Below are 55,697 nucleotides of genomic sequence, written 5' to 3'. Positions count from 1 at the left end.
GGCCGCTCGTCGAGCGAGCCGAGGAAGGCGGCCGCGGCCTGCCGGGTCTCCTCCAGCAGGGCGGGCAACCGCTCCAGATCGGCGGCGAGTTCGGGGTGCATGGCGCGCTGCCTCCGGTCGGTCGGCTGTGTGTCGTCGACGGTAGCCGCCGGGCCGCACGGCGTCCCGGTCCAATCCGCGGCAGGTGGCCTGATCGGACACGTGCTCGGACGGCCGACGCCCGGAACGAGTCGGCGGGGACCGGGCCGGCGGCTTCAGGCGTGCAGGGGCGGGCCGGCCTGGCTGGTCACCAGTTCCCGGTAGGGGGCGCAGCGGGCGAGCAGGGTGGGGTGGTCGGCGGCGTCGACGACGGCGCCGCCGTCCATCATGATCACGTGGTCGGCGTGCTGGACGGTGGAGAGCCGGTGGGCGACGACCACGACGGCGCTGCGGCGGGCCAGTCGGTCGACGATCTCGCGGAAGCGCAGTTCGTTGAGGCCGTCGAGCTGGCTGGTGGGCTCGTCCAGCAGGACGATGTCGGCGTCGGCGAGCAGTGCGCGGGCCAGGGCCATCCGCTGGCGCTGGCCGCCGGAGAGGTCGAACTCCCGGCCCAGGACGGTGTCCAGGCCGTGCGGGAGGCGTTCGACGTCCTCGCTCAGGCCGACGGTGGCCAGGGCCCGGGCCAGCTCGTGCTCGTCGGCGGCGCCGGCCCGGCCGAGCTGGAGGTTGTCGCGGGCGCTGGCCTCCAGGAGGGTGAACGCCTGGTCCACGTACGCCATGCGGGCGCGCAGTGCGCCGAGCGGCCAGGCGCGCAGGTCGTGGCCGAGGACGCTGACCGATCCGGCGCCGGGCCGTACGAAGCGGCCGACGAGCGCGAGGGCGGTGCTCTTGCCGGCGCCCGAGGGGCCGACCACGGCGGTCAGTCCGGTGCGCGGGATGCTGAAGGAGGCGGCGCTGAGGGCGGCGCGCCGCGCGCCGGTGTGGGTGTAGGAGACGGTGCGGAAGACCACCGCCGGGGCCTCGGGCGCGGGGACGGGCGCCGTCCGGGCGGCGTCGTCCGGCTCCGCCTCGGGGGCCAGCGCGAGGAGTTCGTTGCAGCGGTCGCGGGCGGCCAGCCCCGCCTGGAGGCGGCCGAACCCGGTGGCCAGCGTGTTGACGGAGGGGACGGTCTGGAGCAGGTAGAGCAGGAACGCGGCGAAGGCCGCCACCTGCAGGTGGCCGGCCGCCAGCCGCGCGCCGCCGGTGAGGATGACCGCGATCATGGCGAACTGGTTGCCGAGGGTGAGCACCGCCGGGACCAGGGCGCCGAGGCGGGCGCCGGTCAGCGAGACGGCGCGCAGGTGCTCGGCGTCCTCGGCGAGGACGCGGTCGGCCAGTTCCTCGGCCCGGTAGGCCTTGATGGTGGTGAGGGCCTCCAGGTCGGCGGTGAAGCGCTGGGCGATCCTTCCCACCGCGTCCTGCTGTCCGGTGACGTTGGCCCGCATCCGCCGGGTGATCACCAGGACCAGGGCGGTGAGCAAGGCGAGCGCGGCCACGGTGACCACGGTGAGCACCCAGTCGATCCACACCATGACCGCGAGGGTGGCCAGCACGCTGAGCGCGGCGAGCGGCAGCTGCATCGCCACTTCCACCACCTGGCCCAGCAGTTGGGCGTCGGAGGTGACGCGGGCGGCGAGTTCGCCGGTGCCCCGGGCCCGGACGACGGGCAGCGGCAGGCGTAGCGCGTGGGCCATCAGGGCGGTCCGCAGCCGGTAGGTCATCCCCTCGCCGACCTGCGCCAGTTGGAAGCCGGAGAGGGCCTGGGCCACCGCGCCGGTGAGGGCGGCGGCGGCCATCATCAGCAGTCCGGGGGCGAGCGAGCGGTGGTCGGAGAAGTCGCCGACGATCCGGCGGACCAGCAGCGGGAGCGCGAGGGCGGCGGCGGTGGCCACCACGGCGAGGGCCAGGGCGGCGGTGAGGCGGACCGGCTGGGCGGTGAGTTCGCGGCGCAGCCGGACGAACGGCGGCGCGGGGGCCGGGGCGGGCGCGGAAGCGTCGGCCGGCTCGGCGGCGTGGGCGGGCGCGGGCGCGGGCCGGTCGGCCACGGAACACCTCTCTCCTGGGGCGGGACCGTCGGGAAGCGGCGGTGGCCGCCGCGACCGGGACCCGGCCGGATGGTCCGTGGACCCTCCGGCCGGGTCGACCGTCACGGGCCGCCCGTGCGGGCGGCCGGTCGGGTCAGAGACAGAGCAGGGTGCTGACGGTGCTGGTGCCGCAGTTGAGGACGCTCAGCGAGCTGGTGCTCGCGAGGGTGTCGTCGATCGGGGCCGCCTCGGTCTCGGGCAGCTCCAGGGTCTGGAGGTCGAGGATCGCCATGACGTTCTCCTTCGGTTGCGGTGTACCACCCGGCCGGGCGGCCGGGAGTCGGTGGGGGCGCGGCCGGCGCGCCCGGGTCGTCACCGGGGCGCGGGGGCCGGGCCGGTGAACGGGAGGAAGGGGGTGCCCGCGAGGGCCGTGCCGAGGGCCAGCAGCACTCCGGCCGAACCGGTCGCCAGGTCCGTCGACAGGCGCAGCAACTGGTCGCCGGGGAAGGCGAGGTGACCGTGGTACGGGACCTGGTGGAGCGCCAGCAGGGCGCGGTGCCGGGCCGGCCGGGTCCACGCCGTCGCCGGGTCGCCGGTCAGCGCGAGGTAGCCGAGGAGTCCGGCCCGTCCGTTGAACAGGCCCGGCTGGATCACGAACTCCGGCTCGGCCGCCTTCCGGATCGGCGCCTGCCGCTCGGCGAGGGCGCTGCCGGGCCGGTGGGCGAGGAGGGCGGCCAGGGCGAGGCCGATGCCCGCGCTGCCCGTCTCGACGTAGGGCAGCACCCGGCGCCGGTCGACCACCTGCAGCGTTCCGTCGGCGACCGTGACGCAGCGGTCGAGGTCGAGTTCCAGGAGGGCCTCGGCCTGGTCGAGCAGGGCGCGGTCCCCGGTGTGCTCGTGGAGGCGGACCAGGGCGAGCGCGGCCCCCGAGGCGCCGGCCAGCAGCCCGGCGCGCCGTCCGGCGTCGCCGCGACCGGTCTTCTCCCAGGTCATGGCGGCGCTCCTGGCGGCGCCCAGCGCCTCGTCCAGCAGCCGTTCGTCCCCGGTGGCCCGGGCGAAGTGCAGCAGCGTGAGCGCGATCCCCGGCCCGCCGGAGGCCAGCGTCGGGGCCGAGGCGGGTTCGCCCTCGGCTCCCGCTGCGGCGGCCAGGCGACGCAGGAGCTCGACCGCCTGCTCGATCTCGCCCAGCAGGTCCAGGACGTAGGCGACGCCGTGGCCGCCGTGGTACAGCCCGGGCACCGGGGCGCGGTCGCGGGCGGCGGCGGCCAGCCACCGCACGTGCGCGGGATCGACGGCGGCCCCGGTGGCGTGCAGGGCGTAGAGCACCCCGGCCGCGCCGTGCGCCAGGCCGAGCCCGCCCTGGGTGAACTGGGCGATGTCGCCCGGGAAGAGCCGGTCGGCGCGCCCGGGGGTGGCCGCGGCGGCGATGCCGGCGGCCAGCGAGTCCCTGATCGCCGGCCAGTCGGCCACCGGGGCCTCCAGCAGCGCGCGGGTCCCGGCGCGGCCGGCGGCCAGTTCGGGGCGGGGCGTGCGGCCGTCCTCGGGCGAGCGGGCGAGGTGGCGGCGGATGTCGTCGGTGTAGCCGGGCGGTACCGGGAAGCGTCGGTCGATCGCGTCGGCGAGTTCGCCGGCCTTGTCCGCGTCCAGCGCGGTGAGCTGGACCAGCGGGTAGAAGAGCCAGAGCCGCAGGGCCGCCAGCGCGTACCGGTCGATGTCGGGCCCGGTGACGCCGAGCGGTGCGGTGAAGCCGGCTGCGCCGAGTGCCGGGCGCAAAAAGTCCTCGACGGTGCTGGCGAGTTCGAAGTCGATGAAGCTCAGCCCACCGTCCGGTCCGATGATCAGGTTGCGGGGGTGGAGGTCGCCGAAGACGACGCCCCGGGCGTGGATCTGCCCCAGGGCCCGTTCGACCTGGCCGACGATCGCCAGGGCCTCCCGGGTGTACCGGGCGACGGCCTCCTCGTCGGCGTCGGGGTGGATCAGCGGGTAGCGGGCCGTCAGCCACTCGCTCAGGGACTGCCCGGCCACGTACTCCTGGACGAGGAACTCGTGCTCCCAGGCCGTCAGCAGCCCGTGCTCGGCAGGGACCCCGGGGACGCCGGCCAGCCGGACCAGGACGGCGTGCTCGTTGCGCAGCCGGGTCACCGCGTCCACGCCGCGCTGGTCCAGCCCGGCGAACGGGCGGGCCTCCTTCAGCACCACCGGCGGGCCGTCCTGCCCGTCGCGGGCCAGGTAGACGCCGCCCGCGTTGGAGAAATGCAGGACCCGCTCCACGGTGTACGGCAGCCCGGTGTCGCGCTGGACGGCGCGCTCGGCGACGGCCGGGGCGATGCACGCCGGCACCGGCGCCCAGGCGGGGACCGAGAAGGCCGTCCCGCGCACGTCCGGAACCAGCCGCCCGTCCGGCCCGACCAGGGCCAGCACCCGCTCGCCCGCCTCGTTGCGGCAGTAGCGCTCGGCGAAGCCCCCGTACCGCAGGTACAGCGGGCCGTCCTGCCAGCGCAGGTCGCTGAGGATGTAGGGCCCCCGGCGGCCGGCGAGCAGCGCGCCGAGGCCGTCGAGACAGCGCTCCAGCTCGGCGTCGTCCACCGGGTAGAGGGTGCAGAACTTCCCGCTGGAGCCGCGGGGCGCGTACTTGGAGTTCTGCACCTGGAGGATCGGCAGGCCGCGCAGGAACTTGAAGGTCACGTGTTCGCGCAGGCAGTAGGCGAAGACGGTCTCCAGCACCTCCTCCGCGTCCTCGACGCACGCGGAGACGTGGATCTTCCACCCCTGGTCGGGGATCCGCACGTCGACGGGACGCACCACCGCCCACATCTCCAGGTCCCCGTGCTCCCAGCCGGCGGGCAGCGGGCGGGTGACGGCGTCGAACTCCTCGTGCGCTCCCCAGCGCCGGGGCGAGTCGTAGAAGATCGGATCGGCGTAGGCGTAGGCCTCGTACCGGTTGTCCAACGGAACCCTCCTCGGGGCGGGGGGTCGGCGGCGGGCGGCGGCAGTGCGGAACGGGTGATCGCGGGACGGGAGAAGTGCGGGGTGGAACGGCCCCTGGCACGACGGAGCGAGGGTGTACGACAGGGGGCGGGACCCGGAAGCGGGATTCCGGTATGGCGATAAGGCCATCCGAATATTGGGTTCGCTGCCACGACTCCCGCAACGGCGCGCATTCCGCCCGCACGACCGGAATCGCGCACCCCGGGCGCCCGTCGCGCCACTGCGCGAGCGGGGCGCGGGGCCGCGCGCCGTCCACGGCCCGTCGACGGTCGGAAAAACCGTCCGGGGGCGCACAAAAGGCGCGGGCGGCGGGGGCGTCACTCCCCCACGGAGACGGCGTCGACCTGCCGCGACGCCCTCGGGCGAGGGCCGACGGACAGATGCCCGCGCGGCGCGGGCCGGCTACTCCGGACCCGGCGCGCGCCCGGCGCGCCACCCCGTCCGGCCGCCCGGGGCACGCCTCCTCCTCCACCCAACAAACCGAACAGGTGGCCGCTGTTTGATATTGCCGTTCTATTTCAGGAGAATTTCAGGCGGTCGGGAAATTTGTTTTCCCTTGACCGACCGGGAGCCTCATCGGAATGATTCGTTCGCACGAGTCCGACCCCGAACACCACTGGCGCCCCATCAGCAGCACGGGGCCCGCCAAGGGATCAGCAGCACGGGGTCAGCGGCCGAGTTGCGCATAGGCGGCCGTGCCGTGCAGGACGGCGCCCGCGGTGCGGGCCGCCTCCAGGCTCCGGCCGAGCACCTCCGCGCCCTGCTCCGGGGCGAGGTCCATGAGGTCCGGCGGCCACGTCCCCGGCGGTACGAGCAGCACCACCACGACGGCCCGGCCCTCGGCGGCCGCCACCCAGCCGGGCGAGGCGTGGACCTCGGAGGACGGCTCCCACAGCTGTCGGCCGCCCACCAGGACGAGCCGGCTCAGCACCTGGCCCCGCAGCCCCACCACGGCGGTGGTGGCGGGCGGCTCCCCCGCCGCCAGCACGAAACCGCTGTCCACCGCGCTCTCGACGAACTCCTCGTACAGCCGAGGGCCGATCTCCACGATCAGCTCCGCGTACGGCGGCCCGGCCGCCGTCGCACGCACCGCCAGGGCCCAGACCATCGGCGCCGATCCGCCGTCACCCGCTTCGTCCGCCATACCCCCTTCAACGAGCCGGCCGCCCGATCGGAGCGGCCCACCCGCGCAGCAGCGCCCACCGCTCGGGCGAACGGCCGATCGGGTCTGGCGCCCGCCCCCGCCGCCGGGCGAGGGTGGAGGAGCCACCGAGTGTTCCCCAGTGGAAGGAAGCCGAAATGAGCGAGACGATCGCGGGTGTGCGGATCCCGGACAGCGCACTGGCCGCGGAGGCCACCGAACTGGTGCGGGACGCCGCCTCCCCGCTGCTGTTCGACCACTCCCGCCGGGTCTTCCTGTTCGGCTCGCTGCGCGGCGCCGAACAGGGACTGGAATTCGACCCGGAGCTGCTCTACGTCGGCGCGATGTTCCACGACCTCGGGCTCACCGGCCGCTACGCCCGCACCGACCAGCGCTTCGAGATCGACGGCGCCGACGAGGCCCGCCGCTTCCTGCGCGCCCACGGCATCACGGGCGAACCCGCCGACCGGGTGTGGACCGCGATCGCGCTGCACACCACCCCGGAGGTCCCGCTGCACATGGCACCCGAGATCGCCCTGGTCACCCGTGGCGTCGAGCTGGACGTCCTCGGCATCGGCTACCACGCCGTCACCGACGCCCAGCGCGCCGCCGTCACCGACGCCCACCCCCGGCCCGACTTCAAGAACCGGATCCTCGCCGCGTTCACCGAGGGCGTCAAGGACCGGCCCGCCACCACCTTCGGCAACGTCAAGGCCGATGTGCTGGCCCACTACCTGCCCGGTTTCGAGCGCGGCGACTTCGTCGAGGTCATCAAGGACTCCGCCTGGCCGGAGTGACGGGCGCTCCGCCTCCGAACGGCGGGTCCGGGCCGGGTCACCGGGGCCGGGCCCGGGGCGCCCACGTCGCCCCCCCGGGGCGGGCCGGGTCAGACTGGTGGCAGGAGGGCAGCCATGACCGTGACCAGGGTCGCCGTGGTGACCAGCGAGGCCGGCGCCGGGCTCGACGGCGACCTCGCGCCCGTCGTGGCGGCGCTGACCGACCGCGGACTGGCGGCGGAACCGGTGGTGTGGGGCGGCGGAGCAGCGGCCTGGGAGCGGTTCGACCTGGCCGTCGTCCGCTCGGTGTGGGACTACGTGGAACGGCTCGACGAGTTCCTGCGCTGGGCCGACGACACGGCGCGCGCCACCCGGCTGTGGAACCCGGCGCCGCTGATCCGCTGGAACTGCGACAAGCACTACCTGCGCGAGCTGGCCCGGCGCGGGGTCGCCGTCGTACCGACCCGCTTCCTCGAACCCGGCTCCCCGAGCGACACGGCCGACCCCGCGGAACTGGACGGCCCCGACGGCGTCGTGGTCAAGCCGGTCGTCTCGGCGGGCGCGCTGGACACGGCCCGTTACGAGCCCGGCCACGCCGAGCAGGCCGCGCGGCACGCCCGGACGCTGCTGGAGCGGGGCCGTGGCGTGATGGTCCAGCCCTACCTGCCCCGGGTGGCGGAGGGCGAACGCGCGCTGGTCCTGCTCGGCGGGGTCTTCAGCCACGCGGTCCGCAAGGGCCCCCTGCTGACCGAGCCCGGGGTGATCGACAACGACCGCCACCCGCACCCCGGCCTCGCCCCGTACCGGCCGACCGGGGCGGAGCTCCGCACCGCGCTCGCGGCCCTGGCGGCGCTGCCCTCCCCCCGCCCGCCGCTGTACGCCCGGGTGGACCTGGTGCTCGACGGCGACGGGCGGCCGCTCGTCCTGGAGCTGGAGCTCGTCGAGCCGAACCTCTTCCTGGACACCGTTCCGGACGGCCCGGCGCGCTTCGCCGAGGCGGTGGCGGCGCTGGCGCGGCCCTGATCCGCCGCTCCCCCGGCCCCGGGAATGGACCGGGCGGGGCCCGTGTTGGAACCGGATGAAAACGACTTCCATTGCAGTGGAGGGGCCCCGGCCCACCACCGCGCGACCCCGGGAGGACACCCCCATGGCCCGTAGCGAACTTCGCCCGGTGATCAAGCTCCGCTCCACCGCGGGCACCGGCTACACCTATGTGACCCGCAAGAACCGCCGTACCGACGCGGACCGGATGGTGCTGCGCAAGTACGACCCGGTGGTGGCCCGGCACGTCGACTTCCGCGAGGAGCGCTGACCCACCACACCGGCCCGACCCACACCGACCCGACCCGACCCGACCCGAAGGAGCCTCCTGTGAAGACCGCCATCCACCCCGCGTACCGGCCCGTCGTCTTCCGCGACAAGAGCGGCGGCCTCTCCTTCCTGGGCCGTTCGACGGCCACCGGTGACCGCACGGTCGAGTGGGAGGACGGCCGCAGCTACCCGGTGATCGACGTCGAGATCTCCTCGGCGAGCCACCCGTTCTACACCGGCCGCTCCCGCGTCCTCGACACCGCCGGCCGGGTCGAGCAGTTCCACCGGCGCTACGGCGACCGGTACTGACCGAGGCCCCGCGGGGCCGCACCCCATGCTCGGGTGCGGCCCCGCCGCTCTGGTGACACACCTGCGGTGCGGGACATCATGGCGTCCATGGGGAGACCGAGGGAGATCATCGACTGTGGGGACCTCACGCTGCGCCGGTGGCGGGGAGAAGAGGACTTCGCTGCGGCGCTGGTGCTGTTCGAGGAGTCCCGGGAACACTTGCGGCCCTGGGTGACCTGGGTCACCGGGAACAGCGAGGAGGACACCCGGGGCTTCCTCGCGCGGTCCTGGGTCCGGTGGGAGGAGGGCGAGGTCTTCAACTACGCCGTCGAGGCCGGGAACGGCGAGCTCCTCGGCATGTGCCAGGCCTACTGCGGCGCCGATCCCCGGGGGCGGGGGCTGGGGTACTGGCTGCACCCGGCCGCGACCGGCCGGGGCATCGCGACCCGGGCCGCGGCGGCCCTGGCCGCCGAGCTGTTCACGCTGCCGGACGTGGACTTCGTGGAGATCGCGCACGACCTGGCCAACACCGCCAGCGCCGCCGTACCGCGCCGGCTGGGGTTCAGCGAGGTCCGCCGCGGGCCGGGCGCGCCGCCGCTGCCTCCCGCGGGCAGCGGGATCGAGGTGGTCTGGCGGCTGGATCGGCCGGCGGCGGGGACGGCGCAGCCGGGCTGAGCGGCCGGACGTGCGGGACCGCCGGTCCCCCGCCCCCGGACGAGCCGGGTAGCGGGGTCGCGGGGCGCGGGGACAGGGCCCGGCCGCTCAGACGCCGCCGGGGCCCGGGGGTTCCTCGGAGCGGGCGGGGCCCCACCGGTCGGGGGTGGCGTAGGCGGTCAGGGCGTAGATGGCGATCACGTCGATCGCGATGATCGTCAGCGACCACACCGGGTAGGACGGCACGAAGGACATCTGCGCGAAGGCGTTCAGCACCAGGACGACGACGCCGGCCCACCGGGCCCACTGCGTGCGCAGGGCGAGGACGCCGTAGGCGGCCCCGAGCTGGGCGACGGCCAGGGCGAGCATCACCCAGCCCCAGGCCAGCAGGTCCCCGAAGACGAAGTGGGCGTTCCCGATGAAGACGTGCGAGCCGGCGATCGCGGAGATGCCGTCCAGGGCGTTCAGCGAGCCCACCAGCACCAGCAGCACACCGGCGAAGGTCAGCAGGCCGGAGCCGACGGGGTCGGTCGTCGCGCGCGCCCCGGGCGGGCGGGCGGCGCCGTGCGGAACGGCGGCGGTCATGGTGGCCTCCGTGGGTTGTCGTGGGTTCTCGTGGGTCGTCGGGCTGGGTCGTCGGGCGGCCCGGGAGTGCCGGACCCGGGCCGGCTGCCCCGGGTACCACTGCGCCACGACGGAGCGCCGCCGGGACCACCCGGTCCGGGTGATTCAGTGCCCGACGGCCACCTTGGCCGCCACGATGACCAGGCCCAGCATCAGGTTGACCGCGCCCTCGGCGAGCACCTGGCGCGGCGTCGCCCCCGCCCGGCGGGCGCCCAGACCGGCCCAGCCCACCTGCTGGGCCACCGCGACGCCGAGGGCCAGCCAGGCGTTCTCCCCCGTCCCCAGCCAGGGGCTGACCAGCACCGCCAGGGCCGGCAGCGCGGCGGCCTCCACGATCGGCCACTCGTGCCGCCCCACCTCGCGCACCTGCCGCCGGGTGACCTGGCGGCCGGCCTCACGCTGCCCGGCGACGTGCGCGTAGACGTGCGCCGCCCAGAACACCAGGCCGGTGATCACCAGCAGCAGGATGAGCGAGAGCCTCGGGTGCGGTCCGCTCAGCGTCGAGGCCGCGATCACGGAGGCCGCCAGCATCGAGCCGTAGACGGCGCCGGCGTAGTCGGTCCGCCGAGCGGACCCCTCCGGGTCCGGTGCGCGCCTGCGGGATGCCGGTCCGGGGACGGTCACGGCGGGCCTCCTGCGGGGTCGGGGCCGGACCGGCCCACCGGACCGGCCCTCGTCACGATCGTCGCCGGTGCGCCGGGCTCCGGCCTCACCCCCGGCAGGTGAGGCGGGCCGTCCCGCCCGTTCGGATGGCACCCGGCGGGCAGGCCGTACTACCGTCGAAGTGGCGTCACCCGGAGCGACCGAGCGAGGGTGCGCCCGCGGCCCGCCACTTCGCGCCCCGCGCCCGGACGTGCCCTCCGGCACGGCGGAACCACCAGGCGGTGGCCACATGCCGCACACCCGTACCGCACCCGCGCGGCTCCCCAACGGGGACCCGATGCTGCTCACCCGGATCCGGCCGCCCGGCCCGCCCGCCGCCACCTTCGTCCGGCGCGAACGGCTGCTGCGCCGGATGGACGCGGCCGTGTCCCGGCCGGTGACCCTGGTCGACGGGCCCGCGGGGGCGGGCAAGACCCTGCTGGTGGCCGACTGGCTGGCCCGCGGCGGGCTCCCGGGGCCGTCCGGGTGGCTCACCCTGGAGGAGGGCGACAACCAGCCCGGCACCTTCTGGGCCTACGTGCGCGAGGCCCTGCGCGGCGGCGTGCCCGGGCTGCCCGAGGAGGTCGGCGCCCCGGCCCGGGCCGAGCACGTCGAACCGTCCCTGCTGCTCCGGCTGGCCGCCTGGATCAACGCCCGGCCCCAGCCGCTGGTGCTGGTGCTGGACGAGTTCGAGCACATCGACAACCCCCGGCTGACCGGTCAGCTGCACGACCTGGTCCGGCACACGGCCGGGCAGCTGCGGCTGGTCCTGGTCGGCCGCCGCGAGCCGCTGCTGCCGCTGCACCGCTACCGGGCCGCGGGCGAGCTCGCCGAGATCCACGCCGCCGACCTCGCCTTCGGCCCGGCCGAGACGGCCGAGCTGCTGGAGCGCCACGGGCTGCGGCTGGACGCGTCCACCGTCGACACGGTGCACCGGGCGGTGTCCGGCTGGGCCGCCGGGCTGCGGCTGCTCGCGCTCGCCGCCAAGGACTCCGGCGAGCCCGAGGCGTACCTCGGGCGGATCGACGCCGGCCAGGCCGCGCTCTCCGACTACCTGCTCGCCGAGGTGCTGCGCACCCAGCCCGCGCCGACCCAGGACCTGCTGCTGCGCTGCAGCATCCTGGGCCGGGTCCACCCCGACCTCGCCGACGCGCTCACCGGGCGCCGCGACGGCCGGCGGATCCTGGAGCAGCTGCACCAGGACAACGCCTTCACCGAGGCGCTGTCCGACGGCTGGTACCGGCTGCACCCGATGTTCGCCGGCATCCTGCGCCTGCACCTGCGCGCCGCCGCCCCGGATCGGGTCGACGGGCTGCGGGTGCGGGCCGCGCGCTGGCTCGCCGACCACGGCCAGTACCGGGCGGCGCTGGACCACGCCGTCGAGGGCGGTGCCTGGGGGTCGGCGGCGCAGCTGCTGGTCGACCAGCTGGCCCTCGGCGAGCTGGTCGCCGGGCGGGACGCCACCCGGCTGCGCGCCCTGTTCTCCCGGATGCCGCCCTCCGAGCACGCCCCGGCCGCCGAACTCGTCCGGGCAGCCGTCCAGTTGGGCCGCGACGAGGCGGACGGCGCGCTGCGGGTCCTGGAGCGCGTCGAACCGCGGCTGGCGGAGCAGCAGACCGAACTGCGGCTGGCGGCCGCCTTCGTGCGGGCCGAGGCCGCCCGGCTGCTCGGCTCGGCCGCGCTCGCCGAGCGGGCCGCGCGGTGCGCCCACGAGCTGGCCCGCCGGGCACCGGCCGGCCCGCTGGAGCGGCACCCCGAACTGCTCGCCCTGGTCGACGCCGGCCTCGGCTCCGCGCTGCTGTGGCACGGCCGGCTCGACGAGGCGCGGGCGGCCCTGGAGTGCGCGGCGCAGGCCCCGCCCTCACCCGGCACCGCCCGGCTGCGCCATGACTCGCTGTGCCGGCTCGCGTTCATCGACCACCTGTGCGGCCGTTCCGGGCGGGCCGAGCACCGGGTGCGCGAGGCCGACGAGGAGGCCGACCGCTCCAGCCTGCCGCCCGACAGCCGCACCGAGGTGCGCGACCTGGTGCTGGCCGCCACGGCGCTGGAGCGCGACGAGCCGGCCGACGCCCGCCGGGCGCTGCTGCGGATGGCGGCCCGCCCGGCGGCCGAGCGCGATCCCGTGGTGGCCCTGGGCAACGCGGTGCTCGGCGCGGAGCTGGAACTGGCCAGGGGGCGGCCCGACGCCGCGCTGCGACTGCTGGAGGAGAGCCGGGAGGACGGCGGCCTCGCCGACCGCCCGTCCGACTGGAGCCGCGAGCGCCTCGCCGTGACCGCCTGCGCCGCGCATCTGGCCGCCGGCCGGCCGCAGGCGGCGGTGGCGGCCCTGGAGGGCGTGCCGACCAGGGCGCCGGACTCGCTGGTGGTGGTGGCGCGGGCCCGGCTGGCGGCCGGCCTGGACGAGGCGGGCGCCCTCGCCCAGCTGCGCGCCCTGCGCGACGACCCCGCCGTGGGCGGTGCCACCCGGACCCGGGCACTGCTGCTGCTGGCCCAGGCCGATGCCGAGCCCGGCGGGCCGGAGAGCGCCCGGCTGCTGGCGCAGGCCCTGGCCGCCGCCGAGCCGGAGGGTCTGCTCCGGCCGTTCCGCGAGTCCGCGCCCTGGGTGCGGCGCCAGCTGCACCGGCAGCCCCGGCTGGCCCGGGCCCACACCTGGCTGCCCGGCGATCTGCGCCCGTCCGCGCCGGACCCGCGCCCGGACGGCCCGCCCTCCGGCGGTCGGCCGCCGACCCGGGCGCCGGCCGAACCGCCCGCCGAGCCGCCGGCCGACCTGCTGACCGAAGCGCTGACGGAGCGGGAGCGCGACGTGCTGCAACACGCGGCGCGGATGCTGTCGACCCAGGAGATCGCCGACGAGCTGTACCTGTCGCCGAACACCGTGAAGACGCACCTCAAGAGCATCAACCGCAAGCTGCTGACGGCGAACCGCCGCGAGGCGGTGCGCACGGCGGCCCGGCTGCACCTGCTCGACGGCCCGTGAGCCGACGGCGGCACGCGGGCCGACGGCGGGGCGCCTCACTCGGGCAGCCGGTGCAGCTCCGTCACCCGCAGGCCCAGCGCCTGGCAGCGGTTCAGCAGACCGAACAGGTGGGCCTCGTCGACGACGTCCCCGTACAGAACGGTGTGATCGGGAACGACCCTGCTCTCCAGTTCGGGAAAGCCCTCCCGGCGGGTCGTCTCCTGCAGCACGCCGGACACCCGGATCTCGTAGCGCATGGGGCCGGCTCCCTTCGCTTCGACGGTGGCCTCCAGCCTGGTCGCCCCGGGAACCCGGCGCATCACCCCCACGAGGTGACCCGCCCGGCCGGACGCACGGCGGCCGGAGCGGCGGGGCGCGGCGGGGCCGCCCGGCGGGCGTTCACCCGCCCGGGGTGATCCTCCGCCCGGACCGCCCCCCGTACGGTGGCGGCGCAGGCGGTTCCCGCCGTCCGGACCGCGCCGTCCGGGTCCCGTCGTCCGCCGAGGGAGCATCCGCCATGAGTCCCTACCCCCCGATCGCCGAGCACGGCATCATCGGCGACCTGCAGACCGCCGCGCTGGTCTCCACCGAGGGCGACATCGACTGGTGGTGCGCCCCCCGGTTCGACTCCCCCAGCCTGTTCGCCTCCCTGCTGGACCACCGCAAGGGCGGCCGGTGCCGGCTCGCCGTCGACCGGGAGGCCGTGCCGGACGCCCGGGTCAAGCAGCTCTACCTGGCCGGCACGGCCATCGTGGTCACCCGCTTCCTCGCCCCGCAGGGGGTGGCGGAGGTGATCGACCTCATGCTCCCGGACGCCTCGCCGGCGCCGAGCGAGCAGCACCGGATCCTCCGGGTGGCGCGGGTGGTGCGCGGCCAGGTGCCGTTCGTCCTGGAGTGCCGACCCCGCTTCGACTACGGCCGGGCCACCCACGGGCTCGCCCTGCCCGACGAGCGCACCGCCGTCCTGGAGGGGGCCGGCCAGGAGCTGTGCGTGCAGGCCACCGAGCCGGTCGTGCTGCGCTCGGACGGCACCGATGTGACCGCGCGGTTCACCCTGGACGCCGGGCAGATGGCCACCGTCGTGCTGACCAGCCGGCCGCCGGGCACCGCCCTGCCCGGCGCGCCCCGGGACGAGGAGAGCCTCGCCGCCTTCGACGCCTGCCGGGCCTTCTGGTACGGCTGGCTGAAGTCGTCGAACTACCACGGACGCTGGCAGCAGATCGTGGACCGCTCGGCGATCACGCTGAAGCTGCTCAGCTACCGGCCGACCGGGGCGCTGATCGCCGCGGCGACCATGGGCCTGCCCGAGCAGGTCGGCGGCGAGCGGAACTGGGACTACCGCTACACCTGGATCCGCGACGCCTCGCTCTCCGTGCACACCCTGATCGGGCTCGGCTTCCACGACGAGGCGACGGCGTTCCGCCGCTGGGTGCGCGACCGGGTCGAGGCCGCCGCCGCCGAGCGCGAGCGGCTGCAGATCATGTACCGCATCGACGGCGACCCGCACCTGAGCGAGGAGACGCTCGGCCACTGGGAGGGCTACCTGGGCTCGTTCCCGGTGCGGGCCGGCAACGCCGCCGCCGGCCAGCTCCAGCTCGACATCTACGGCGAGGCCGCCTACGCGTTCGCCGCCGACGGGGGCGACATGGGCGCGCTGCGCGGCTGGGACGCCTTCCGCCGGCTGGTGGACTGGCTGACCGAACACTGGGACCGCGCCGACGAGGGGGTCTGGGAGACCCGCGGCGGACGCCAGGACTTCACCTACAGCCGGGTGATGTGCTGGGTGGCCTTCGACCGCGCGGTGCGGATGGCCCGCACCCACGCCCGCCCCGCGGACCTGGACCGCTGGAGCTCGGTGCGCGACGACATCCTGCGCCAGGTGGTGCAGCGGGGCTGGAGCCCGAAACGGCAGGCCTTCGTCCAGCACTACGACACCGAGGTCCTGGACGCCTCGCTGCTGCTGATGCCCAAGGTGGGATTCCTCTCCCCCACCGACCCGGACTGGCTGTCCACCCTGGACGCGATGGACCGGGAGCTGGTCTGCGACAGCCTGGTCTACCGCTACGACCCGTCGGCCTCGCCCGACGGGCTGCGCGGCACCGAGGGCACCTTCAACCTCTGTTCCTTCCTCTACGTCGAGGCCCTCGCCCGGGCCGGCCGGGTCGAACAGGCCCGCTACGCCTTCGACAAGATGCTCACCTACGCCAACCACGTGGGCCTGTTCGCCGAGGAGATCGGGCCCTCCGGCGAGCAACTGGGCAACTTCCCGCAGGCGTTCACCCACCTCGCGCTGATCGACGCGGCGCTCGCGCTCGACGAGGAGCTCGACCGGCGCGGCGCCGCCTGACCCCCGCGCGCACCCCGTCCCCGTCCCGTCCCCGCCCGACTGCAGCACCGCAGCACTGCAGGACCGCAGGACCGCGAAAGGAGCCCGGCGCCATGGCCTCATCCACCCACCCGGCGCGACCGCGCCGCAACCTGCTGCCGTTCGCGGGCGTGGCGCTGATCCTGCTGGCCCTGTTCAACGGGTGGGACGCGATCGCGGCGCTGATCGACTCGCCCGTCGTCACCGGTACCGACCGCTACGTCTTCGGCGACCTGCACAGCCTCGGCTGGGCGGTGCTCGCGCTGGCCGTCGCCCAGGGCCTGGCCGGCATCACGCTGCTCACCGGCGACCTCCCCAGCCGCTGGTTCCCGGTGGCGGTGCTGTGCGCCAACGTCTTCGTGCAGTTCGTCTTCGTGGCGAGCTACCCCGCCTGGTCGCTCATGATCATCGCCATCGACGTGGCCGCGCTGTACGCGGTGCTCACCGCGCCCTACGAACGGAGCGGGGCATGACCACCGCCGCCGCCCGTCCCGCCCGGGCCGACGGGCGGCGGGTCCTGGCCCCGCTGGCCCTGGCCCAGTTCATCTGCAGCTTCGCCGGCTCCAGCATGAATGTGATGATCAACGACATCAGCGCGGACCTCGACACCAGCGTCCAGGGCGTCCAGGTGGCGATCACCGTCTTCCTGCTGGTGATGGCCGCCCTGATGATCCCCGGCGGCAAGCTCACCGACCGCTGGGGCCGCAAGCGCTGCCTGATGCTGGGCCTCGCCGTCTACGGCGTCGGCGCCGTGCTCAGCGCGGCGGCCCCCGGGCTGGGCGTGCTGATCCTCGGCAACTCGGTGCTGGAGGGCGTCGGCACCGCCCTGCTGATCCCCCCGGTCTACATCCTGACCACCCTGCTGTTCACCGGCACCGCCGCCCGGGCCCGCGCCTTCGGCACGATCATGGCCCTGGGCGGCATCGGCGCGGCGGCCGGTCCGCTCATCGGCGGCCTGCTCACCACCGCGATCGACTGGCGGGCCAACTTCGGCTTCCAGGCCGTGGTGGTCGCCGCGATCCTGTTCCTCACCCGCACCCTGGAGGACCCGCTGCCCGCCGACCCCGACCGGCCGTTCGACCTCGTCGGCGCGGTGCTGTCCGCGGGCGGTCTGGTGCTGCTGGTCACCGGCATCCTGGCGGCGGACAACAACGCCTGGCTGATGATCGCCCTGCTGGCCGCCGGAGCCGTCGTGCTGGCCGGCTTCTTCCACTGGATCCGCCGGCTGGAGCGCGCGGGCCGCGAACCGCTGCTGGCCACCAGCCTGTTCCACAACCGGGTCTCCAACCTGGGCCTGGTCACCCAGAACGCCCAGTGGCTGGTCCTGATGGGCGTCTCGTTCACCGTCGGCGCCTACCTCCAGGTGGTCCGCGGCTACAGCGCGATCGCCACCGGCGGCGTCTTCACCGCCGCCACCCTGGGGCTGCTGGTCTCCTCGCTCGCCGCCGAACGGCTGGCGAAGCGCCGTGCCCAGCGCACGCTGATCGTCACCGGCTTCGCGACCACCACCGCCGGCATCGTCCTGCTGCTCCTGCTGGTGCGCTCCTTCGACGGCGCCTGGGCCTTCACCCCCGGCCTGCTGCTGATCGGCCTCGGGCTCGGTCTGATGCTCACCCCGTCGGTCAACGTGGTGCAGTCCGCCTTCCCGGACAGCCGCCAGGGCGAGATCTCGGGCCTGTCCCGCAGCATCTCCAACCTCGGCTCCTCGCTGGGCACCGCCGTCGCCGGCACCATCCTGGTCTCCGAGCTCACCCGCAACGGCTACGCGGCGGCGATGATCGCGCTCGCCGGCTTCGGCGTCGTCGGCCTCGGCGCGGCGCTGTTCCTGCCGCACGACCGGCCGCCGACCGCGCAGGACGCCGCGGCCGGGGGCGGGGCCGGGGCCCGGGCCGGGGCCTGACGGCAGGCGCGACGCCCCGCCGGAGCATGCGGAACGGCCGGTCCTGCCAACACTATTGACGAAATGTCCAACAGTGGCGATTCTCGTCACACCGAGTACGCGGGACCCGGCGGCCGGTCCGGGTGCCGTGCCGTGCCCCGGGCGACCGGGCGTCGACCGCGTCGTCCGCCCGTCCGGAACCGGGGTTCCCCATGAGCCGACTCCCCCACGCACGTCTCCGATTCGCCACCCTGCTCGCCGCGCTGCTCGCCCTGGTCGCCGCCGCGCTCGCCGCCCCGGCCCAGGGGGCGGGCACCACCGACTGGTGGGACCCGGTCGCCCGGCCGGCGCCCGACGCCGCCATCGGCGTCACGGGCGAACCGTTCACCGGCACCGACGCCCAGGGCCGCGTCCGCGGCTTCGTCGACGCGCACGACCACGTCCTGGCCAACGAGGCCTTCGGCGGCCGTCTGATCTGCGGCAAGGCCTTCTCCGAGGCGGGCGTCGAGGACGCCCTCAAGGACTGCCCGGAGCACTACCCCGACGGCTCGCTCGCCCTCTTCGACATGATCACCAAGGGCGGCGACGGCAAGCACGACCCGGTCGGCTGGCCCACCTTCGCCGACTGGCCCGCCCATGACTCGCTCACCCACCAGCAGAACTACTACGCCTGGGTGGAACGCGCCTGGCGCGGCGGCGAGCGGGTGCTCGTCAACGACCTGGTGACCAACGGGGTGATCTGCTCGGTCTACTTCTTCAAGGACCGCAGCTGCGACGAGATGACCTCGATCCGCCTGCAGGCGCAGAAGAGCTGGGAGATGCAGGCCTACGTCGACCGGATGTACGGCGGGCCGGGCAAGGGCTGGTTCCGGATCGTCACCACCAGCACACAGGCGCGCGAGGTGGTCCGCCAGGGCAAGCTCGCCGTCGTGCTCGGGGTGGAGACCTCGGAGCCGTTCGGCTGCAAGCAGGTGCTCGACGTCGCCCAGTGCGGCCAGGCGGACATCGACCGCGGCCTCGACGAGCTGTACGGGCTCGGTGTGCGCAGCATGTTCCTCTGCCACAAGTTCGACAACGCGCTGTGCGGGGTGCGGTTCGACGAGGGCTCGCTGGGCGCGGCGATCAACGCCGGCCAGTTCCTGTCGACCGGCACCTTCTGGCAGACCGAGCAGTGCACCGGCCCGCAGCACGACAATCCGATCGGCCTGGCACCCGCGCCGGCCTCCGTCCAGAGCCGGCTCCCCGCCGGGGTGGCGCTGCCCTCGTACGCGGCCGGAGCGCAGTGCAACACCCGCGGGCTGACCGAGCTGGGCGAGTACGCCCTGCGCGGGATGATGCGGCGCGGCATGATGCTGGAGCTGGACCACATGAGCGTCAAGGCCGCCGGGCGGGCACTGGACGTGCTGGAGTCCGTGTCGTACCCGGGCGCGCTCTCCTCGCACAGCTGGATGGACCTCGGCTGGACGGAGCGCGTCTACCGGCTCGGCGGCTTCGTCGCCCAGTACATGAACGGCGCGGAGGCGTTCAGCGCGGAGGCGAAGCGCACCGACGCGCTGCGCGACAAGTACGGGGTCGGCTACGGCTACGGGACCGACATGAACGGCGTGGGCGGCTGGCCCGGTCCGCGCGGGGCCGGGACCGCGAACCCGGTGCGCTACCCGTTCCGCACCGCCGACGGCGGCTCCGTGGTCGAGCGCGCCACCGCCGGCAGCCGCACCTGGGACGTCAACACCGACGGCGCCGCGCACTACGGCCTGGTGCCGGACTGGATCGAGGACATCCGGCAGGTCGGCGGGCAGGGCGTGGTCGACGACCTGTTCCGCGGCGCGGAGTCCTACCTCACCACCTGGGGCGCCGCCGAGCGGCACCGGTCCGAGGTGAACCTCGCGGCGGGCGCCACCGCCTCGGCGAGCTCGGCCGAGTGGAACCCGTTCACCGACTTCGGGGCCGCCCGGGCCGTGGACGGCAACGGCTCCAGCCGCTGGGCCAGCGACTGGAGCGACGACCAGTGGCTGCGGATCGACCTGCCCGCCACCACCCTGGTCGGCCGGGTCACCCTGGACTGGGAGCGCGCCTACGCCCGGGCCTACCGGATCGAGGTGTCCACCGACGGGACGACCTGGCGGACGGTGTGGTCCACCGCCTCCGGCGACGGCGGTCTGGACACCGCACTGTTCCCCGCCGTCCCGGCCCGCCAGGTGCGGATCCGCGGCGAGCAGCGGGCCACCTCGTGGGGGTACTCGCTGTACGAGGTGGGCGTCCACCGGAGCTGACGGGGCCGGGCGGGCGAAATTCCTCGACGTGGTTCCGGCGGTGGTGTCGAGAAGCGGCGGGCGGCTCCGTCCCAGGGTCGAAGGCGGCCACAATGGGCCGCACGAACTGCGAGGAGAGGGTCACCATGGCCAAGTACCTGCTGCTGAAGCACTACCGCGGCGCCCCGGAGGCGGTCAACTGCGTGCCCATGGACCAGTGGACCCCGGAGGAGATCGAGGCGCACATGCAGTACATGCGCGACTTCGCGAACCGGCTGGAGAAGAGCGGCGAGTACGTCGACGGCCAGGCGCTCGCCCCCGAGGGGGCGTGGGTCCGCTACGACGGCGAGGGCCGGCCGCCGGTCACCGACGGCCCGTTCGCGGAGACCAAGGACCTCATCGCCGGCTGGATGGTGATCGACGTCGACACCTACGAGCGCGCCGTCGAGCTGGCCGGCGAGCTGTCCGCCGCTCCGGGGGCGGGCGGCCGGCCGATCCACGAGTGGCTGGAGCTGCGTCCGTTCCTCGCCTTCTCGCCGACCATCACGGAGTGACCACTCCCGTGGACGAGGCCCTGCTCCGCAGCCTCACCCCGGAGGTGCTCGCCGTCCTCGTCCGCCGCGGAGCCGACTTCGCGGCGGCCGAGGACGCCGTCCAGGACGCCCTGGTGGAGGCCCTGCGGGTGTGGCCCGCGGGGCCTCCGGCCGAGCCGAAGGGGTGGCTGGTCACCGTGGCCTGGCGCAAGTTCCTCGACGCGGCCCGGGCGGACTCCGCCCGGCGCCGCCGCGAGGACCGGGTCGAGGAGGAGCCGGCCCCCGGGCCGGCCCCCGCGCTCGACGACACGCTGCGGCTGTACTTCCTGTGCGCCCACCCCTCGCTGACGCCGGCCTCGGCGGTGGCGCTCACCCTGCGCGCCGTCGGCGGGCTCACCACCCGCCAGATCGCCCGGGCCTACCTGGTGCCCGAGGCGACCATGGCGCAGCGGATCAGCCGGGCCAAGCGCACCGTCTCCGGTGTGCGCTTCGACCGGCCGGGCGATGTCGCGACCGTGCTGCGGGTGCTCTACCTGGTGTTCAACGAGGGTTACTCGGGCGATGTCGACCTCGCCGCCGAGGCGATCCGGCTGACCCGGCAGCTGGCGGCCCGGGTCGACCACCCCGAGGTGGCCGGGCTGCTCGCCCTGATGCTGCTCCACCACGCCCGGCGGGCCGCCCGGACCGCCCCGGACGGCAGCCTGGTGCCGCTCGCCGAGCAGGACCGCTCCCGCTGGGACACCGCGGCGATCGCCGAGGGCGTGGCGATCCTCCAGGCGGCCCTCGCCCGCGACCGGCTGGGCGAGTTCCAGGCGCAGGCGGCCGTCGCGGCCCTGCACGCGGACGCGCGGACGGCCGAGGAGACGGACTGGGTGCAGATCGTCGAGTGGTACGACGAACTGCTGCGGCTGACCGGCAGTCCGGTGGTGCGGCTCAACCGCGCGGTGGCGGTCGGCGAGGCGGACGGGCCGCGGGCCGGGCTGGCGGCGCTGGCGGAGGTGGACGCCGGGCTGCCGCGCCGCACGGCGGCGGAGGCCCACCTGCGTGAGCGGGCCGGCGAGCGGGCGACGGCGGCGCGACTGTACGCCGAGGCGGCCCGCGAGGCGCCCAACCTCGCCGAGCGGGACCATCTGACGCGCCGGGCGGCCCGGATCAACACCGCGCTCGCGGCGGACCGGGAGCAGCCATGAGCGTGCCCGCCGGCCCGCGGCGGGCGGGTTGCGACCGCCCCGGTCCCCCGGACGAAAGATACTTGCAGTAGCTGTATATGGGCCCTAGCCGGTATTCACCTTCATGGCTTACCCTTGGGTACAGCCACATTCGGAAGGAGACCGGCCTCATGACCGCCACGGACCCCGCGCTCACCGCCCTGGCCAGCGGCTGGGGTGCGCTTTCCCTCCTGCACGGCAGGATCGAGTCGCACATCGAGCGCGCCCTGCAGTCCAAGCACGACCTGAGCGTGCGGGAGTACTCGCTGCTCGACGTCCTCAGCCGGCAGCACGACGGCGAGGGCGGCCACCTCCAGATGAAGCAGGTCGCCGACGCGGTCGTGCTCAGCCAGAGCGCCACGACGCGACTGGTCACCCGCCTGGAGGACCGCGGCCTGCTGGCCCGCTACCTCTGCCCCACCGACCGCCGCGGCATCTACACCAATGTCAGCGAGGAGGGGCTGAAGCTGCTGGAGGAGGCCCGGCCGACCAATGACGCCGCGCTGCGCGAGGCGCTCGGCGAGGCCGCGCGCAATCCCGAGCTGGCCTCGCTGGTGGAGGCCGTCGAGGCCGTGGAGACCCCGGCACGTCTCGGCTAGCCACCCGCCCCCGCCTCCCCCGACCGGCCCCAGCACCTCGCTGGGGCCGGTTTTTCATGCCCCCGCAACCCCGGCCCGACGACACCATGTGATCGCCGACATCCAGAGAACGACCACAGCCCGCGCTTGCACTTATAGCGCGCCTGCAATTATTGTGAAGACACGCAAGGAGCTCACTCAAGCAATCACAGAAGGGTCGAGCCCAATGCCTCTCGCACTGCTCGCTCTGGCCGTCGGCGCCTTCGGCATCGGCACCACCGAATTCGTGATCATGGGCCTGCTGCCCGAGATCGCCGCCGACTACGGCGTCTCCATCCCCACTGCGGGCCTGCTGGTCACCGGCTACGCCCTCGGCGTCGTCCTCGGCGCACCGCTGCTGACCGTGCTCGGCACCAAGGTCAGCCGCAAGCGGATGCTCATGCTGCTGATGGGCCTGTTCGTGCTCGGCAACCTGGTCTCGGCCCTCGCCCCCTCGTTCGGCATGATGCTCGCCGGCCGCGTGGTCGCCTCGCTCGCCCACGGCGCGTTCTTCGGCATCGGCTCCGTCGTCGCCGCCGACCTGGTCGCCCCGGACAGGAAGGCCGGCGCCATCGCCACCATGTTCACCGGTCTGACCATCGCCAACATCGTCGGCGTGCCGCTCGGCACCTACATCGGCCAGGCCGTCGGCTGGCGCATCACCTTCGCCGGTGTCGCCGCGCTCGGCATCGTCGGACTGCTCGGCATCGCCAAGCTCGTCCCCGCCATGCCCCGGCCCGAGGGCGCCCACCTGCGCCGCGAGCTGACCGCCTTCCGCAACCCGCAGGTCCTGCTCGCCATGGCGATGACCGTGCTCGGTTTCGGTGGTGTCTTCGCCGCGATCACCTACATCGCCCCGATGATGACCCATGTGGCGGGCTACTCGGACGGCGCGGTCACCTGGCTGCTGGTCCTCTTCGGCATCGGCATGTTCCTCGGCAACCTGCTCGGCGGCAAGTACGCCGACCGCAAGCTGATGCCGATGCTCTACGCCACCCTGGGCGGCCTCGCCGTCGTCCTGGCGCTGTTCACCCTGACCGCGCACAACAAGGTGCTGGCCGCGATCACCATCATGCTCGTCGGGGCGCTCGGCTTCGCCACCGTCCCACCGCTGCAGAAGCGGGTGCTTGACCAGGCCCACGGGGCGCCCACCCTGGCCTCCGCCGTGAACATCGGCGCCTTCAACCTCGGCAACGCCCTCGCCGCCTGGCTCGGCGGCATGGTCATCACCGCCGGCCTCGGCTACACCTCGCCGAACTGGGTCGGCGCCGTGCTCGCCGCCGCGGCCCTCGTCCTCGCCATCTGGTCCGCCGCCCTGGAGCGCCGCACCCCCGTGACCGCGACCTCGACCTCGGCCGACCCCGTCGCCGCCGCCGTCCCGGTCCACCACTGACCGCCCCACCCTCCCCGTCCGGCTCCCCCTCACCTCAGGAGAACCACCCCCATGAGCACCACCACCGTGACCCCGCTGACCACCGCCGACGCCGAGACCCTGATCACCGCCGCCCGCGCCGCCGCCGAGGCGGCCGGGGTCCCGGTCAGCGTCACCGTCCTCGACGCCGGGGGCCACCTGCTCGCCTTCCGCCGCGACGACCGGGCCGTCCTGATCTCCGGCGAGACCAGCACCCGCAAGGCCTACACCGCGCTGCAGCTGAACGCCCCGACCGCCGACCTGGTCGACCTGGTCAAGCCCGACGGCCCGTTCCACTCGCTGCCGACCGCGCTCGACCGTCCGCTGCTGTTCATCGCCGGCGGCGTCCCCGTCCACCGCGACGGCCGCCTCGTCGGCGCCATCGGCCTCGGCGGCGGCGCCCCGGAGCAGGACCACTCCTTCGCCACCGCCGCCCTCCAGGAGCTGCCCCGGTGAGCCGCACCCCTCGCGAGGTCTTCACCGGCCACGGTGAGCGCCCGGGCACCGGGGACCTCGACCACATAGCGGGCGACGACACCGAGGACCGGACCGTCCGCCACACCCTCAGCAACCGCACCGACCGAAAGACCGGTACCACCATGAACGCCCCCACCGTCCCCACCGTGAAGCTCAACAACGGCGTCGAGATCCCCCAGCTCGGCTTCGGTGTCTTCCAGGTCCCGGACGACCGGACCACCGCCGCCGTCACCGGCGCCCTGGAGGCCGGCTACCGCAGCATCGACACCGCCGCGATCTACGGCAACGAGGCCGGCGTCGGCCGGGCCCTGGCCGAGGGCGGCGTGCCGCGCGACGACCTCTTCATCACCACCAAGCTGTGGAACGCCGACCAGGGCTACGACGAGACGCTGCGCGCCTTCGACGCCAGCCTCGCCAAGCTGGGCCTGGAGACCGTCGACCTCTACCTGATCCACTGGCCCACCCCGGCCAGGGACCGCTACCTCGACTCCTGGCGCGCCATCGAGCGCCTCGCCGCCGAGGGCCGGATCCGCGCCGCCGGTGTCTCCAACTTCCAGCCCGCCCACCTCCGGCGCCTGCTGGACAACAGCGAACTCGTCCCGGCCGTCAACCAGGTCGAGCTGCACCCCGGCCTCCAGCAGACCGAGCTGCGCGCCTTCCACGCCCGGCACGGCATCGCCACCGAGGCCTGGAGCCCGCTCGCCCAGGGCGCCGTCCTGGACGACCCGGCGATCACCGCGATCGCCGAGCGCACCGGCAAGTCGCCCGCCCAGGTGGTGCTGCGCTGGCACCTGCAGCTGGGCAACATCGTGATCCCCAAGTCGGTCACCCCGGCCCGCATCCGCCAGAACCTCGACGTCTTCGACTTCGAGCTGACCGGCGCGGACATGGACGCGATCGGCGCGACCGACCGGGGCCTGCGCACCGGCCCGCACCCGGACCAGTTCAACTGATCCTCCCGACGCCCCCGCTCCACCACCGGCCGACCGACCGGGGCGCAGCGGGGGCGTCCGCCGTTCCCGCTCCGCCCGCTCCCACCGCTCCGCCCGCTCCCACCGCTCCGCCCGCTCCCACCGCTCCCACCGCCCCGGAAGGATCCGCCATGGCCTCCGCCCACCCCGCCCTCGCCCGCATCGCCCCCGGCGACGGACGGCTCACCCTCGGCCTCGAACTGCCCCTGGACAACGACTGGGGCCCCGAGCGCGGACGCGCCGACCGCGCCGCCGGCCTGCCGTTCGGCGTCCCCGACCTCACGGCGCACACCGAGCGCGCACGGCTGGCCGACCGGCTCGGCTTCGCCGCCCTGTGGCTGCGCGACGTCCCGCTCTACGACCCGCTCCAGTTCGGCGACGCCGGCACCGTCTTCGAGACCTTCACCCACCTCGGCCACCTCGCCGCCGTCACCGAGAACGTCGTCCTCGGCACCGGTGCGACCGTCCTGCCGCTGCGCGAGCCGCTGCTGGTCGCCAAGGCCGCCGCCACCGTCGACGTGCTGTCCGGCGGGCGCATGCTGCTGGGCCTGGCCAGCGGCGACCGCCCGGTGGAGTACCCGCTGTTCCGGCGCGACTTCCAGTCCCGCGGCGCGGCGTTCCGCGAGGGCGTCGCGACCCTGCGCGCCGCCTGGCGCGGCGGACCGCTGGAGCTTCCCGCGGTCGGCCTCGGCGCGGACCGGCAGCTGGAGGTGCTGCCGCGGCCGGTGCACCCGGCCGGGATCCCGGTCGCCGTCGCCGGCGGCGCCCAGCAGACCCCGGAGTGGATCGCCGAGAACGTCGACGCCTCCCTCAACTACCCGCGCGACCTGGGCGCGCTACGGATCAAGGCCCGGGAGTGGCGGCAGCGGACCGACGGCGCCAAGCCGTATCTGACGCCCATGGTCCTCACCCTCCAGGAGGACCCCGACGCCCCGGCCGCCCCCATCCGGCTCGGCCTGAGCACCGGCCGCAACGCCCTGGTGGACCACCTGGAGGCGATGGCCGAGCTCGGCGTCTCCCATGTCTCGTTCAACCTGCGCCCCAACGACCGGCCGATCGAGGAGCTGCTGCACGAGCTCGCCGAGCACGTGCTGCCGCACTTCCCCACGCCCGAGGCCGCCCCGGCAGTCGAGGACAGAATCTGACCTATACGACTCCTATCGTGGAACACGTCGGACGGCAACGGACCGTCAAGGACACGGCACCCCACGGAGGTACGGACATGAGCGGCACCACGGCCACCACCGCCCCTGCGATCACCGGCGAGCGGGCCGACCTGCTGGAGCAGCTCGCGACGCAGCGTCACTACCTGCGCCACACCACGCGCGACCTGACCGACGAGCAGGCCGCGCTGCGCACCACCGCCGGCGAACTGTGCCTGGGCGGCCTCATCAAGCACGTCTCGGCCGTCGAGCGGGCCTGGGTCGACTTCATCCTCGAAGGCCCGTCCGCGATGCCCGACTTCACCAGCATGACGCCGGCCGAGCAGGAGAAGTGGGCGGACAACTTCCGCCTGCTGCCCGGGGAGACGCTGGCCGGCGTGCTCGCCGAGTACGCCGGGACCGCGCGCCGCACGGACGAGCTGATCGCCGCCCTGCCGGACCTCGACGTCTCCCAGCCGCTGCCGCCGGCGCCGTGGTACGAGCCCGGCGCCCGCCGCTCGGCCCGCCGGGTGGTGCTGGGCATCATCGGCGAGACCGCGCAGCACGCGGGCCACGCCGACATCCTGCGGGAGTCCCTGGACGGCGCCAAGTCGATGGGCTGAGCGCCGCCGGGCAGCCCGTCCCCGGCGCGCGTCCCGTGACGCACGCCGGGGCCATCGCGGCCACCCCCGCAGAGTTAGAGGGTCTCACTGAAGTTGTTGACACTCACAGAGGCAAGGAGTTACAACTTATAACGAACACAAAAGCCTCTATGGAACAGGAGGGTGCGGCCATGAGTGACCAGCGCCTGCTCGAAGTCGTCCTGCCGGGTGTGGTGGCCCCGGAGGGGCTGGAGATCCGCCGGGGTGCGGTGCCGCAGCCCGGCCGGGGCCGGGTCGTGATCGGCGTGGAGGCGACCGGCGTCTCGTTCGCCGAACAGCAGATGCGCCGCGGGCGGTACTACGACCAGCCGCCGTTCCCCTTCGTCCCCGGCTACGACCTGGTGGGCCGGGTGCTGGCCGCCGGCGAGGGCGTCGACCCGGCCCTGACCGGCCGGCGGGTGGCGGCGCTGGTGAAGACCGGCGGGTGGGCGAGCCATGTCGCGCTCGACGCCGCGGACGCGGTGCCCGTGCCGGACGGCCTCACCCCGGCCGAGGCGGAGACCGTGGTGGTCAACGGCATCACCGCCCGGCAGATGCTGCACCGGCTGGCCCGGGTGCGCCCCGGGCAGACCGTCCTGGTGCACGGCGCGAGCGGCGGCGTCGGCTCGGTGCTGGTCCAACTCGCCCGCGCGGCGGGCGCGGCGGTGATCGGCACGGCCTCCGCACGGCACCACGACGCGCTGCGCGAGCTGGGCGCCGTCCCGGTCGACTACCGGGCCGGTGACGTCCCCGCCCGGGTCCGGGAGCTGGCGCCCGGCGGAGTGGACGCGGTGTTCGACCACGTCGGCGGGCGCAGCGTGGTCGACTCCTGGCACCTGCTCGCCCCCGGCGGCACCCTGGTCGCCTACGGCAGCGCCTCCACCCGGGACGACACCGGCTCCAAGCAGTGGCCGGTGCTCAAGATCCTGGCCCGCACCTGGTTCTGGAACACCCTGCCCAACGGGCGCCGCGCCCACTTCTACAACATCTGGGCGGGCCGGGCCCTGGGCCGGGACGGCTTCCGCGCCCGTCTGCGGGAGGACCTCACCGAGCTCTTCGACGCCGTCCGCCGCGGCGAGGTCTCTGCCCGCGTCGCCGCCGAACTCCCGCTCACCAGCGCCGCCGAGGCGCTGCGCCTGGCCGAGTCCGGAACGGTCAGCGGCAAGGTGGTCCTGGTCCCCTGACGCCCGCGCGGGGCACCCGGGCCGGAGGGGCGCGCCGCCCTAGGATGGGCGCCATGCCGGACGCCGCCTCCCGCGTGGAGCCCTTCAGCCCGCAGACCGCCCCCGCGGAACTGGACGACCTGCAGAGCCGGTTGCGGGCGACCCGATGGCCGGACGCCCCCGAGGACGCGGGGTGGTCGCTCGGCACGGACGTCGGCTACCTGCGGGAACTGGTCGCGTACTGGGCGGACGGCTTCGACTGGCCGGCCCAGGAGCGGGCGCTCGCCCGGCTGCCGCGGTACCGCACCCGGGTGGGCGGACTCGGCGTCCACTTCGTTCACGCGCGCGCCGTCGCACCCACCGGCCCGGTTCTGCCGCTGGTGCTCAGCCACGGCTGGCCGGACTCGTTCTGGCGCTACTCCAAGGTCGTCCCGCTGCTGACCGACCCCGGCGCGCACGGCGGCGACCCGGCCGACGCGTTCGACGTGGTCGTGCCCGACCTGCCGGGCTTCGGCTACTCCGACCGGCCCGTCGGCGCCCCGCTCGACACCGTCGCCGTGGCCGGGCTGTGGGCGCGGCTCATGGACGTGCTCGGCTACCCGCGGTTCGGTGCGGCGGGAGGGGACCTCGGCAGCCATGTCAGCCGCTGCCTCGCCCTCGACCACCCCGGGCGGGTGGTGGCCGTCCACCGGATGGACGCCGGCCTGCCGGTCCCCGGCGGTGATCCGGCCGGCCTCACGCCCGAGGAGCGCGCCTGGTTCGCGGACGTCGCGGCCTGGGGCGCGAGCGAGGGCGCGTACGGCGCCGTCCACCGCACCAAGCCGCAGAGCGCCGCCGTCGGCCTGACCGACTCACCGGCCGGGCTGGCGGCGTGGATCGTCGAGAAGCTCCAGGCGTGGAGCGACAACGACGGCGACCTCGAACAGGTCTTCAGCCGGGACGAGATCCTCACCAATCTGACGATCTACTGGCTGACCGGGACGATCGCCTCGTCGATGCGGATCTACCACGCCAACGCCGCCATCCCGGCGGAGCAGCTCGCCCGCCGCGTCGAAGTGCCGTCCGGCTTCGCGCTCTTCGCCGGGGACGTGCTGCGTCCGCCGCGCGCCTGGCTGGAGCGCACGACGAACCTCGTGCACCTGAGCGAGCCGGCCCGCGGCGGCCACTTCGCGCCGTTCGAGGAGCCGGAGCTCTACGCGGAGGAGCTGCGGACGTTCTTCCGCCCCTACCGGGCCGCGGCACAGGGACGCCGGTAGCCGCGACGAACCCCTGCGACGACCCCCTGCACCGTCAACTGTCGGTGCCGGGGCCTATGGTGTGGGTGAACGGTTCCGTTGCCGCTGTTTCCAGGGGGGAATGCCCGATGTCCGTGGACGGGTTCGAGTTGCTGACCGAGGCGCACGACTACTTGCTGGCCGCGGTGCGCGGCGTTCCGGAGGACGCCTGGGGTGCCGCCACGCCGTGCAGCGAGTGGACGGTGCGTCAGGTCTTCCAGCACGCCAGGCTCGACCAGCTGGCGCTCGTCATGCAGATCACCGGGGACGCCCCGGCGGGCGACCCGTTCGCGCCGGCCGACGCGCTGGACGGCGACGGCCGCGACGCGGTCGCGCAGTTGGAGACGGCGCTGGAGGGTTCGATGAAGGCGTGGGAGTCGGTCCGCGAGGCCGGGGCCGTGCCGACCCCGATGGGCCCGATGCCCGCCCAGGCCGCGACGGCGGTCGCGGCGCTGGACGCCGCCCTCCACGCCTGGGACATCGCCCGCGCCACCGGCCAGGACCGCCCGCTCGGCGAGTCCCTCGCGGAGCGCCTGGAGACCCCGGCGGCCCAGATCGTCGAGTTCGTCCGGACCTCCTTCGGGAAGTTCGGCGCCGTCGTCGACGTACCCGCCGACGCCGACCGCGCCGCCAAGCTCCTCGCCTTCACCGGCCGCGACCCGCTGTGGGCACCGCGGGCCGTCTAGGGCGTGCCCTGACGCCGCGGACCCGGGCTGATCCACAAGGCCCGCCCTGGAGATCGTCTTCAGAGATGATCGAGTGATGATGGATCATGCCGGTCCCGGTGCGTCGTCATGCACCTCGTCGAAGGAGCCCGGCGCGCCTTCGACGAGGTGCATGCGGGCCGGCCGTCGTCCGGTCCGGTCCGGTGGCAGGGCGGGCGTCGTGGCCGACGCGGAGGCGCTGCGGTCACGGCCCTCCGTCGCCGAGCCGGGAGCCGGGCGGCGACCGAGGGGTGGCTCAGGAGGCGGACGGTTCGATCTCCCCCGCGAAGACGATGATCTGGTCGATGAGGTTCCGTCGCAGATGGACGACGTCCGTTCCCGCCAGGCGGGGGCCTCCGTCAGGCGTGGTGAAGACCCACTGGTACCGGGCCCATTCGTCGGGCATGTCCACCGCCGAGCAGCGCACCATCGTGCCGGTCCCCGCCGGGTGGCGTCGGATGTCCAGCACGAACCGCTCGACCGCCGCGATTCCTTCGCTGCGGCCCAACGGACCCCAGAAGACCACGTCCGAGGTCAGGGCCTGCGGGAGCAGGGCGGTCACATAGCTGTCGTCCGAGGCGTTGAACGCGGAGATGAACGTGTCGATCGCGGAGCGTGCGGTCTCTTCCTGCATGCCTCAGTCATACCAGCCGGTGCGCGTGTTCCGGTCCCACAAGCCGTCTTCCGGTCGCAGCACAAGCGATCCGACGAGGCCCGGTGCGCACCGGACTGCTCCCGTCGCCGGTGAACGGCCGGAGCCGGTACAGGGGCCACGGCAGCCAGGCCCGGCACCGGACGACAGGACGCTCCGCCGACGGTTCGCCGCCCGACGGGCCTATGCGGTCACCGCACCGGGGCCGGCCGCGGCGAGGTGTTCGCGGGCGGCCGCCAAGTGGCGGGCGGCGGCGGCGAAGTGGTGGGAGACCAGCGGGAGGACCTGCGGTTCGAGCCTTCGGGTGAAGGCCTCGGCCGCCTCCAGGGGGACGGTGGCGCGGAGCAGCAGCTCGGCGGTCTCCGGCCCCTGCGGACCGGCCCCTGCGGCGGCCTTCAGGCCGGCGGCGGTGCGGCGCAGCAGGATGAGCGCGTCCTCGGCGTCCGGCGGACCGTCCGGGAACTCATGGCCCCACCACGACAGTTCGACGGTGACCGCGCGCAGGTGCACCTCGCAGCGGCGGAACCACCAGGTGGTCCACGAGGCGGGCAGGATCGCGGTCTTCGGACTCACGTTGTTACTCGGCACAGGCCGATCATGTCCCACAAAGTCCGCTTGCACGCGGGTAATCCGGAAAAGTCGGTCCGGTTGTCATCAGCCGCCCGTCGGCCACCTCGGCGCGTGCCGAGGTGGCCGACGGGGTCACAGGGTGCCGTGCACCGCCCGGCCGTCGAAGAGGGTGAGGTCGACCGGGAGGTCGGGCAGGTCGTGCGGGGAGGTGTCGGCGAGGCGTCCGCCGAGGACGCAGAGGTCGGCGACCTTGCCGGGTTCGAGGGTGCCCTTCCAGTGCTCGGCGAAGTCCTGGACGGCCGGGGCGGAGGTGTAGGCGCGCACCGCCTCGGGGAGGCCGACGCGCTCCTGCGCTCCGCTGGTGCGGCCGGTCGCCTTGGACTCGCGCAGCAGCATGGAGGCGACGCCCTGCCGCCAGTCCGGTTCGGTGATCGGCGCGTCGGAGCTGGCGCAGAGCCGCACGCCGGCGGTGAGGGCGGAGCGCACCGGCCACATCCGACCGGAGCGTTCGGTGCCGACGACCTCGTCCATCAGGTCGGAGATCGTCCATTTGATCGCCGGGTTCATGTTGACGCCGTAGCCGTGCTGGGCGAGCAGGGCGAGGCTGCGTTCGGTCGCGAAGTCGCCGTGGATGAGGTAGTGCCGGGCGTCGGAACGGGGGTGGGCGCGCTGGGCGGCGGCGAAGGCGTCGGCCACCGTGTCGATCGCCCGGTCGCCGGTGACATGGACGCCGATCTGGTGGCCGGCGCTGTGCACGGCGGCGATCATCGCGGTGAGTTCGGCGGCCTGGAGCGCCGGCGCGGCTCCGTGCACGCACAGCGCGCCGTGGCCGCCGCCCTGGTAGGCGTCGTGCATCCAGGCGGTGCGGTTGGGCGGCACGCCGTCGGCGAAGAGCTTGACGCCGAGGACGGCGAGCCGGTGCGGGTCGATGCCGTCCAGCGGCAGTGCGGCCAGTTCGGCGAGCCCGGCCCGGACGTCCGGCAGGCCGCCGCCCATCGGGGAGGGCAGCAGCAACAGGCTGACCCGGGCGTGCAGTTCGCCGCCGCGGGCGAGGTCGAGGTAGCTGTGCAGGGCGCCGGTTCCCATCGCGCCGGCCATGATGCCCTCGCCGCCCGGTCCGAGGCCGGGTTCGGTGTAGCTGGTGGTGCCGAGGGCGTGCAGGGCGCTGATCGCGCCGGTGATGGCCGCGCGGCGGCGGTGCCCGTCGGCGCGCGGGATGTGGGCGTGGACGGCGCGCTGGGCGGCCTCACGGAGGATGCCGGTGGGGTGGCCGGCCGGGTCGGCGTCGATGGTGCCGCCGGGCGGGGGCTGGGTGGCGGGGCCGATGCCGGCCGTGCGCAGGGCCGCCGTGTTGACCCAGGCCATGTGGTCGGAGAAGTCGGTCAGGCAGACCGGGTTGTCCGGGGCGGCGGCGTCCAGGTCGGCGCGGTCGGGCAGGGTCCGGCTGCCGTCGCGGCACTCGGCGAGGTAGCCGACGTCCCAGCCGCGGCCGACGATCCACTCCCCCGGCGCGGCGGCGCGGGCCGCCGCGGTGACGGCCGCCACGATGTCCGCGATCGAGCGGACGGCGGGGAAGTTGAGGTCGAGGGCGAGCGGCGGGCGGTTGAGGCCCCAGGCGTGGCCGTGCAGGTGCGAGTCGTTGATGCCGGGCAGGACGGTCCGGCCGCGCAGGTCCACCACCCGGGTGGCGGGCCCGGCGTGGCCGAGCACGGCGGCGGTGCTGCCGACGGCGGTGATGACGCCGTCGCGCACGGCCAGGGCCTGGGCCGTGCGGAAGCCGGCGTCGACGGTGAGCACATCGCCGTCGACGAGCACGAGGTCGGCGGGGCGGGAGCCGGCGGGGCGGGAGTCGGCGGGGCGCGTCGCGGCGGGCATGGAGTCGGCGGGAGGGTTCACGGGTGTCAGGGCCCCTCGGGGGAGACCACGCCGCGGTCCGCCCAGTACGGCTCGACCAGTTCGCGCACCCGCTCGGCGCCGACCCGCTCCAGCAGGGCCAGGGCGCCGACGTTGTCGGTCAGCTGCTGCATCCGGCTGGCGCCGAACAGCACGGTGGCGGTGGCGGGGTGGGTGAGCGCGAAGGCGACGCACAGCTGCGCGGGGGTCGCGCCGAGGTCGGCGGCGACGGCGGCCAGCCCGCCGGCGGCCTCGGTGATCCGGTCGCGGATGCCGCCCGGGTCACGGCCGATCTCGCGTGCGGGGCTGGTGCGCCCGGCCAGGATGCCGCCCTCCAGGATGTCCGAGGCCTGGAGCGAGAGGCCCTCGGCGAACAGCTCGGCGAAGGGCTCGCCGTCGGGGATGGCGCGGCGGCAGGGGCTGTACTTGAGCTGGGCGAGCTGCGGGCCGGGCGAGCCGGCGGCGCGGGCGTGCTCGCCGATGGTGCGAACCGCCGTGGCGGACCAGTTGTTGACGCCCCAGCAGCCGATCAGACCCTCCTTCTCCAGCTCGGCGAGTTCCTCGGCGATCGCGCGCAGGTCGAGGTCCTCGCGGCGGATGTCGCCGAGCACGGCGAGGTCGGCGTGCTCGACGCCGGCCCGGAACAGGGCGTTGGCCAGCTGGTCGCGCAGCGAGAGCTGCGGGTAGGGCTCCAGCCAGAGCTTGGCGGAGAGCAGGTAGTCCTCGCGGGCGAGGCCGCCGGCCCGCACGATGGCGGAGAACAGCACGTCGGTGAAGACCGGCGGGTGGCCGGGGATGCCGTAGACGGCCACGTCGAACAGGTTGATGCCGAGGTCCACGGCGTGGCGGACCATGGCGACGGCGTCGCCGAAGTCCATCCGGTCGTAGGTGTGCCAGGAGCCGAGGGACAGCGCGGACACCTCGGGTCCGGCGGTGCCGAGCCGGCGGCGGGGGACGACGGTCATGGTGGTCCTCACGGGGTCGGGGGATGACGGAGGGAGCAGGCGGTCGGGTGCTCGAAGGTGGCACCCGGCGCCCCGGGGCGGGACACAGGGACATGAGGGGACGCCCCGGGGCGCCGGGCGGATCGGGGGCGCCGGCGGCGGAGGGCCGCCGGCGCGGAGCGGGCCGGGGTCAGGGCAGCCAGGGGTGCACGACGGCCTTGGTCTGCTCCAGGCGGGCCATCGCCTCGATGGCACCGCTCGCACCGCTCAGCCCGACCGGGTCGCTGAACAGCGCGTCCCAGTCGAAGTGCGAGCGGAAGGCGGCCAGGAACTCCACGGCCCGGTGGTAGTCGCCGACGTCGCCGTTGAGCGAGCCGAGCACGGTCAGCTCCTTGCCCATGACGGTGCCCAGCGGCAGCTCCTGGAGGGCCGGGCCGGTGGTGCCGACGACCACGAACCGCCCGCCCCAGGCGGCCAGGTCCACCGCCTCGGCGCCGACGCCGGGCGCGCCCGCGAGGTCGATCACCAGGTCGGCGCCGCGCCCGCCGGTGGCGGCGAGCACCGCCTCGCGGCGGGCCTCGGGGCCGTCGGCCAGACCCAGCGTCAGGTCGGCGCCGAACTCGGCGGCGAGTTCCAGGCGGCTGTCCGGCGCACCGATGGTGATCACCGGACCGGCGCCGCCCGCCTTGGCGACGGCGGTGGCGACGATGCCGAGCGCGCCCGCGCCCTGGATCACCACCGAGGAGCCGGGGCGGGTGCCGCCGGCCCGGTCGAAGGCGTGCAGCACGGTCTTGACGGCGCAGCCGGCCGCGGCGGCCCAGGCCGACTCGACCTCGTCGGGCAGCAGGTACTTCTGCGCGTTCGGGACGACGTAGTTGTACTCGGCGAGCCCGGCGGTGGCGTAGGGGTGGCGGTCGGCGCGCTGGCGGAAGCCGTAGCCGCGGTCCTCGCAGGCCACCGGGGTGCGCAGCACGGTGCAGCCGTAGCAGTACCCGCAGGTGGACTCGGACCAGCCGATCCGGCGGCCCACCGCGACCGGGCGGCCGAGCGCGTCCACGGTGCCCTCCCCCACCGCGACCACGGTGCCGGCCATCTCGTGGCCGAGGACCAGCGGCAGCATCCCGGGCAGCGACATCGCCCCGCTCCACAGGTGGACGTCGGTGGCGCACAGCGTGGCGCAGTCGACGCGCACCAGGGCGGCGCCCGGTTCGATCCGCCGGGGCAGCGGCAGTTCCTCGATCACCAGCGGCTCGCCGTGGGCGTGCAGCACCGCCGCCCTGGTGCTCGTCGGAATCGTCATGGTCCTCGTTCTCCTTCGGTTCCCTGGTCCACGGTCCGGGCGGGTGCCCGGTCCGGTCATCTGCTGTGGGCGGTGTCCCAGACCTCGTTGCGGCTGCGCCACCAGAGCAGCACCACGATGACCAGGAAGGGCACCACGCCCTGGTACTTCTGGATCGCCTCGACGGAGGCGGACAGGCCCTCCAGGCAGCCGAGGACGAGGCCGCCGAGCAGGGTCAGCGGCAGGCTGCGGAAGGCACCGAGCATGGCGACGGCCAGCGCGGTGTTGATGAGCTTGCCGAGGGTGGAGAAGTCCCCGCCCAGGCGCGGCGCGGCCAGCACCACGACCAGCGTGGTGACGGCGCCGATGGCGGCCCACACGGCGACGGCGAGCTTCGCCACCGGGATCCCGACCACCTCGGCGGTGGCGGGCTGCTCGGAGAGCGCCTGCAGGCGCAGGCCGAGCCGGGTGCGGCCGAGCAGCAGGCCGACACCGACGGTGATCAGCGCGGCGAAGGCGATGGTGACCAGCACGGACTGCGGGATCACCACCCCGCCGAGGGTGAGCACCGGCTTCTCGAAGGGGCTCGGGAAGGTGTGCGCGCCGGTGGTGGTGGAGCCGAACAGTCGCAGTCCGGCGGCCATCACGGCGACGTAGACGGCGACGGTGACGGCCGCCTTGGTGTTCTGCGAGTGGCCGGCGAACCAGCGCACCAGTACGGTGCCGAGCAGGGCGGACAGCGCCGCCCCGGCGAGCACCCCGGCGGGCAGGGCCAGCCAGAGGCTCACGCCCTCGTCGGTGAGGCTGACCATGACGAAGGCGCCGATCGCGCCAACGGCGGCCATCGCGAAGTTGACGGTGGCGACGAGCCGGTAGGTCAGGACGACGCACAGGCCGAGCAGGGCGTAGACGCCGCCACCGGTCAGGCCGGCGAGCGTGGAGTTGAGCATGGGACGCCTCCTGGGGTCCGGCAGGGGTCCTGCGGGGTCGGGGTCACTTCTTGCCGGGGACGACGAAGCCCTCGGGCAGGACCTTCCAGGCGCCGTCGACGGCCTGGACGAAGCGGCTGCCCTGGACGGCGTTGTGGCTGTCGCCCTCGCCGAACACCCAGGGGGTGCCGACCATCGGGTACTCGATCGGCTGCATGGTCTTGAAGGCCTTGGTGACGGACTCCCGGTCGATCGTCCCGGAGATGCCCTTGAGGACCTGAACGAAGAGGTCGGCGGCCATCACGCCGCCCTGGCTGAAGGCGGTCTTCTGGATCTTGTTCTTGTCGACCAGCTGGGACCAGCGCTCGTTGCCGGGCAGGGTGGTGTCGGTGTAGGGCTGCCACTCGGTGCCGGCGTAGACCTTGAGGCCGGCCGGGATGGCCTGGGCGTTGGCGTCGGTGTAGGTGTTGGCGCCGACGATGAAGTCGACGTCGTCCATGCCCTGGGTCTTCGCCTGCGCGAAGTAGGGGCCGACGATGCCGTTGTAGAGGACGGCCTGGCAGCCGGCGCCCTTGTCGGCGACCAGGTACTTGGTCGGGTCGCCCTCGGCGATGGCGAGTTCCTTGTGGGCGAGCTGCTTGCCGGTCAGCTCGGTCCACTTCTTGATCGCGTCCTCGATGCCGCCGCCGCTGCCGGGCAGCACGGTGTAGTCGAGGCAGACCTTGTCGTGCTTGAGCACCTCGGAGGCGTAGTAGAGGTTGGCGGTGAGCAGGTTGAACGGGCCGGGGTTGACCGGGGCGATGTTGGGGCTGGTGAAGCAGGCCGGGTCGACGCCGACGGCCGGGATGGAGACGATCTTCTCCTTGCTGTAGGCCGCGCGGTTGAGGCCGCAGTCGACGGCGCTGGAGGAGCCGACCAGGGCGACCACCTTCTTGGACTTGACCAGGTCGACGGCGGCCTCGGTGGCGCGCTGCGGGTTCATCGCGTCGTCCATGCTGACGAGTTCCAGCTTGCGGCCGTTGATGCCGCCGGCGGCGTTGACCTCGTCGAAGACGGCCTTGACGGCCTGGGGGACCTCGGGGGTCTGGAAGAGTCCGGTGATGCCGTTGATCGAGCCGACCTTGATCGGGCCGGACTCCGAACCGGAGCCGGAGCCGTCGCAGGCGGTGGCGCCGAGGGCCAGTGCGGTGGCGGCGGCGAGGGCGGCGAGCGGCCGGGCGTGCGTCATGGTGCACTCATTCCGTTCAGTGGGGGCGCGCCGGAACAGGGGGTACAACGCGGTCCCGCGCGAGGGTGGGTGTGGGGGGTGTGCGGGAGGCGGCGCCGTGCGGGGCCGGTCAGCCGACCGGGACGTCCGCGGTGCCGAGGTAAGCGGCCATCACGGTGGGGTCGGCGAGCACCTCGCCGGTCGGGCCGCCGGCGATGACGTGGCCGAAGTCCAGGACGGTGACCTCGGAGCAGGCGGCCTGGACGAGGTCCATGTCGTGCTCGACGAGCAGGACGGAGACGCCGTAGCGGGCGGGCACCTGGGCGAGCCGGCGGCCGAGGGCGAGCGATTCGGCGGCGGACTGGCCGGCGGCGGGCTCGTCGAGCAGCGCGACGGCGGGGCGGGCGGCGACGGCGGCGGCGACGTCCAGCAGGCGGCGGGCGCCGGCGTCGACCAGGGAGACCGGCAGGCGGCCGGGCGGGCAGCCGAAGAAGTCGAGCAGTTCGTCGGCCTCCTCGGTGGACAGGCTGCGGCCGGCGCCGATCGTGAGGTACTCGTACTGGGTGAGCTCCGGGGCGATGGTGGTGGTCTGGAAGGTGCGGCGCAGGCCGCGGGTGGCGCGGGCGCTGGGGCTGAGCCTGTCGAGCGGCGTGCCGGCGAGCGCCACGCTGCCCTGGTAGCCGCCGACGAAGCCGGTGACGGCGGCGATGAAGGTGGACTTGCCGGCGCCGTTGGGGCCGATCAGGCCGACCACGGCGCCCCGGGGGACGGTGAGGTCGACGCCGTCGAGCGCGGTCACCGGGCCGTAGCGGACGGTCAGTCCGCTGACGGTGAGGGCCGGCTCGCCGGTGGCGACGGTGGCGGGGGCGACGGGCGGTTCGGGCACGGCCGGGCGGTCGGCGGCGGTCGCCTCGTGCTCCTTCAGGAAGGCACGGGCGGCGCGCTCGCGCTTGCGGGAGCGGGTGAAGTCGGTCTGGCTGACGCCGCTGCGCAGCGCGAAGACGGCGCCGACGCCGAACAGCATGCCGCCGAGGTCCTGCGGCAGGTCCAGCTTCTCCAGGATCGTCGCCATCACCGCGCCGAAGATGCCGCCCATCACGGCGCCCTCGGGGTTGTGCGGGCCGATCATGATGGCGACCGCGAACAGTGCGAGCGACTGCATCATGGCGAAGTTGCCGGGGACGACCAGGCCCAGTTGGCCGGCCATCAGGCCGCCGCCGACGCCCGCGACGAAGGCGCTGATCGCGAACGCGGCGAGCTTGCTGCGGGCGACCGAGACGCCGTGCGCGGCGGCGGCCCGCTCGGAGTGCCGCAGTTCGGTCCAGGACATCCCGAGCCGGGTGCGGTTGAGCAGGGCGAGGCCCAGCGCGATCAGCGTGAAGACGATGACGACCAGGACGAAGTAGGCGCCGTCCTCCTCGAACAGGGCGGGCCGCTCCAGGGTCCTGAGCTCGGCCATGCCCGGCATCTGGTTGGCGTTCAGCACGATGTCGGCGGAGACCGCGAAGCCGAAGGTGACCACGGCCAGGTTGACGCCCCGGATGCGCAGCGCGGGCAGGCCGATCGCGACGCCGACCGGGACGGCGGCCAGGCCGCCGAGCACCAGCCAGACCAGGAAGCCGCCGGGGGCGTCGGCGACGTTGAGCCGCAGCACCACCCAGGCGCCGATCGAGGCGAAGGACATCTGGCACAGCGACATCACGCCGACCCGGCCGACGATCACGCCGTAGCTCTGCATGATCACGGCGCTGACCACGGCGGTGATCGCCAGGTAGACCCAGTAGGCCGGGAGCAGGGTCGGGACCAGGACGCAGGCGGCGACGGCGGCGCCGAGGCCGGTGAGCAGCGCCCGCCGGTCGCCGGCGAGTCTTTCGGTGAGGCTCATGCTCCCCCGCTCTCCGCCGGGCCGCTGCCCGGGCCGTGGTCCGCGACCGCCGCGCCGACGGGCTGCGGGGTCGCGCCGAAGTAGAAGTCGTGCAGCCGGTCGGCGTCGCCGCGCAGTTCGGCGCAGGGGCCGTCGTAGGCGAGCCGGCCCTTGCTGAGCACGTAGGCCCGCTCGCCGATCTCCAGCGCGAGGTGGGCGAACTGCTCGATGAGGAGCACCGCGATGCCGAGGTCGACCAGGTCGGCGACGGCCTTCATCAGCCGGTGGACGACCACCGGCGCGAGGCCGGAGGACATCTCGTCGATCAGGACCGTCTTCGGCCGGGAGACCAGGGCGCGGCCGAGGACGAGCATCTGCTGCTCGCCACCGGAGAGGTGGCCGGCCTGCAGGCCGCGGCGCTTGTCCAGCTCGGGGAAGAGCCGGTAGGCGGTGTCGAGGTCGGCGCCGTCCCGCTGGGCGACCAGCAGGTTCTGCTCGACCGTCAGGGTGCGGAAGACGCTGCGGGCCTGTTCGACGTAGGCGAGGCCGGCGGTGGCGCGGCGGTAGGTGGACAGCTTGTCCAGGGGCGTGCCGTCGAGGGTGACGGTGCCGGAGGTGCAGCGCACCAGGCCGGCGATGCCGTCCATCAGGGTGGTCTTGCCGGCGCCGTTGGCCCCGAGCAGGACGGTGACCGAGGCGGGGGCGACGTCCAGGCTGACCCCGTGCACGACGGGGGCCTCGGCGCGGCTGATGTGGACGTCGCGCAGGGCGAGCGCGGGTGTCATCGCTCGGCTCCGCAGGCGGCCCGGATGGCGTCGGCGACCAGGGCGTGGGCCCGGGGGGCGTCGGTGAGGTCGGTGGCGAGCAGGCCGAAGAAGCCGTGGATGAGGCCGTCGAACTGCACCAGCGAGGTTTCGACGCCGGCGGCGGCGAGCGCCCGGGCGTACTCCTCGCCCTCGTCGCGCAGCACGTCGTACTCGGCCTCCAGGACGAGCGCGCGGGGCAGTCCGGACAGGTCGCGGGCGCGCAGCGGGAGCAGGTAGGGGTCGGCGAGGTCGGTCTCGTCGCGCGGGTACTGGGTGAAGAACCAGTCCATGCTGTCCTTGGACAGGAAGTAGCCCTCGGAGTAGTCGTGGTAGGAGATCCGGCCCTCGTCGGGGTGGGCGACCACCGGGGAGACCAGGACCTGGAGGGATATCCGGGGTCCGGCCTGGTCGCGGGCGCGCAGGCTGGTGACGGCGGCGAGGTTGCCGCCGGCGCTCTCGCCGCCGATGGCAAGGCGCTCGGGGTCGACGCCGATCGTGGCGGCGTTCTCGTGCAGCCAGCCGAGCACGGCGTAGCAGTCGTCGGCGGCGGCCGGGTAGCGGTGCTCGGGGGCGAGCCGGTAGTCGACGGAGACGACCACGGCGCCGGCCGCGGCGCACACGGCCCGGCAGGAGTACTCGTTCTCGTCGAGGCAGCCGATGGTCCAGCCGCCGCCGTGCAGCCAGATGAAGGCGGGGAAGGGGCCCTCGCCCTCGGGGGTGTAGATCCGTACGGGGATGTCGCCGGCCGGGCCGGGGACGGTGGTGTCGGTCACCGAACCGACGGCCGGCAGGGTCTCCGGCATGATCCAGGTGGTGCGGAACTGCTCGCGCATGGTCGCTGCATCGAGTTCGACGGGCTGGGCGGGCTGCTCCGCCGCACCGGCCCGGTCGATGATCAGCTGTGCCTCGGGGTGCAGGGGCATCGTTTACCTCCGATTGCCCGGGTGCCGCTGGGGGTTCGGCACTCGAAAATCGTATCTGATTCCATGTACGTTAAGCAGTCACAATCCACGGTGTCCAGAGCTGGGAGCAAGATGATGCGCAACGGATTCCAGGCCGGAATCACCACAGCTGACCTGGTCATGCAGGGTGGCCGCGTGCACACGATGGACGGCGCCCGCACGGTCGCCGAGGCGCTGGCGGTGCGCGGGGGCACCGTCGTCCGGGTCGGCACCGACGCCGAGGTGGCCCCGCTGATCGGGCCCGGCACCAGGGTGGTGGAGCTGCGCGGGCGCTCCCTGCTGCCCGGGATCAACGACTCGCACCTGCACGGCGCGTGGCTGGGCACGATGTGGCCGGACACGCTGATGGCGCAGCTGGCGGCGGCACCGGACGGCGGCTTCGGCGACCACGGGCACGGACACGACCACGCGGGCGAGGGGCCGGCGCTGGCCGCGCTCGCCACCTCCGCCGAGCGGCGCCGGGCGATCCTGCGCACCGGCGAGCTGCTCTCCTCCCTCGGCATCACCAGCTACACCGAGCCCGGCCTCGGACCGGGTGAGGACGGCGGGCCGACCGGCTGCTTCTCCTCCGCCGTGCTGGCCGAGTACGCCGAGCTGGCCGCCGAGGGTCGACTGGGGGCGCGGGTCACCGCGCTGCTGCTGTTCGGCCTGCTGGACGGCGCGAGCAGCGCCGCCGACCTGCACCGCGGACTGACCGGGTTCGCCGCGCCCGCCGAGGTGCCCGGCTGGTTCCGGGTGGCCGGGGTGAAGATCTTCGCCGACGGCATCCCGCCGATGGGCAGCGCCTGGAGCGAGGAGCCGTACGCCGACGGCGGCCACGGCGCGCTGCTGGTGGACGGCGCGGACGCGGGCGAGCGGGAGGCGAACCTGCGCGCGATGATCCGGGCCGCGCACGCGGCCGGCCACCAGGTCGGCGTGCACGCCACCGGCAGCCGCACCACCCGGGTGGTCACCGAGGCCTTCGCCGAGGCCCGCGCGGCGGACGGCCGGGACGGGCGGCACTACCTCATCCACGGCGACGTGCTGCACCCGGCGACGCTCGCCGCGATGGCCGCCGCCGGGGTGGGTCTGAACACCCAGCCGGGCATCGCCGCCGCGACCGCCCCGATGCTCGCCGGGGCGCTCGGCGCGGACGCGCTGGCGCACGCCTGGCCGGTGCGCGACGCGCTGGCCGCGGGCGTGCCGCTCTGCCTCAGCTCGGACGCGCCGGTGCTCGCCCCGGACTGGCAGGCCGGCGCGGCCGCGGCCGCCACCCGGGCGGTGGAGGCCACCGGCCGCGACCAGCGGATCGCCCTGGCGGAGGCGCTGTACGCGTACACCGCGGCCCCGGCCCGGCAGGACGGCGCCGAGCACTGGAAGGGCACCCTGGAGGCCGGGATGGCGGCCGACCTGTGCCTGCTGGACGCGGACCTGAGGGAGCTCGCCCCGGCCGCGCTGCCCGAGGTGCCGGTGGCGATGACCGTGCTGGCCGGCCGGGTGGTGCACGAGCTCTGACCCGGCGGCCCGGGCCTCCCGCGCGGGAGGCCCGGGCCGGTCCGCGCTCAGCCCGTCGGCGCGTCGGTGCCCCAGGAGGCCCCGGGGTGGACGACGTCGCGGTCCAGCCAGAGGCCGGCGACCGCGGCGCGCAGCTCCTCCCCGTGGCGCTCCAGCAGCTCCAGCGCGCCGAGGTTGGCCTCGAACTGCTCCGGGCTGCTGGCGCCGAACAGCACGCTCGCGGCGGCCCGGTGGGTGAGGGTGAAGGCGAGGGCGAGCTGCGCGGGCGTGGCGTCGAAGCCCTCGGCGATGCGTTGCACCTCCGGGTAGGACTCCCGGATCCGCTCGCGGATGCCGCCCGGGTCGGCCCCGATCTTGCGCTGCGGGTGCAGCTTGCCGGCCAGGATGCCGCCCTCGAAGACGTCCGAGGCCTGGAGGCCGAGTCCGGCCTCGTCGAACAGCCGCCCGTAGGGCTCGCCCTCGGGCACCGAGCGGCGGGCCAGGCTGTACTTGAGCTGGGCGAAGGACGGCGCGACCAGCCCCTCGGCCCGCGCGAACCGGAAGGCCTCGGCCAGGTCGTCCGCCGACCAGTTGTTGACGCCCCAGGCGGTGAACCGCCCGGCCCGCACCTGCTCGGCGACGTCGGTGACCACCGCCGGGACGTCCAGCGCGCCGAGGTAGTCGCCGACCACCACGAAGTCGGCGCGGTCGGTGCCGACCCGGGCCAGCGAAACCTCCAACTGCTCGGCGAAGGAGGCCTTCGGGTAGTCCCAGAGCCACAGCTTGCCGCAGAGCAGGTAGTCCGCGCGGGACAGGCCCGCGTTGCGCACGGCCTCGCCGAAGAGGATGTCGGTGACCGCGTTCTCCGCGTGCGGGCCGAAGTTGTAGTGGGCGACGTCGAACAGGTTCACCCCGCGCGCGACGGCGCGGGCGACCAGGTCGGCCGCCTCGTCGGTGGTCATCCGGTCCCAGGTGTTCCACGAGCCGAGGCCGAACACCGGCACCTCGGGGCCGTCCGCGCCGAGCCTGCGCCGGGGCACCGCCTGCGGGCCGCTGTCCGGGGACACGGTTTCCGAGAACTCCACGCCAACCTCCTGAGGATCCGAGTGGTCCGGCTCTGGCCGCCGGGAAGGCGATCGTATAGCATCCGGCATATTCTTTGACCGTCAAGGAGGACGCGATGTCCCTTCGCCCGGAATCCCCCCGTTCCGCGGACCCGGCCCCGATCGTCGAGGTGGCCGTCGGCTACATGGCCGCCAAGCAGCTCTTCGCCGCCGCCGACGCGAACCTGTTCGCCGCCCTGGCCGACGGCCCGCTGGACGTGCCGCAGATCGCCGAGCGCACCGGCCTGCCCGAGCGCACCAGCCGCATCCTGGCCGACGCGATGGCCGGCCTCGGCCTGCTGGAGCGCACCGACGGACGCTACGCCAACTCGGCCGGCACCGCCACGTACCTCACCGGCGCCGAGGGCCAGATCGACCTGCGGCCGTTCCTCACCTTCCTCGACGAGATCAGCTACGGCCACTGGCTGGGCTTCGGCGACACCAGCCGCACCGCCGAGCCCCAGCAGCTCGACTTCGGCGGCGAGCGGATGACCACCTTCCTCGGCGGCGTGATGACCTACAACGCGCTGCACGCCCGCCAGCTGGCCGAGCACTACGACTTCACCGCCCACGAGCGGGTGCTGGACCTCGGCGGCCTGTCCGGCTCCTTCCTGGCCGAGGCGCTCACCGCCGCCCCCGGCCTCAAGGGCACCTTCTTCTCGGCCGGCGAGCTGGTCGGCCACGCCCGCGACGTGCTGGCGGCGGCCGGGGTCGCCGACCGGGTGGACATCGTCGAGGGCGACGCGGTCGCCGGGGACGTCCCCGGCGGCTTCGACCTGGTGCTGCTGGAGCACGTGGCGCACCGCTTCGACGCCGAACAGAACCTCGCCATCGTCCGCCGGGCCCGCGCGGCGGCGGCCGAGGGGGCCAGGCTGGTCCTGCTGGACTTCTTCCTGGACTCCGACGACCAGCAGCGCGCCATCGACGCCCTGCACGCCGGCGAGTACCTGGTGATCGACGGCACCACCGTCTACCCGGAGGACGAGGTCCGCGGCTGGCTGCGCGAGGCCGGCTGGGAGCCCGTCGAGACCCGCGCGCTGCCCGGCAGCCCGCGCATCATCATCGCGGAGGCCCGATGAGCACCGAGGAGAGCACGGGCACCGGGGGCCGGGTCGTCCTGGTCACCGGGGCGGCCAGCGGCATCGGCCGGGCGGTCGCCGAGGCCTTCGCGGCGGCCGGGGACCGGGTGGTGGTCGCCGACCTCAACCGGGCGGCGGCCGACGCCGTGGCCGGGGAGATCGGCGCCGCCGCACTGGCCGTCACCATGGACGTCACCGACCGGGCGAGCGTGAGCGCGGCGCTGGCCGAGGCCACCGAGCGGTTCGGCCCCGTCGAGGTACTGGTGAACAACGCGGGCCTGGCGGGCGGCGGCGGTGCGCTGATCGACCTGCCGGCCGAGGTCTTCGACCTGGTCGTCTCGGTGAACCTGCGCGGCACCTTCACGGTCACCCAGGTCGTCGGCCGGCAGATGGTGGACAGCGGCCGGGGCGGGGCGATCGTCAACATCAGCTCGATCGGCGCCCGCCAGCCCACCCCGGGGCTCGGCCACTACGAGGCCACCAAGGCCGCGGTGGACGCGCTCACCCGCACCGCCGCCCTGGAGCTGGCCGGGCACGGCATCCGGGTCAACGGGGTGGCCCCCGGGCCGGTGCACACGCCGATGACGGCGCCGCTGATGGACGACGCGGCGGCGCGCGGCGCCTGGGAGGCGCGGATCCCGCTCGGCCGGATCGCCGAGACCGGCGACCTGACGCCGCTGGTGCTGTTCCTCGCCTCGGCGCAGGCCCGGCACATCACCGGCGCGGTGGTGCAGGTGGACGGCGGCCAGCTGCTGGTCTGACCTCCGGGAACCCGGAAGGGGCGGGAGTCCTCGCGGACTCCCGCCCTTCGGGCCGTACGGAAGGGCTCAGCCGGACGGCTTGGCCTGGTGCAGCGCGTCGGCGGTGGCCGCCTTGTGGGCGCAGGCCACCCGCTCGATCTCGGCCGCGTCGGCGCCCCGCTCGATCAGGTCGAGGATCTGCTCGTGCTCCACCACCGAGCGCCGGGCCCGGCCCGGCACATAGGTGAAGGTGGAGCGGCGCATGTGGTCCAGCCGGGCCCACTCCTCCTCCAGCAGGGCGCGCAGGTGCGCGTCCGGGCAGTGCTGGTAGATCGAGAAGTGGAAGGTGCGGTTGAGCGCGGTGAACGCGGCCGGGTCGAACTCGTCCAGCGCGGCCACCATCCGGGCGTTGATCTCCCGTGAGGCGGCGATCTGGTCCGGCGTCAGCAGCGGTGCGCAGACGGCCGTCGCGTACCCCTCCAGCCGGGCCAGGATCTGCAGCGAGTGCTCGACCTGGACGGCCTCGAAGACCGCCACCCGGGCGCCGATGTTGCGCACCACCTCGACCAGGCCGTCCGACTGCAGCCGGCGCAGCGCCTCGCGCAGCGGGATGGTGCTGACCCCGGTCTCCTGCGCGAGCTGGTTCATCACCAGGCGGTAGCCCGGGCCGTACGTGCCGTCGAGGATGCGCGAGCGGAGCAACTCGTAGCTCTGCTCGGCCTTCGACCCGCCACCGCTGGTTCGGTCCTTCGCGGAACCCAACGCCGTTCCCTCATCCTTCCTCAGCACGGCCTTCGCCCCCGTGGCGGACCGCCGGGCGGTCCGCGCGCCCCCGGCGGTCACCGGGCGAGGGCCTTCAGCACGACGCCGCGGAACTCCGCACCGGCCAGGGCCCCCAGGTGGTCGCCGGGAACGGTCACCAGCTCCGCCCCGTCAAGGGGAGCAACGATACTCTCGATGCCCCGCGTCATCACATCGTCCGCGCCGACGACCACCACCGGGGCGGTCCTTCCGGCCCAACGCCCGGGCGTGAAGGGGGTGTTGCGCAGGCCCTCGACGCAGCGGGCGAGGGCGGCGGCGCGTTCGCCGCGGGAGCGGACCAGGCCGGCGATCATGCCGGTGAAGGGGTCGGCCGGCTCGCCGCCGTCGGCGACGGCCCGGTGCAGCGCCTCGACGTCCACGCCGGCGAACGGCTCGAAGGGGCTGAGCCCGCCGAGCACCACCCGGCCCACCCGTGCGGGCGCGGCGAGCGGGAACTCCCAGGCCAGCCGGGCTCCGAGGGAGTAGCCGACGAGATCGAACGCTCCCACCCCGGCGGCGTCCAGGGCCGCCAGCAGCCGGGCGGTCAGGGCGTCCGCGCCGGCCTCGGCGGCGTCGGCCGGGTCCGGCGAGGCGCCGTGGCCGGGCAGGTCCGGCACCAGCACGGTGCGGCCGGTGGCGGCGATCGCGGCGGCGGTGCCCGGCGCGATCCAGTCGGCCTCCCCGTCGGAGGCGAAGCCGTGCAGCAGGACGACGGGCGGCTCGCCTCCGGGGCCGCCCGTGTCGCCCTCCTCCGGCGTGATGATCCGCACCGCCAGGTCGTCGCTCCGGTTCATGAGCACTGCACCTCTCCCCTGTTTTCGCATACGATTTTTGATAGTACTGCACGCCCACCCACCCTGCCATCGCTTCGGCCGGGCCGGTCGCGCCCACGGATCATGTGCGAATTCACATCCGATCAACCATGGTCAGCGTCGATCACGTCCGCTATCGTGCATGATGCCGTATACGATTCTAGGAGGGCAATGTGGCACACCCCCTCGGACTGTCGCCGGGAAAGATCATCGCGGTGCACCTCAACTACCGCAGCCGCGCGGCCGAGCGCGGGCGGACCCCCGACGTCCCCTCCTACTTCCTGAAGCCCCCCTCCTCGCTCTCCTGGAGCGGACGGCCGGTCGTCCGCCCGGCCGGGTGCGAACTGCTCGCCTTCGAGGGCGAGATCGCGGTGGTCATCGGCCAGCGGGCGCACCGGGTCACCCGCGAACAGGCCCTGGAGCACGTGGCCGGCTACGCCGCCGCCAACGACTTCGGCGTCTACGACCTCAAGCACGCCGACCTCGGCGCCAATCTGCGGGCCAAGGGCCGCGACGGCTACACCCCCGTCGGCCCGGCGCTGCTGACCGGCGTCGACCCCACCCGGCTGCGGCTGCGCAGCTGGGTCAACGGCCGGCTCGTCCAGGACGCCTCCACCGAGGAACTCCTCTTCCCCGTCGACCTGTTGATCGCCGACCTGTCCCGCTCGACCACCCTGGAGCCGGGCGACGTGCTGCTGATCGGCACCCCGGCCGGTTCCACCGTGGTGCAGCCCGGCGACCTGGTCGAGGTCGAGCTGGAGGACAGCGGCCGGCTGCGCAGCGAGGTGGTGGCCGAGGAGGACGGCGTCATCGAGTACGGCGCGCTGCCCCGGGTCACCGAGACCGCCCGGCGGGCCGCCTACGGCTCCGTGCCGCCGCCCGGGCCCGCCGCCGAGCCCGACGCGCCCGCCCCCGCGGGGCTGGACGAACGGACCGCCGCCCTGCTGCGCACCGTCTCCACCGCCACCCTCTCCGCCCAGCTGCGCAAGCGCGGCATCGACCACCACTTCATCGAGGGCGTCCGCCCGGCCCGCCCCGACCTGCGGATGGTCGGCACCGCCCGCACCCTGCGCTACCTGCCGCTGCGCGAGGACGTCTTCGCCGAGATCGGCGGCGGGATGAACGCCCAGAAGCGCACCGTCGAGGAGTTGCTGCCCGGCGAGGTGCTGGTGATCGGCGCGCGCGGCGAGCACGGCTCCGGCACCCTCGGCGACATCCTGGCGCTGCGCGCGCTGCGCCGCGGCGCCGCCGGCGTGGTCACCGACGGCGGCCTGCGCGACAGCCCCTCCTTCGCCGGCCTCGACCTGCCCTCCTACTACGCCGGGCCGCACGCCGCCGTGCTCGGCCGCCGGCACGTCCCGATGGACTCCCAGGTGCCGGTGGACTGCGGCGGGGTGCTGGTGATGCCCGGCGACGTGCTGGTCGGCGACGCCGAGGGCGTCGTGGTGATCCCGCCCGCGCTGGCCGCCGAGGTCGCCCGGGACGCCGCCGCCCAGGAGGACGAGGAGCGCTTCGTGCTGCGGCAGGTGGACGGCGGCGCCGGCATCGACGGCCTCTACCCGATGAACGCGCACTGGCGCGCCCGCTACGAGCGCGAGCGCCAGGGCGACTGACCCTTCCTCCCCCCTCTCCCCCACTCCCCCCACGGAGACCCGATGAAGTTCCGAAGCGACCCGTCCGTGATCCGCGGCTCCCTCGCCCCCGTGGTCACCCCCTTCACCGACGGCGGCGCCGTCGACCACGATTCGCTGCGCGCCCTGGTGCGCTGGCAGCTCGACTCCGGCTCGCACGGCATCTCGCTGGGCGGCTCCACCGGCGAGCCGAGCGCGCAGAGCGTCGCCGAGCGGATCGCCGCGATGCGCACCGCCGCCGAGGAGATCGCCGACCGGGTGCCGTTCCTGCCCGGCACCGGCTCCGCCAAGCTCGACGAGACCCTCGAACTCACCGCCGCCGCGGCCGAACTCGGCGCCGACGCCGCCCTGGTGATCACCCCCTACTACGCCCGGCCCACCCAGGAGGCGCTCTACCAGTGGTACGCCACGGTGGCCCGGGAGTTCCCCGACCTGCCGCTGGTCGTCTACAACGTGCCCTCGCGCACCGCCGTGGACATCGCGCCGGAGACGGTGCGCCGGCTGTTCACCGACTTCGACAACATCGTCGGCGTCAAGGAGACCACCAAGGACTTCGAGCACTTCTCCCGGGTGATCCACGCCTGCGGCCCCGAGCTGCTCGTCTGGTCCGGCATCGAGCTGCTCTGCCTGCCGCTGATGGCCCTCGGCGGGGCCGGATTCATCAGCGCCGTCGCCAATCTGGCGCCCGCCGCCGTGGCCCGGATGTACGAGCTGTGGGAGCAGGGCGACCACGCCGGCGCCCGTGAACTGCACTACCGGCTCCACCCGCTGGTCGACCTGCTGTTCGTGGAGACCAACCCGGCCCCCGCCAAGTGGGTGCTGGCCCAGCAGGGCCGGATCGCCTCCGGCCACGTCCGACCGCCGCTCACCGCGCCGACCGACGCCGGCCTGGAGCGGATCCGCGCGCTGCTCGCCGCCGGCGGCGACCTCACCCAGCAGCTGTGACCGCGGGCTCCACGGCCCCGCCCACCACGAGAGCAGGAGACGAGATGACCACCACCACCGAGGCCGCCCCGCAGGGCGCCGCCGACCCGGCCGGTGCCCCGGCCCGGCCCGCCGGGCTGCCCGGCGAGATCACGCACTGGATCGGCGGCGCCCTGGTGCCGTCCGCCGACGGCCGGGTGCTCGACGTCGCCGACCCGGTCTCCAACACCGCCTACGCCACCCTCGCGGCGGGCGGCGCGGCCGATGTCGACCGCGCGGTGGCCGCCGCCCGGGCCGCCTTCCCGGCCTGGTCGGCGCTGGGCAACCGGGAGCGGGCCACCGTGCTCAACCGGATCGCCGACGCGGTCGAGGCCCGCGAGGAGGAGCTGGCCGCGTTCGAGTCCTTCGACACCGGGCTGCCGATCACCCAGGCCCGCGGCCAGGCCCGGCGCGCCGCCGAGAACTTCCGCTACTTCGCCGACGTGATCGTGGCCCTCGGCGAGGAGGCGTTCCGGGTCGGCACCCAGCAGCTCAACTACGTGGTGCGCACCCCCGTCGGCGTGGCCGGGCTGATCACCCCGTGGAACACCCCGTTCATGCTGGAGAGCTGGAAGCTGGCGCCGGCCATCGCCTCCGGCTGCACCCTGGTGCTCAAGCCCGCCGAGTGGACGCCGCTGTCGGCGAGCCTGTGGCCGGCCATCCTGGCCGAGGCGGGCCTGCCGGCCGGTGTGGTCAACATCGTGCACGGCCTGGGCACCGAGGCCGGGCAGGCGCTGGTGGACCACCCGGACGTGCCGATCCTCTCCTTCACCGGCTCCACCGCCACCGGGCGGCACATCGTGCGCTGCTCGGCGGACCGGCTGAAGACGGTCTCCATGGAGCTGGGCGGCAAGTCCCCGGTGGTGGTCTTTGCGGACGCCGACGTGGAGGCGGCCCTGGACTCGGTCGTCTTCGGCGTGTTCTCGCTCAACGGCGAGCGCTGCACGGCCGGCTCCCGGGTGCTGGTCGAGCGCCCGCTGTACGAGGAGTTCACCCGCCGGCTGGCCGAGCGCGCCGAGCGGGTCCGGGTCGGCGTGCCGGGTGACCCGGCGACCGAGGTCGGTGCCCTCGTCCACCCCGTGCACTACCGCCGGGTGCTGGACTACGTCGAGGCCGGGAAGTCCGAGGCGCGTCTGGTGGCCGGCGGCGACCGTCCCGCGCACCTGCCGGAGGGCAACTACCTCCAGCCGACCGTCTTCGCTGACGTTCCGCGCGACGCCCGGATCTTCCAGGAGGAGATCTTCGGCCCGGTGGTGGCGGTCGCGCCGTTCGACGACGAGCAGGAGGCCATTGACCTGGCCAATGCCACCGCATACGGTCTGGCCGCATACGTGTGGACGTCCGACCTCAAGCGGGGTCACCGGGTCGCCCACGCGGTGGAGTCCGGCATGGTCTGGATCAACTCGCACAACGTCCGCGACCTGCGCACGCCGTTCGGCGGGGTGAAGGCCAGCGGCCTCGGCCGCGAGGGCGGTGCGCACAGCATCGACTTCTACACCGAGTCCAAGATCGTCCACGTGATGCTCGGGGACGTCCACACACCGCGCTTCGGCGCCGACGAGCAGCACTGAACCCGCCCATGGGAGTCACGCAGATGGAGGTCACGCCGATGCCCACCCCGCCGGACGTCGTACGGTCCGCCTACGCCCAGCTGGTCGTCACCGACCTGCCCCGGGCCCGCTGGTTCTGGGTCGACATGCTGGGCTTCCACGTCCAGTACGAGGACGAGCGCGCGCTGTACCTGCGCGGCACCGACGAGCTGACCCACCACAGCCTGGTGCTGCGGGTGGGCGAGGCGCCCGCGCTGGACCACATCGCCTACCGGGTGCGCACGCCCGAGGACGTGGACCGCGCCGAGGAGTACTTCACCGCGCTCGGCTGCCCGGTGCGCCGGGTGCCGGCCGGCACCGGCACGCGCGGCGTCGGCGACGCGGTGCGGGTGGTGGACCCGCTCGGCTTCCCGGTCGAGTTCTTCCACGCGATCGACCGGGCCGAGCGCCTCATCCAGCGCTACGACCTGCGGCGCGGCGCCGAGGTGGCGCGGATGGACCACTTCAACATCGTGGTGCCGGACATCCCGGCCGCCTACGAGCACTACCGCGCGCTGGGCTTCGGCTGCTCGGAGACCATCGAGGGCGACGAGCACGAGCTGTACGCGGCCTGGATGTTCCGCAAGCAGACCGTGCACGACGTGGCGTTCACCAGCGGCGCCGGCCCGCGGATGCACCACGTCGGGGTGTTCGCCCCCGAGGCGCACCAGGTGCTGCGCACCGCCGACATCTTCGGTTCGCTGCGGGCCGAGCACCACATCGAGCGCGGTCCGGGGCGGCACGGCGTGTCCAACGCCTTCTACCTCTACCTTCGCGACCCGGACGGGCACCGGGTGGAGATCTACACCTCCGACTACTACACCGGTGACCCGGACCACGAGACCTATCGCTGGAACGTGCACGACGACCGGCGGCGGGACTTCTGGGGCAACGCCGTGATCGAGTCCTGGTACAAGGAGGCCACGCCGGTGCTGGACCTCGACGGCCGGCCGCAGCCGGTGGTCTCCGGAGCGCTGGACGAGTCGGCCGTGCAGGTCGGCGCGGACGGCCTCGGCATCATCCCGGCACAGGCCGCCGAGCACTGATCCTCCGTCCGCACCCGTTCCACCGCCGCCCCGGGCCCGCCGGCCCGGGGCGGCGCCGTCGTCCCCGGTCCCGGGCAACGGGAAGGCCCCGCCGCCCGGGATCGGGCGGCGGGACCGGCGGGCGGGTGCTCAGAGGTGGTAGCCGTACTCGCGGAACTCCCAGTCGGTGACGTGGCGGGCGAAGCGCTCCAGCTCGGCGCGCTTGAAGGCGAGGAAGGCCGAGGTGAAGCCCTTGCCCAGCGCCTCGCAGAGCGCCGTGTCCGCCTCCAGCGCGTCCAGCGCCGCGCCCAGCGAGCCGGGCAGCACCGGCGCCTTGGCGGCGTCGTAGCCGTAGCCCTCCAGCGGCGCGGGCGGCTCCACCGCCTCCTCGACGCCGAGCGCGAGGGCGGCGGCCAGACCGGCCACGGCCAGGTAGGGGTTGGCGCCGGCGTCGCCGAGACGCACCTCCAGGCGGGTCGCGTCGCCGCGCTCCGGGGGGATGCGCACCATCGCGCTGCGGTTGTCCAGGCCCCAGTCGATCAGCCAGGGGGCAAGGGTGTCCGGCCCGAACCGCTTGTAGGAGTTGACCGTGGGGTTGAGCAGCGCGGCCAGCGCCGGGGCGTGCCGCAGGACGCCGCCGATGGCGTGCCGGGCGGTGGCGGACAGGCCGTCGGGCGCGTCGGCGTCGGCGAAGACGTTGCGCCCCTCGCCGTCCAGGCAGGAGACGTGCAGGTGGAAGCCGGAGCCTCCCTCGGCGTTGAACGGCTTGGCCATGAAGGTGGCCAGCCGGCCCTCGGTGCGGGCGATCTCCTTGACCGCGGCCTTGAAGCGGAAGGCCCGGTCGGCGGCGTCGAGGGCCTCGGAGTGGGTGAGGTTGATCTCGAACTGGCCGCCGGAGAACTCGTGGTTGCCCATGGTGGTGCCGATGCCGAGCGCGGCGAGCAGGCGCAGGGTGCGCAGCAGGTGGCCGTCCGGGTCGCCGCGCCGGCCGGCCACGTAGACGTTGCCGGGCGCGCCCGCGTACGGGCGCCAGCCGCTGGGCGCGGCCGGGTCGGGCTCGCAGAGGAAGTACTCCAGCTCCGGTCCGACGACGGCCGTCAGGCCGAGTCCGGCGAGGCGCTCGGTGACGGCGTGCAGGACCTCGCGGGGGGACTCGGGGCACGGGCGGCCGGTGCTCGGGTCGGTGGTGCGGCCCAGGCACCAGGCGACGCCGGGCTCCCAGGGGAGTTCGACGAGTGTGGCGAGGTCGGGGTGGACGGTGATGTCGGGCAGGCCGGCGTCGAGGCCGCCCTCGACCGGGACCACCTCGCCGAGCGGTCCGGTGTGGTAGATCGCGCGGCAGAAGGTGAGGCCGTGGCGGACGGCGGCGGGCAGGGCGTCGACCAGGACGTCGCGGCCCCGGTCGGTGCCCATGAGGTCCGGGTAGCCGACCCGGACGACGTCGATGCCGCGGGCCCTCAGCGCGGCGGCGACCGCCTCGGGGTCCTGTGCGGCGGGGGCTTCGGGGGTGGCGACCTGGTCGGTCACAACGGGCCTCCTCGTGAGGCGGGCGTGGGGGTGGGGAGTTCACCGTGGTCCGGGCGGGCGAACGGTCAGCTCCGGCCCGGGACTCTCGTTTGGGATCAAACAGTAGGCCCGACCGGCATCGCCGGACAAGCCCCCCGGGCCGATCCGCGCGATCCGGCCGGACGGGGTGACAGTCCGCCCGCCAGGGCATATCGTATGGCCCCAAACGAGAGACCGTGCGGCGCCGCTCCGAACCGCCGCCCGCCGCTCTCCCCGGCCCCCGCGATCCAGGAGGTGCCGTGGCCACCGTGCACGGCTTCTTTCACCCCAGGACGGCCACCGGCCGCTCCTCGCTCGTCCCCGCCCCGCCCTGGCACTACTCGGGCGACCTGCTGACGGTCGAGTACCGCACCGACCCCGCCCGGGTCGCCGAACTGCTGCCCGCCCCGCTGGAACCCGCCGAGGAGGACCCCGGCGCCGTCGCGCTGATCTGGGCCGACTGGCAGTCCTGCGCCGCCGACGGCGCCGAGCTGCTGGACCCGGTCCGCGCCCAGTACAAGGAGTGCTTCGCCGTGGTGCGCTGCTCCTACCGGGGCCGCACCTACTCGCGCTGCGTCTACATCTGGGTGGACAAGGACTTCGCCATCGCCCGCGGCCTGCACCAGGGCTACCCGAAGAAGCTCGGCTCGATCCACCAGACCCGCCCGCACCCCTACGGCCCGGCGCCCCGGCTCGCCCCCGGCGCCCGGTTCGGCGCCACCCTGGCGGCGGCCGACCGCCGGCTCGCCCAGGCGGTGGTGACGCTGCGGGAGGAGTCCGCGACCAACGGCTTCGTCAACGGGCACCCGATGGCCCACCACCGGCAGCTGCCCGCCATCGACCGGCCGGGCATGCTCGCCCTGGACGAGCTGGTGGAGAGCGGCGCCGCCGCCTTCGAGGCCGGGCCGGCCTGGCGCGGCACGGCCGAGCTGGAGCTGTTCGAGGCGCCCACCGAGGAGCTGGCCGCGCTGCGGATCGAGGAGCCGATCGCCGCCTACTACCGGCAGGTCGGGGTGGTCTGGAACGGCGGGCGGGTGCTGGCGTCACCCACCGGCGGCTGAGCCCCCGTGCGGGCCCGGCGTGGGCCCGCACGCAGGCGTCGAGGAATCGTACGGGTGCAAATGGAGTACCCGGCGCGCTAGATTCGGCCCCACGACACGACCGCGGTCCGGCCGCGGGGAGGGGACCACCGGTGACCAACCGCACCATCGAGGAGACCGAGCTCGCCGTCCAGGCCAAGCTGGGGCAGGTACCGCTGCTGCGCGCGCAGATGGCCGCTGTCGGCAACATCCACCGCGCGGCGGCGGCCGTCCGCCAGCACCTGGAGAACTCCGTCCTGCGCGGCGCCCAGCTGACCTGGACGTCCTTCGTGGTGCTCTGGGTGGTCTGGATCTGGGGCGAGATGGAGACCCGCTACGTCGCCGAGGAGGCGGGCATCTCCAAGGGCACGCTCACCGGCGTCGCCCGGACCCTCGAATCGCGCGGACTGGTCGAGCGGGTCGGCCACCCCTCGGACGGCCGGATGGTGCTGCTGCGGCTCACCCCGGCCGGCGAGGAGCTGATGGCCGGGCTGTTCCCGCGCTTCAACCAGGAGGAGGCCTTCGTGGCCGGCGCGCTCTCCGACGAGGAGTGCGAGCAGCTGGCCGGCCTGCTGCGGCGGGTCGTCGGCACCCTGGAGCAGGACGGCGAGGCCCGCCGCGCCGAGCTGACCGCCGACGCTCCCCCGCCGCCGCGCCCCGGCGGGCGCCGCCGGCGCGACGCCTGACGCTCC

General features: G+C 74.5%; 52 protein-coding genes (1 of these 52 running past the window's edge). 30 read left to right on the top strand and 22 right to left on the bottom strand.

Annotated elements, in window-relative coordinates; all coding sequences use genetic code 11:
• The 5 genes from ABZW10_RS12905 to ABZW10_RS12885 form a co-directional block, all read right to left on the bottom strand.
• A protein-coding gene (locus ABZW10_RS12905) for a pyridoxal-dependent decarboxylase (RefSeq protein ID WP_355363409.1) crosses the window boundary here: on the bottom strand, positions 1–101 show its beginning. Its footprint begins 1,288 nt before the window's first position; 101 of the gene's 1,389 nt are visible here — the first part of the coding sequence; its start codon is at positions 99–101; the stop codon falls past the left edge of the window.
• A 153-nt stretch (positions 102–254) separates the two neighbouring features.
• Complete coding sequence (locus ABZW10_RS12900) at positions 255–2,063, bottom strand: ABC transporter ATP-binding protein (RefSeq protein ID WP_355363407.1); 1,809 nt, start codon at positions 2,061–2,063, stop codon at positions 255–257.
• A 133-nt stretch (positions 2,064–2,196) separates the two neighbouring features.
• Positions 2,197–2,334, bottom strand: a complete 138-nt coding sequence (locus ABZW10_RS12895; RefSeq protein ID WP_350571418.1) for a SapB/AmfS family lanthipeptide — start codon at positions 2,332–2,334, stop codon at positions 2,197–2,199.
• A gap of 80 nt (positions 2,335–2,414) precedes the next feature.
• A complete protein-coding gene (gene lanKC / locus ABZW10_RS12890) occupies positions 2,415–4,991 on the bottom strand; it encodes a class III lanthionine synthetase LanKC (RefSeq protein WP_355363404.1) in 2,577 nt (858 codons plus the stop codon).
• Between the two features lie 706 nt (positions 4,992–5,697).
• On the bottom strand, positions 5,698–6,174 hold the full coding sequence (locus ABZW10_RS12885) for a hypothetical protein (protein WP_355363402.1): 477 nt from the start codon (positions 6,172–6,174) through the stop codon (positions 5,698–5,700).
• Positions 6,175–6,329: 155 nt separating this feature from the next.
• Here ABZW10_RS12885 and ABZW10_RS12880 point away from each other — a divergent pair, with 155 nt between their 5' ends.
• From ABZW10_RS12880 to ABZW10_RS12860, 5 genes are all read left to right on the top strand, one after another.
• Positions 6,330–6,968 (top strand): HD domain-containing protein, encoded by a 639-nt coding sequence (locus ABZW10_RS12880; RefSeq protein WP_355363400.1) that lies wholly within the window; start codon positions 6,330–6,332, stop codon positions 6,966–6,968.
• A 114-nt stretch (positions 6,969–7,082) separates the two neighbouring features.
• A complete protein-coding gene (locus tag ABZW10_RS12875; protein WP_355363399.1) occupies positions 7,083–7,970 on the top strand; it encodes a hypothetical protein in 888 nt (295 codons plus the stop codon).
• Between the two features lie 124 nt (positions 7,971–8,094).
• Positions 8,095–8,259 carry a 50S ribosomal protein L33 gene (gene rpmG / locus ABZW10_RS12870; RefSeq protein ID WP_355363397.1) on the top strand — a complete coding sequence of 55 codons (165 nt, stop codon included), beginning with the start codon at positions 8,095–8,097 and terminating at the stop codon, positions 8,257–8,259.
• Positions 8,260–8,318: 59 nt separating this feature from the next.
• Positions 8,319–8,567 (top strand): type B 50S ribosomal protein L31, encoded by a 249-nt coding sequence (locus tag ABZW10_RS12865; RefSeq protein WP_355363395.1) that lies wholly within the window; start codon positions 8,319–8,321, stop codon positions 8,565–8,567.
• A gap of 87 nt (positions 8,568–8,654) precedes the next feature.
• Complete coding sequence (locus tag ABZW10_RS12860; protein ID WP_355363393.1) at positions 8,655–9,221, top strand: GNAT family N-acetyltransferase; 567 nt, start codon at positions 8,655–8,657, stop codon at positions 9,219–9,221.
• A gap of 87 nt (positions 9,222–9,308) precedes the next feature.
• On the opposite strand, the gene ABZW10_RS12855 is transcribed toward ABZW10_RS12860, so the two are convergent.
• Together ABZW10_RS12855 and ABZW10_RS12850 are read right to left on the bottom strand one after the other, a co-directional pair.
• Entirely contained in the window at positions 9,309–9,785 is a 477-nt protein-coding gene (locus ABZW10_RS12855) for a hypothetical protein (protein ID WP_355363391.1), read from the bottom strand.
• A gap of 144 nt (positions 9,786–9,929) precedes the next feature.
• Positions 9,930–10,448, bottom strand: coding sequence for a hypothetical protein (locus ABZW10_RS12850; RefSeq protein ID WP_355363389.1), 519 nt, complete (start codon positions 10,446–10,448; stop codon positions 9,930–9,932).
• 268 nt (positions 10,449–10,716) lie between these two features.
• On the opposite strand from ABZW10_RS12850, the gene ABZW10_RS12845 reads away from it, so the two are divergent.
• On the top strand, positions 10,717–13,443 hold the full coding sequence (locus ABZW10_RS12845) for a LuxR C-terminal-related transcriptional regulator (RefSeq protein WP_355363387.1): 2,727 nt from the start codon (positions 10,717–10,719) through the stop codon (positions 13,441–13,443).
• A gap of 35 nt (positions 13,444–13,478) precedes the next feature.
• Here ABZW10_RS12845 and ABZW10_RS12840 read toward each other — a convergent pair whose 3' ends face one another.
• The gene (locus ABZW10_RS12840) at positions 13,479–13,679 is read right to left on the bottom strand and encodes a hypothetical protein (RefSeq protein WP_355363385.1); all 201 of its coding nucleotides are present in this window, start codon (positions 13,677–13,679) and stop codon (positions 13,479–13,481) included.
• Between the two features lie 260 nt (positions 13,680–13,939).
• On the opposite strand from ABZW10_RS12840, the gene ABZW10_RS12835 reads away from it, so the two are divergent.
• From ABZW10_RS12835 to ABZW10_RS12765, 15 genes are all read left to right on the top strand, one after another.
• Positions 13,940–15,769, top strand: coding sequence for a glycoside hydrolase family 15 protein (locus tag ABZW10_RS12835; protein WP_355363383.1), 1,830 nt, complete (start codon positions 13,940–13,942; stop codon positions 15,767–15,769).
• A 92-nt stretch (positions 15,770–15,861) separates the two neighbouring features.
• Positions 15,862–16,260 carry a hypothetical protein gene (locus ABZW10_RS12830; RefSeq protein ID WP_355363381.1) on the top strand — a complete coding sequence of 133 codons (399 nt, stop codon included), beginning with the start codon at positions 15,862–15,864 and terminating at the stop codon, positions 16,258–16,260.
• A complete protein-coding gene (locus tag ABZW10_RS12825) occupies positions 16,257–17,687 on the top strand; it encodes an MFS transporter (protein WP_355363379.1) in 1,431 nt (476 codons plus the stop codon). The genes ABZW10_RS12830 and ABZW10_RS12825 overlap by 4 nt, the downstream gene beginning before the upstream one ends.
• A gap of 191 nt (positions 17,688–17,878) precedes the next feature.
• A complete protein-coding gene (locus tag ABZW10_RS12820) occupies positions 17,879–19,939 on the top strand; it encodes a discoidin domain-containing protein (protein ID WP_355363377.1) in 2,061 nt (686 codons plus the stop codon).
• Positions 19,940–20,064: 125 nt separating this feature from the next.
• Positions 20,065–20,472 (top strand): YciI family protein, encoded by a 408-nt coding sequence (locus ABZW10_RS12815; protein ID WP_355363375.1) that lies wholly within the window; start codon positions 20,065–20,067, stop codon positions 20,470–20,472.
• Positions 20,473–20,480: 8 nt separating this feature from the next.
• Positions 20,481–21,641, top strand: a complete 1,161-nt coding sequence (locus ABZW10_RS12810) for a DUF6596 domain-containing protein (RefSeq protein WP_355363640.1) — start codon at positions 20,481–20,483, stop codon at positions 21,639–21,641.
• Positions 21,642–21,790: 149 nt separating this feature from the next.
• Entirely contained in the window at positions 21,791–22,258 is a 468-nt protein-coding gene (locus tag ABZW10_RS12805; protein WP_355363373.1) for a MarR family transcriptional regulator, read from the top strand.
• A gap of 205 nt (positions 22,259–22,463) precedes the next feature.
• Entirely contained in the window at positions 22,464–23,669 is a 1,206-nt protein-coding gene (locus ABZW10_RS12800) for an MFS transporter (protein WP_355363371.1), read from the top strand.
• A 51-nt stretch (positions 23,670–23,720) separates the two neighbouring features.
• Positions 23,721–24,143: a heme-binding protein gene (locus tag ABZW10_RS12795; RefSeq protein WP_355363369.1), complete on the top strand. Its 423-nt coding sequence runs from the start codon at positions 23,721–23,723 to the stop codon at positions 24,141–24,143.
• Between the two features lie 143 nt (positions 24,144–24,286).
• Positions 24,287–25,117, top strand: coding sequence for an aldo/keto reductase (locus ABZW10_RS12790; RefSeq protein WP_355363638.1), 831 nt, complete (start codon positions 24,287–24,289; stop codon positions 25,115–25,117).
• Between the two features lie 149 nt (positions 25,118–25,266).
• Positions 25,267–26,280, top strand: a complete 1,014-nt coding sequence (locus ABZW10_RS12785) for a TIGR03571 family LLM class oxidoreductase (protein WP_355363367.1) — start codon at positions 25,267–25,269, stop codon at positions 26,278–26,280.
• 77 nt (positions 26,281–26,357) lie between these two features.
• Positions 26,358–26,900 (top strand): DinB family protein, encoded by a 543-nt coding sequence (locus ABZW10_RS12780; protein WP_355363365.1) that lies wholly within the window; start codon positions 26,358–26,360, stop codon positions 26,898–26,900.
• Positions 26,901–27,070: 170 nt separating this feature from the next.
• Positions 27,071–28,102, top strand: a complete 1,032-nt coding sequence (locus ABZW10_RS12775) for a medium chain dehydrogenase/reductase family protein (protein WP_355363363.1) — start codon at positions 27,071–27,073, stop codon at positions 28,100–28,102.
• Between the two features lie 53 nt (positions 28,103–28,155).
• Entirely contained in the window at positions 28,156–29,337 is a 1,182-nt protein-coding gene (locus ABZW10_RS12770; RefSeq protein ID WP_355363361.1) for an epoxide hydrolase family protein, read from the top strand.
• A gap of 107 nt (positions 29,338–29,444) precedes the next feature.
• A complete protein-coding gene (locus ABZW10_RS12765) occupies positions 29,445–30,041 on the top strand; it encodes a TIGR03086 family metal-binding protein (RefSeq protein ID WP_355363359.1) in 597 nt (198 codons plus the stop codon).
• A 274-nt stretch (positions 30,042–30,315) separates the two neighbouring features.
• Here the strand turns inward: ABZW10_RS12765 and ABZW10_RS12760 are convergent, their stop codons facing one another.
• The 10 genes from ABZW10_RS12760 to ABZW10_RS12715 form a co-directional block, all read right to left on the bottom strand.
• Entirely contained in the window at positions 30,316–30,693 is a 378-nt protein-coding gene (locus ABZW10_RS12760; RefSeq protein ID WP_355363357.1) for a nuclear transport factor 2 family protein, read from the bottom strand.
• A gap of 201 nt (positions 30,694–30,894) precedes the next feature.
• Positions 30,895–31,284 carry a hypothetical protein gene (locus tag ABZW10_RS12755; protein ID WP_355363355.1) on the bottom strand — a complete coding sequence of 130 codons (390 nt, stop codon included), beginning with the start codon at positions 31,282–31,284 and terminating at the stop codon, positions 30,895–30,897.
• Between the two features lie 129 nt (positions 31,285–31,413).
• A complete protein-coding gene (locus tag ABZW10_RS12750) occupies positions 31,414–33,156 on the bottom strand; it encodes an amidohydrolase (RefSeq protein WP_355363353.1) in 1,743 nt (580 codons plus the stop codon).
• A 26-nt stretch (positions 33,157–33,182) separates the two neighbouring features.
• Positions 33,183–34,139 carry an aldo/keto reductase gene (locus ABZW10_RS12745; protein ID WP_355363351.1) on the bottom strand — a complete coding sequence of 319 codons (957 nt, stop codon included), beginning with the start codon at positions 34,137–34,139 and terminating at the stop codon, positions 33,183–33,185.
• A gap of 169 nt (positions 34,140–34,308) precedes the next feature.
• Positions 34,309–35,418, bottom strand: coding sequence for a zinc-binding dehydrogenase (locus tag ABZW10_RS12740; protein WP_355363349.1), 1,110 nt, complete (start codon positions 35,416–35,418; stop codon positions 34,309–34,311).
• Between the two features lie 56 nt (positions 35,419–35,474).
• A complete protein-coding gene (locus ABZW10_RS12735) occupies positions 35,475–36,347 on the bottom strand; it encodes a branched-chain amino acid ABC transporter permease (RefSeq protein WP_355363347.1) in 873 nt (290 codons plus the stop codon).
• 43 nt (positions 36,348–36,390) lie between these two features.
• A complete protein-coding gene (locus ABZW10_RS12730; RefSeq protein WP_355363345.1) occupies positions 36,391–37,554 on the bottom strand; it encodes an ABC transporter substrate-binding protein in 1,164 nt (387 codons plus the stop codon).
• 109 nt (positions 37,555–37,663) lie between these two features.
• Complete coding sequence (locus tag ABZW10_RS12725) at positions 37,664–39,418, bottom strand: ATP-binding cassette domain-containing protein (RefSeq protein ID WP_355363343.1); 1,755 nt, start codon at positions 39,416–39,418, stop codon at positions 37,664–37,666.
• Positions 39,415–40,182: an ABC transporter ATP-binding protein gene (locus ABZW10_RS12720; protein ID WP_355363341.1), complete on the bottom strand. Its 768-nt coding sequence runs from the start codon at positions 40,180–40,182 to the stop codon at positions 39,415–39,417. The genes ABZW10_RS12725 and ABZW10_RS12720 overlap by 4 nt, the downstream gene beginning before the upstream one ends.
• A complete protein-coding gene (locus ABZW10_RS12715; RefSeq protein ID WP_355363339.1) occupies positions 40,179–41,126 on the bottom strand; it encodes an alpha/beta hydrolase in 948 nt (315 codons plus the stop codon). Before ABZW10_RS12715 ends, ABZW10_RS12720 begins: the two co-directional genes overlap by 4 nt.
• 183 nt (positions 41,127–41,309) lie before the next feature.
• Here ABZW10_RS12715 and ABZW10_RS12710 point away from each other — a divergent pair, with 183 nt between their 5' ends.
• A complete protein-coding gene (locus tag ABZW10_RS12710) occupies positions 41,310–42,659 on the top strand; it encodes an amidohydrolase family protein (protein WP_355363636.1) in 1,350 nt (449 codons plus the stop codon).
• Between the two features lie 47 nt (positions 42,660–42,706).
• On the opposite strand, the gene ABZW10_RS12705 is transcribed toward ABZW10_RS12710, so the two are convergent.
• Positions 42,707–43,723 (bottom strand): aldo/keto reductase, encoded by a 1,017-nt coding sequence (locus ABZW10_RS12705; RefSeq protein WP_355363337.1) that lies wholly within the window; start codon positions 43,721–43,723, stop codon positions 42,707–42,709.
• Between the two features lie 95 nt (positions 43,724–43,818).
• Between ABZW10_RS12705 and ABZW10_RS12700 the strand changes: the two genes are divergently transcribed.
• Positions 43,819–44,820, top strand: a complete 1,002-nt coding sequence (locus ABZW10_RS12700) for a methyltransferase (RefSeq protein ID WP_355363335.1) — start codon at positions 43,819–43,821, stop codon at positions 44,818–44,820.
• The gene (locus tag ABZW10_RS12695; RefSeq protein ID WP_355363333.1) at positions 44,817–45,581 is read left to right on the top strand and encodes an SDR family NAD(P)-dependent oxidoreductase; all 765 of its coding nucleotides are present in this window, start codon (positions 44,817–44,819) and stop codon (positions 45,579–45,581) included. Before ABZW10_RS12700 ends, ABZW10_RS12695 begins: the two co-directional genes overlap by 4 nt.
• Before the next feature lie 66 nt (positions 45,582–45,647).
• Here ABZW10_RS12695 and ABZW10_RS12690 read toward each other — a convergent pair whose 3' ends face one another.
• Positions 45,648–46,322: a GntR family transcriptional regulator gene (locus ABZW10_RS12690; RefSeq protein ID WP_355363331.1), complete on the bottom strand. Its 675-nt coding sequence runs from the start codon at positions 46,320–46,322 to the stop codon at positions 45,648–45,650.
• Positions 46,323–46,399: 77 nt separating this feature from the next.
• Complete coding sequence (locus tag ABZW10_RS12685; protein WP_355363329.1) at positions 46,400–47,155, bottom strand: alpha/beta fold hydrolase; 756 nt, start codon at positions 47,153–47,155, stop codon at positions 46,400–46,402.
• A 191-nt stretch (positions 47,156–47,346) separates the two neighbouring features.
• Between ABZW10_RS12685 and ABZW10_RS12680 the strand changes: the two genes are divergently transcribed.
• The 4 genes from ABZW10_RS12680 to hpaD are packed head-to-tail and all read left to right on the top strand — an operon-like array spanning position 47,347 to position 52,402.
• Positions 47,347–48,786, top strand: coding sequence for a fumarylacetoacetate hydrolase family protein (locus ABZW10_RS12680; protein ID WP_355363327.1), 1,440 nt, complete (start codon positions 47,347–47,349; stop codon positions 48,784–48,786).
• A 42-nt stretch (positions 48,787–48,828) separates the two neighbouring features.
• Complete coding sequence (gene dapA / locus ABZW10_RS12675) at positions 48,829–49,749, top strand: 4-hydroxy-tetrahydrodipicolinate synthase (protein WP_355363325.1); 921 nt, start codon at positions 48,829–48,831, stop codon at positions 49,747–49,749.
• A gap of 44 nt (positions 49,750–49,793) precedes the next feature.
• Positions 49,794–51,338 carry a 5-carboxymethyl-2-hydroxymuconate semialdehyde dehydrogenase gene (hpaE, locus tag ABZW10_RS12670; RefSeq protein WP_355363323.1) on the top strand — a complete coding sequence of 515 codons (1,545 nt, stop codon included), beginning with the start codon at positions 49,794–49,796 and terminating at the stop codon, positions 51,336–51,338.
• A gap of 8 nt (positions 51,339–51,346) precedes the next feature.
• Positions 51,347–52,402, top strand: coding sequence for a 3,4-dihydroxyphenylacetate 2,3-dioxygenase (gene hpaD / locus ABZW10_RS12665; RefSeq protein WP_355363321.1), 1,056 nt, complete (start codon positions 51,347–51,349; stop codon positions 52,400–52,402).
• A 129-nt stretch (positions 52,403–52,531) separates the two neighbouring features.
• Here hpaD and ABZW10_RS12660 read toward each other — a convergent pair whose 3' ends face one another.
• A complete protein-coding gene (locus ABZW10_RS12660) occupies positions 52,532–53,794 on the bottom strand; it encodes a glutamine synthetase family protein (RefSeq protein WP_355363634.1) in 1,263 nt (420 codons plus the stop codon).
• Between the two features lie 392 nt (positions 53,795–54,186).
• On the opposite strand from ABZW10_RS12660, the gene ABZW10_RS12655 reads away from it, so the two are divergent.
• Both ABZW10_RS12655 and ABZW10_RS12650 read left to right on the top strand, forming a co-directional pair.
• Entirely contained in the window at positions 54,187–54,987 is an 801-nt protein-coding gene (locus ABZW10_RS12655; RefSeq protein ID WP_355363319.1) for an acetoacetate decarboxylase family protein, read from the top strand.
• A 209-nt stretch (positions 54,988–55,196) separates the two neighbouring features.
• Positions 55,197–55,691, top strand: a complete 495-nt coding sequence (locus ABZW10_RS12650) for a MarR family transcriptional regulator (RefSeq protein ID WP_355363632.1) — start codon at positions 55,197–55,199, stop codon at positions 55,689–55,691.
• Positions 55,692–55,697: the final 6 nt, after the last annotated feature.

The organism is Kitasatospora sp. NPDC004723 (genome assembly GCF_040609255.1).
GTDB lineage: Bacteria > Actinomycetota > Actinomycetes > Streptomycetales > Streptomycetaceae > Kitasatospora.
The sequence above is the reverse complement of the archived record's forward strand: the minus strand, read 5'-3'. Positions and strand labels throughout refer to the sequence as shown.

Excerpts from the sequence above, each read along its gene's own strand:
- ABZW10_RS12895 (WP_350571418.1), bottom strand. The coding sequence starts at position 2,334 with ATGGCGATCCTCGACCTCCAGACCCTGGAGCTGCCCGAGACCGAGGCG.
- ABZW10_RS12885 (WP_355363402.1), bottom strand. The coding sequence starts at position 6,174 with ATGGCGGACGAAGCGGGTGACGGCGGATCGGCGCCGATGGTCTGGGCC.
- ABZW10_RS12880 (WP_355363400.1), top strand. The coding sequence starts at position 6,330 with ATGAGCGAGACGATCGCGGGTGTGCGGATCCCGGACAGCGCACTGGCC.
- ABZW10_RS12875 (WP_355363399.1), top strand. The coding sequence starts at position 7,083 with ATGACCGTGACCAGGGTCGCCGTGGTGACCAGCGAGGCCGGCGCCGGG.
- rpmG (WP_355363397.1), top strand. The coding sequence starts at position 8,095 with ATGGCCCGTAGCGAACTTCGCCCGGTGATCAAGCTCCGCTCCACCGCG.
- ABZW10_RS12860 (WP_355363393.1), top strand. The coding sequence starts at position 8,655 with ATGGGGAGACCGAGGGAGATCATCGACTGTGGGGACCTCACGCTGCGC.
- ABZW10_RS12855 (WP_355363391.1), bottom strand. The coding sequence starts at position 9,785 with ATGACCGCCGCCGTTCCGCACGGCGCCGCCCGCCCGCCCGGGGCGCGC.
- ABZW10_RS12845 (WP_355363387.1), top strand. The coding sequence starts at position 10,717 with ATGCCGCACACCCGTACCGCACCCGCGCGGCTCCCCAACGGGGACCCG.
- ABZW10_RS12840 (WP_355363385.1), bottom strand. The coding sequence starts at position 13,679 with ATGCGCTACGAGATCCGGGTGTCCGGCGTGCTGCAGGAGACGACCCGC.
- ABZW10_RS12835 (WP_355363383.1), top strand. The coding sequence starts at position 13,940 with ATGAGTCCCTACCCCCCGATCGCCGAGCACGGCATCATCGGCGACCTG.
- ABZW10_RS12830 (WP_355363381.1), top strand. The coding sequence starts at position 15,862 with ATGGCCTCATCCACCCACCCGGCGCGACCGCGCCGCAACCTGCTGCCG.
- ABZW10_RS12825 (WP_355363379.1), top strand. The coding sequence starts at position 16,257 with ATGACCACCGCCGCCGCCCGTCCCGCCCGGGCCGACGGGCGGCGGGTC.
- ABZW10_RS12820 (WP_355363377.1), top strand. The coding sequence starts at position 17,879 with ATGAGCCGACTCCCCCACGCACGTCTCCGATTCGCCACCCTGCTCGCC.
- ABZW10_RS12815 (WP_355363375.1), top strand. The coding sequence starts at position 20,065 with ATGGCCAAGTACCTGCTGCTGAAGCACTACCGCGGCGCCCCGGAGGCG.
- ABZW10_RS12805 (WP_355363373.1), top strand. The coding sequence starts at position 21,791 with ATGACCGCCACGGACCCCGCGCTCACCGCCCTGGCCAGCGGCTGGGGT.
- ABZW10_RS12800 (WP_355363371.1), top strand. The coding sequence starts at position 22,464 with ATGCCTCTCGCACTGCTCGCTCTGGCCGTCGGCGCCTTCGGCATCGGC.
- ABZW10_RS12795 (WP_355363369.1), top strand. The coding sequence starts at position 23,721 with ATGAGCACCACCACCGTGACCCCGCTGACCACCGCCGACGCCGAGACC.
- ABZW10_RS12790 (WP_355363638.1), top strand. The coding sequence starts at position 24,287 with ATGAACGCCCCCACCGTCCCCACCGTGAAGCTCAACAACGGCGTCGAG.
- ABZW10_RS12785 (WP_355363367.1), top strand. The coding sequence starts at position 25,267 with ATGGCCTCCGCCCACCCCGCCCTCGCCCGCATCGCCCCCGGCGACGGA.
- ABZW10_RS12780 (WP_355363365.1), top strand. The coding sequence starts at position 26,358 with ATGAGCGGCACCACGGCCACCACCGCCCCTGCGATCACCGGCGAGCGG.
- ABZW10_RS12775 (WP_355363363.1), top strand. The coding sequence starts at position 27,071 with ATGAGTGACCAGCGCCTGCTCGAAGTCGTCCTGCCGGGTGTGGTGGCC.
- ABZW10_RS12770 (WP_355363361.1), top strand. The coding sequence starts at position 28,156 with ATGCCGGACGCCGCCTCCCGCGTGGAGCCCTTCAGCCCGCAGACCGCC.
- ABZW10_RS12765 (WP_355363359.1), top strand. The coding sequence starts at position 29,445 with ATGTCCGTGGACGGGTTCGAGTTGCTGACCGAGGCGCACGACTACTTG.
- ABZW10_RS12760 (WP_355363357.1), bottom strand. The coding sequence starts at position 30,693 with ATGCAGGAAGAGACCGCACGCTCCGCGATCGACACGTTCATCTCCGCG.
- ABZW10_RS12750 (WP_355363353.1), bottom strand. The coding sequence starts at position 33,156 with ATGCCCGCCGCGACGCGCCCCGCCGACTCCCGCCCCGCCGGCTCCCGC.
- ABZW10_RS12745 (WP_355363351.1), bottom strand. The coding sequence starts at position 34,139 with ATGACCGTCGTCCCCCGCCGCCGGCTCGGCACCGCCGGACCCGAGGTG.
- ABZW10_RS12740 (WP_355363349.1), bottom strand. The coding sequence starts at position 35,418 with ATGACGATTCCGACGAGCACCAGGGCGGCGGTGCTGCACGCCCACGGC.
- ABZW10_RS12735 (WP_355363347.1), bottom strand. The coding sequence starts at position 36,347 with ATGCTCAACTCCACGCTCGCCGGCCTGACCGGTGGCGGCGTCTACGCC.
- ABZW10_RS12730 (WP_355363345.1), bottom strand. The coding sequence starts at position 37,554 with ATGACGCACGCCCGGCCGCTCGCCGCCCTCGCCGCCGCCACCGCACTG.
- ABZW10_RS12725 (WP_355363343.1), bottom strand. The coding sequence starts at position 39,418 with ATGAGCCTCACCGAAAGACTCGCCGGCGACCGGCGGGCGCTGCTCACC.
- ABZW10_RS12720 (WP_355363341.1), bottom strand. The coding sequence starts at position 40,182 with ATGACACCCGCGCTCGCCCTGCGCGACGTCCACATCAGCCGCGCCGAG.
- ABZW10_RS12715 (WP_355363339.1), bottom strand. The coding sequence starts at position 41,126 with ATGCCCCTGCACCCCGAGGCACAGCTGATCATCGACCGGGCCGGTGCG.
- ABZW10_RS12710 (WP_355363636.1), top strand. The coding sequence starts at position 41,310 with ATGGACGGCGCCCGCACGGTCGCCGAGGCGCTGGCGGTGCGCGGGGGC.
- ABZW10_RS12700 (WP_355363335.1), top strand. The coding sequence starts at position 43,819 with ATGTCCCTTCGCCCGGAATCCCCCCGTTCCGCGGACCCGGCCCCGATC.
- ABZW10_RS12695 (WP_355363333.1), top strand. The coding sequence starts at position 44,817 with ATGAGCACCGAGGAGAGCACGGGCACCGGGGGCCGGGTCGTCCTGGTC.
- ABZW10_RS12685 (WP_355363329.1), bottom strand. The coding sequence starts at position 47,155 with ATGAACCGGAGCGACGACCTGGCGGTGCGGATCATCACGCCGGAGGAG.
- dapA (WP_355363325.1), top strand. The coding sequence starts at position 48,829 with ATGAAGTTCCGAAGCGACCCGTCCGTGATCCGCGGCTCCCTCGCCCCC.
- hpaE (WP_355363323.1), top strand. The coding sequence starts at position 49,794 with ATGACCACCACCACCGAGGCCGCCCCGCAGGGCGCCGCCGACCCGGCC.
- hpaD (WP_355363321.1), top strand. The coding sequence starts at position 51,347 with ATGGGAGTCACGCAGATGGAGGTCACGCCGATGCCCACCCCGCCGGAC.
- ABZW10_RS12660 (WP_355363634.1), bottom strand. The coding sequence starts at position 53,794 with ATGGGCACCGACCGGGGCCGCGACGTCCTGGTCGACGCCCTGCCCGCC.
- ABZW10_RS12650 (WP_355363632.1), top strand. The coding sequence starts at position 55,197 with ATGGCCGCTGTCGGCAACATCCACCGCGCGGCGGCGGCCGTCCGCCAG.